Below are 55,313 nucleotides of genomic sequence, written 5' to 3' on the forward strand. Positions count from 1 at the left end.
CTCGGAGCGCAGCCTCACCTCGAGATCAAATTTCAAGCTGAATCGCGCCGCCGCTCTCGCCGAGTGGCGCGGTCTCTGCGCTGAATAGGGGACAGCCATCCTGTCCTTGCCGAGACTGGTTCGCATTCGTCTGGCAGCACCCCGCGACGCCCCGCACCGGCGCCGGGTGGCGGCGCATCTGGGCTAGGCGCGGGGCCTGCGCGTCTATGTCTTGCGGTCGCATTTCCCCCCTACCCAAACTCTGGCGGGTCGCCTATAGTTGTGGATAAGTGTGCCGGAGCGCCCACAATCACAGGCATTTCAATGGACGAGGGGGACGGCTGATGCGCTGCCCGTTTTGCGGAAACATAGACACTCAGGTCAAGGATTCGCGACCGGCAGAGGATCATGCCGCGATCCGGCGGCGGCGGTTCTGCCCGGCCTGCGGCGGCCGCTTCACCACCTACGAGCGGGTGCAGCTGCGCGACCTGGTGGTCATCAAGACCAGCGGCAAGCGCGAGGATTTCGACCGCGACAAGCTGGAACGCTCGATCCGCATCTCGATGCAGAAACGCCCCATTGACCCCGAGCGCATCGACCAGATGATCTCGGGCATCGTGCGGCGACTGGAAAGCATGGGCGACACCGACATCCCGTCGAAGAAGATCGGCGAGATCGTGATGGAGGCCCTGGCCCGGATCGACACCGTTGCCTATGTCCGTTTCGCCAGCGTTTACAAAAACTTCCAGGCGGCGGACGATTTCGAGAGCTTCGTGCACGAACTGCGCCCCGAAACGGCACCGGAAGAGTGAGCGCAAGCGATACCCGTTTCATGGCGCTGGCCCTGTCGCTGGGCCGGCGGGGACAGGGGCGGTGCTGGCCCAATCCGGCGGTCGGTTGCGTCATCGTGCGCGGCGGCCGCATCGTCGGGCGTGGCTGGACCGGGCCGGGCGGGCGGCCGCATGCCGAGCCTGTCGCGCTGGCGCAGGCGGGCGGGATGGCCAGGGGTGCCACTGCCTATGTCACGCTGGAGCCCTGTTCCCACCACGGCAAGACACCGCCCTGTGCCGATGCGCTGATCGCGGCGGGCGTCGCCCGGGTGGTGGCCCCGGTGCAGGACAGCGATCCGCGGGTTTCGGGGCAGGGGTTCGAACGCCTTCGCATGCATGGGGTAGAGGTGACCACCGGTGTGCTGGCCGACCAGGCGGCGCGCGATCACGCGGGCTTTTTCCTGCGCACCGAACAGGGCCGCCCCTTTGTCACGCTGAAGCTGGCCAGCAGTTTCGACGGGCGGATCGCCACCGCCACCGGCGAGAGCAAGTGGATCACCGGGTCAGCGGCGCGGCGCGCGGTGCACGGGCTGCGCGCGCGCCATGAGGCGGTGATGGTCGGCGCCGGCACGGCGCGGGCCGACGATCCGTCGCTCACCGTGCGGGATCTGGGTATTTCGCATCAGCCGGTGCGGGTGGTGGTGTCGCGCCATCTCGACCTGCCGCTGCTGGGGCAGCTGGCACGCAGCGCGGGCGAGGTGCCGCTGTGGTTGTGCCATGGCAGTGGCGCCGATGCCGAGCGGGTTCGCGCCTGGGAGGGGTTGGGCGCGCGCCTGTTGCCCTGCGCGGTCAGGGGGGTGCAGCTCGACCCGATGGATGTGCTGCGCCAGTTGGGCGCGGCGGGGATCACGCGGGTGTTCTGCGAGGGCGGCAGCGCGCTGGCGGCCTCGCTTCTGGCCGAGGATCTGGTGGACGAACTGGTCGGCTTTACCGCCGGTCTGGCGATCGGCGCCGAGGGGCTGCCGGCGATCGGCGCGCTGGGGCTGGGTCATCTGGCCGAGGCGCCGCGCTTTGCCCTGTCGGAGGTCCGCGACCTGGGCGGTGACGCCATGATGCGCTGGACCCGATCCGGGTAACGCCCCCGATCCGCTATCGCCAGAGGTGGGCGTAGGTGGCGAACACACCCTGCAGTTTCGACAGTATCCTGTTGGCCATCCCGGGGCGCGGCGCCGCTCCCGTGCTCAGCCGTTCGACGATCACCTCGACCGGGCAGGGCAGGGCAGTAAGCGGATCGCGGTAGCGCGGGTAGTCGATGAGCGTCGCATGCACCAGCCCCTCCAGCGCCGGGCGGGCGCGGCGGCGGGTCGGGATGTCTCCGAGATCGCGGGTCAGGCCCCAGCCGGCATAGAAGGGCGCGCCGAGGGTGGTGACCGGCACCTCGCGCAAAAGCGCCTCGAACCCCATCAGCGAGGTCATGGTCCAGACCTCGTCCACCTGCGCCAGCAAGGCGGCGGGATCGGCGTGGGTTGCGATGACGTCGGCCAGGGACTCGGCATCTGTGCCACCCGCGCGCAGCCCGGCCTCGACGTCCGGGTGGGGTTTGTAGACGATCACCGCATCGGGGTTGGCCAAGCGCGCGGCCTGCAACAGGGCGAGGTTGGTGTTCACCTCTCCTGCGCCGGTGCGGATCGAGGCATCATCCTCAACCTGTCCGGGGACGAGGATGCGGCGGCCGGCAGGCAAATCGTACGTTTTGCCGTCCAGATTGTACTTGCTGAGCCCGGCGCCCGTCAGCGCCGCGATCAGGCGCTCGGAGCGGGCGTGCTGGTCTGCGCGCAGCTCGGCGCGGGTCGCGATCAGATGTTCCAGCCGCGAGGGGCGGCGCGGGTCGTAGTAGATGCCCAGATCGTCACTCACCAGCGACAGCGGCGGCACCAGGTCTGCCCCCAGCCCGCGCGAGCGCAGGAAACCATCCTCGACCCGAACAACATCCTCCTGCGCGTCGGCGCGGGAGGCCCAGACCATGCGGCGGCGGCCGGTCGCCTCTGCCTTGGCCAGGTCGTCGGAGAAGATCATCCGTTTCGGTTGCCCGAACATCGCCTGCAGCGGTCGGCGTTTCCACAACCGCATCCCCGAGGCGGTCCAGCCGTTTCGGTCCTCGCGCCAGGCGCGCACCTGCGCCTCGAGCGTGTCGAGCACGCCTTCCAACTCGCACAGCCGGTCCCGGTAGGGATCGTACCAGGTGGGGTAGAGCATCATGGCGGCGGCGAAGAGCTGCGCGCGCGTCAGGCTGCGTTGGCGGCGCGGCACCGGGTTTTCGTCCTGGGTGAGGCCCCAGCCGGCATAGAACGGCTGGCCGAAGACGCGCGGCCTGTGCCCGGCGAAGATCGCCTCGAACCCCAGTTGCGAGGAGACGGTGTAAACTCCCACCGCGCCCTCCATCAGCGCCCAGGGATTGACCGAATGGGTCAGCAGGCTAATGCGGTCATTGGTATCCTGCGGGCCGAAATACCCGGGGCGAAAGCCCGCCTGGGTTTCCGGGTGGGTCTTGATCACCACCGGCATGCCAGGGTGTTCGAGCTGGGCAAAGACCAGCATCTCGCGGAACAGCGCGTCATTGCCGCCACTGGAGGTGATCGAGGCGTCGCCGCGGGTCTGGTCGATGACCAGAACATAGGGCGGTTCGGGCAGCGGGCCGTCGGGATCGAAGCCGCTGTATTTGGTCAACCCCGCCTCGCGGATCCGGGCGATGGCGTCGCGTGCCCGGTTCAGCAGCGCGCTGTCGTCGAGCGGATCGGTGGCAAGGAGCTGTTCGAGGTCCGAGGGAGAGGTGGGATCGAAATGCGGCCCCGACCAGTCGAGGCAGAGGCCAAGCGGCGGTTCGCCCGTGCGGCCGGGATGCAGCGAGCGCAGGAAGGCATCCTCGACCCGCAGGACCGCGACACCGCGTTTGGCGGCGACGGCCAGGCCGCGATGGGCGGTCGGGCTGGCGCCCCAGACAGCGACGGCATCCTCCGGGCCTGGCAGGCCGAGGCGTAGGCGGTGGCCGGAGAGGCGGAGGATGCGGCGGATCCGGCGCTGGGTCAGGAAGCCGCCGTTGTAAACGAAAAGCCGGGGGCGGTTGCCCCCGGCTGCTGCCGTGCCATCCGGGCCGGTCATGGCGTCAGCCGCCGGCCAGCGACGAAATGCTGGAGACCGGGGTGATCGAGCCCGAGATGAGCGAGATGGTCTTGGTCCACTGGGCGTAGGGCGCCTCGGTCACATAGAGCGTGTCGTCATCGCGGATCACGAAATCCCGGGCCATGAACATGCCGTTGGGTTCGGTCAGGTTGAGCACGTAGACCATGCGCTGCGCACCGGTCAGGTCGTTGCGGCCCAGCACCTGGCCCGCGATCTCGGCCGGTTCGTTGCGGAAGACGAAGACGCCGGTGGGGTCCGACGAACTGGAGATCAGCCCGCCGACCTGGGCGATCGCCTCGAGCGCCGAAAGCTCCTGGGTCTGGAACGGAACGCGGGCCTGTGAACTGGTCGCCCCCAGCGCGGTGAAGGAGCGGGTATCCTCCTCGACCAGGATGCGGTCGCCGCCGCGCAGCGCGATGTCGAGGCCGGGATGTTCGTAGAGATCCTGGAACCAGATCTTGCCCTGCTGGGAGCCGCGGTTGACGACGATCTGGGCGACCTCGGGCTGAATGGCGATACCGCCGGCACGGGCCAGCATCGCGGTCAGGGTCCGGGTCGGCCGTTCGATCGGGTAGATGCCCGGCGCGCCGACGGCGCCGACCAGCGACACGGTGGAGCCATCGCCGGCGACGCGGCGCACCTGCACCTGCGGGTCCGGGGTCTGGTCCTGCAGCCGCTCGGTGATCATCTCGCGCAGGCGTTCGGGTGTGTTTCCGGCAGCGCGAAGCCGCCCGGCATAGGGGACGAAGATGAAACCGGCGCTGTCGACCTGCACCTCGTCGAGGATGGTGGCGTTGGCGCCGGCGCTGGCCAGCAGCCCGTCATCGACGTTTTCCCAGATGGTCAGCCCCAGGATGTCGCCGGGGCGGATGGTGTCGGAGGTCAGGCGCCCGGCGCTCTGGAAGGCCTGGGAAAAGCCCAGCGCGGGCACCACGGCGGTGGCGCGGGTGACGCGGTCATTGACCGAAACGACGAAGGCGTCACCCTCTTTCTGGACCGACCCGGCGAAGATTTCACGCTTGTTGGGGCCGACGCGGGGCAATGCGCATGAGGCCAGCAGCGCGAACGCGGCCAGCAGCGCGACGGGCTTCGCCCACCGGAAAGTCACGGGTTTCACTGCTCGGTCTCCTCGACCTGTTATTATTCTGCCTCAGGTTTTTCAGACAACCTATCGGAATCCGGCGTTAAAATCCAGTCCCCAAGTCGGATGCGCTCAGGTCACGGCGCGCAGGTGTTGCCGTGGGGCCGCTGTGCCCGATTTCAGTGCGTCGTAGGGATCTTCGGATGCGAGCATCATGTCGGCCACCTGGCGCAGCAGTTGCCGCCGTCCGCGGCGGGAATAGAACCCGCCCGGCACCTGGCTGGTTTCCAGCAGGAAACGGCGGTAATCCTTGTAGGCGCGGTTGTCGGGCCGCCCGGCACAGGCAAAGAACTCGGACAGCGGCTGGCCCGAGACGAACTCGGGCTTGGCATAGACGGCACGGCCGAACACCTTGAGCGGAATGCCGCGCCAGAGCACCTGTTGACCGGCGGTGGAATTGACCGTGACGGCGCTGCGGGCGTCGTTCAGCAGCTGTGCCAGCTTGCCGCCGCGCACGTAGTGGACCCGTCCCTGCAACCCGAGGTGGCGCGCCAGGCGGCGGGTTTCGGCCCGCATCGGCACGCGCCCGTCTTCCAGCGGGTGGGCCTTGATCACCAGGTGGTGGTGGCGTGGGGCGCCCTTTGCAAAGCCCTCGATCACCTGGGCCAGAAACTCCGTCATGGTGGAAAAGGGGGAATGCACCTGAAAGGCGCTGTCATGCTCCAGCTGCAGCAGCGCCAGGTGGTAGGGAAAGCCGCCGGTGCGCACCCGCCGGGTGGCGAGGCGGCGGTCGATCGCGTGAACCGGGATCAGCAGCAGGCGCTGCAGATAAAGCTGAAATTCCTTGGTCACCGGCAGGGCGCGATGGGGGCGGAAGTTGCGGTAGCCCCGGTTCCAGAACATCACGAACCAGTGGTAGAGCGCGCCGTAGAACATGTGCTGGCGCATGTCGCCCCAGTGGGCCGGGGGCAGCGGCGCCTCCATGTCCGACCGTGCCAGGGCCGATTGCATCTCCTGCACCGACATCTCCATCAGGCGGGAGTTGCCGTTGGCGCCGCCGCGTTCGTAGGTGACCCAATAGGGGCGCATGTACCCTTCTTCGAAGACATGCACTGTAAGGCCGCGCGCCTTGGCCGCGCGCACCGCCTCGGCATGGACGGGCCGCGTGTCGCCGTAAAGGACGATGTCGGTGACGCCGCGCGCGTCGAGCAGGCGGTCGAATTCTGCTGGCCAGTCATCGGGGGTTCCGCGATAGGGGATGTAGCTGCCAGACTGGCGCCAGAACGCGCGATCCCCGGCGTTGAAGCCGACCCGCCAGACGGTGGCGCCGGCGGTGCGCAGCATCCGGGAGAGGGCATCGAAGAACGGGCCATGCGGCCCCTGGAGAAACAGGAAAACGCGATCTGTCTGGGCTGGTCCGGTCATTTGTTGCCCTGCATGCCACAATACCCCATGGGTGCCCCATAACCGTTTATTTTGGCTAAACTATGACCGGGACGGGCCGCCGGGGCAAGCGGGGGCTTGCCCGAGGCTTGCCGGGCGGCTACCTCACGGGGCGACATTCGTGCAGGAGACAGGCCATGTTCACAGGGATCATCACAGATATCGGCACCGTCACCGAGTTGGAAAAGCGCGGCGATCTGCGGGCGCGGATCGGCACCGGCTATGACACCGGCGGCATCGACATCGGCGCCTCGATCGCCAGCGACGGGGTGTGCCTGACGGTGATCGCGCTGGGGGGCGACTGGTACGACGTGGAAATCAGCGCCGAGACCCTGTCAAAGACCAACCTGGGCGGTTGGACGGTCGGCAAGCGGGTGAACCTGGAACGCGCGCTGAAGGTGGGCGACGAGCTGGGCGGTCATATCGTGTCGGGCCATATCGACGGTGTGGCCGAGGTGATCGCGGTCGAGGACGAGGGCGACAGCACCCGCGTCACCCTGCGCGCGCCTGGGGATCTGGCCCGGTTCATCGCGCCCAAGGGGTCGGTGGCGCTCAATGGCACCTCGCTGACGGTGAACGATGTCGACGGCCGCGATTTCGGCATCAACTTCATCCCGCACACCAAGGAGGCGACCACCTGGGGCGCGGTGCAGGTGGGCGACCGGGTGAATCTGGAGATCGACACGCTGGCGCGCTACGTGGCGCGGCTGAAAGAGGTGGGCTGAGGCGCCTCAGCCCCACATTTCGCCGACGGTATAGCCCCCCGGGAACGGGTCGGAGGGATCCAGCGTCCAGTTCGCGGTGCCGTGGATCCAGCCCTGGCCGGCCAGCGTCGGCACGATGGCCAGGTAGGGGCCGACGCGGGTTTCCTCGACGATGCGCCCGGTGAACGTGGTGCCGAGCGGACCGGCGTTGACGTAATCCTGCCCGACCGGCAGCGCCCCCCGCGCGTGCAGCACCGCCATACGGGCGCAGGTCGCGGTGCCGCAGGGCGAGCGGTCGAGGATGCCGCTGGCGCGGTCGGGACGGGCGGGATCGAACGGCCCGGTCGAAAGGGTGATCGCGCCGCGCCCGTGGGTGCCCGGCGCGACGGGCGGCCCCCAGAGATCGGTGATGGTGGGCCCGGTGATTGCCGGGTTGTCCGGGTGGGCGACGTGCAGTTGTTCGGCGGCGGCGTGGCGGATCGCCTCGGAGATCCGCACGATCTCGGTGCCGTTGGCGGCGTCGAGCGTCACCCCCAGCGGCGCGGCCTCGGCCTGCACGAAGAACATCCCGCCCCAGGCGACATCGACGGTGACGGTGCCGAGGCCGGCAACCTCGATCCTCGCGCCGAGATGAACCGCGAAGGCGGGGACGTTGCGGAACTCCACCCTTGTGACCTTGCCGTCCTTGCAGGTGGCGCGCACGTGAACCAGCCCGGCGGGGGCCTCCAGCGTCAGCTCGGTCACTGGCTCGCGCATTGGCAGGATGCCGGTTTCCAGAAGGACCGTGACGACGCAGATCGTATTGGAGCCCGACATCGGCGGGTATTCCGTCTGCTCCATGATGATGAAACCCGCGTCGGCGCGCGGATCGCAGGGCGGCACCAGGATGTTGCAGCACAGCGCCGGATGGCCGCGCGGCTCGCGCAGCATCATCAGCCGGATGTCGTCGGCGTTGGCCTGCATCCATTGCATCTTTTCAAAGACGCTTTTGCCGGGCAGATGCGGTATCCCGCCGGTGATGACGCGGCCCGGTTCGCCCTCGGCATGGGCCTCGACGGCGGTGATCATCCGGGACAGGCGCATGGGACATCCTCCATAAGTGCACGGAAAACAGGCTAAGCACCGGGGCGCGCGCGGTCCAGAGGCGAGAACGTGGCGCGGTGGATGGATCGGGCAAATATGCCGGGGTATGCAGGATCGGGAGCGTTGCAGCGGAGGTGCGACATGGAGTCGGGAAAATCGCGGGAGATGGCGGCAAAGGCGGCGGGGATCGGCCACAACGGCGGCCCGTCGATCGAGCCGGGCGCGGTGCTGCGCACCCATCAGTGGCGGCGGGCGCAGCGGGCGCTGATGCCCAACGCGATCCCCAAGCTGGTGCTGCAGATGCGCATCAAGCGCGCCGCCGAACTGGGGATGGATTACAGGACCTATGCCAGGGTGCGGCAGTTTTCCGGCGATGACATCACCGGGCTTCTGTTCTCCTCGAACGCGCTTCGGATCTTTGCAGGCGACGCGCGGATCCCGATCCCCGAGGCGCAGAGGCTGGCACTGCTCAAGGGGGCGCGGCGGTTGGTGCTGGTGCACCCTCCGCAGACGCCCGGGGCGGTGCTGCTGTGCAACCCGGTGCTCGACGCTGGGGATGCGGCGCCGCGCTTTACCGACAGCTGGGGCCAGATGCGGACGCGGATCGCGGGGCTGTTGCAGGGGCAGCGCCTGCCGGGCAGCCGGGTGCTGGTGGTGGGCGACGCCCCGCTGGAGCGCGAATGGGTCGCGGCGGGGCGTGCGGCGGGTTACCTGGGCGCGCAGGAGTATTTCCGCCAGGCGGTCTGAGGCATCTGCGCACAGCCGGTACGCGCGCCGTTCCGGGCGCGCGGGGCTGGCGTTCGCGGGCGCCGTGGTCTATCTGCGCAGGGACTGCTGCAAGAGAGGCCGCTGCCCCATGAGTTTTGAAACCCCCGGTCCGGTCGAGACCGGCCTGAGCGACGCGATCAGCCCGATCGAGGAAATCATCGACGAGGCGCGCAAGGGCCGGATGTTCATCCTGGTCGATCACGAGGACCGCGAGAACGAGGGCGACCTGGTGATCGCCGCCGAGTTCGCCGATGCCGAGGCGATCAACTTCATGGCCACCCACGGGCGCGGGCTGATCTGCCTGCCGATGACCGCCGAGCGGATCGACCGGCTGGGCCTGCCGATGATGGCGGTGAACAACTCGTCCCGCCACGAGACCGCCTTTACCGTCTCGATCGAGGCGCGCGAAGGGGTCAGCACCGGCATTTCCGCCGACGACCGGGCGCTGACCGTCGCCACCGCGATCAACGAGCAGAACACGATGGCGAGCCTGGCCACGCCCGGCCATGTGTTCCCGCTCCGGGCCAAGCGCGGCGGCGTTCTGGTGCGTGCTGGCCATACCGAGGCGGCGGTGGATATCGCGCGGCTGGCCGGGCTGAACCCCGCCGGTGTGATCTGCGAGATCATGAAGGACGACGGCACCATGGCGCGGCTGCCCGACCTGGTGGAGTTCGCCAGGGACCACGGGCTGATGATCGGCACGATTTCCGACCTGATCGCCTATCGCGCCCGCAACGACAACCTGGTGATCGAAACCTCGCGCGAGACGGTGACATCGGAGTTCGGCGGAGAATGGGAGCTGCGGATCTTTACCGACCAGACCCACGGCATCGAGCATGTGGTGATGACCAAGGGCGATATCTCCACGCCCGAGCCGGTCCTGACCCGGACCCATGCGCTGCACGAGGCCTCGGACATTCTTGGCCTCGGGCCGAAATCGGCCCGCGAGTTGCCGCGCGCGATGGAGATCATCGCCGAAGAGGGGCGCGGGGTGGTCTGCCTGTTCCGGCAACCGCGCAATGCGCTTTACGCAAACGAGGACGACGGGCCGCGCACCATCAAGCAGACCGGGCTGGGGGCGCAGATCCTGTCCAGCCTGGGACTGCACGACCTGGTCCTGCTGACCGACAACCCGCGCACCCGCTACGTGGGCCTCGACGCCTTCGGGCTGACCATCGCGGGCACACGCCCGATCCTGGGAGAAAGCTGAGATGGCCGGAAACCAGACCCATTACACCCTGCCGCGCGCATCCTTTGACAAGCCGGTCAAGCTGCTGATCGTGGTGGCGCCCTATTACAAGGACATCGCCGACAACATGATCGCCGGCGCCACCGCCGAGATCGAGGCCGCCGGCGGCAGCTGGGAGATCGCCGAGGTGCCCGGCGCGCTGGAGGTGCCGACCGCCATCGCCATGGCCGACCGCTATTCCAACTTCGACGGCTACGTGGCGCTGGGCTGCGTGATCCGGGGCGAGACCACCCATTACGACACCGTGTGCAACGATTCGAGCCGGGCGCTCCAGCTGATGGGGTTGCAGGGGCTGTGCATCGGCAACGGCATCCTGACGGTCGAGAACCGGACCCAGGCCGAGGTGCGCGCCGATCCTGCCGACCAGAACAAGGGCGGCGGCGCCGCTGCTGCGGCCTTGCATCTGGTCGCGCTCAGCCGTAAGTGGGGCGGCCAGAAAAAGGACGTGGGATTCAAGCCCCCGTCCGAGACCATCCTCCTAGCCGGGGACAACGACGGATCCCACACCGCATGAGCACCACGGGCGCGCCCCTCTCGGGCAACCAGAAACGCAAGATGAAATCCGCCGCGCGGCTTTATGCGGTGCAGGCGCTGTTCCAGATGGAGCAGTCGGGCCAGACCACCGATCAGGTGGTCAGCGAGTTTCTAGATCACCGCTTCGGCGCCAGCTACGAGGGCGACGAGATGATCGAGGGCGACGCCGATCTGTTCCGCAAGCTGATCGGCGACGCGGTCAACCACCAGGCCCGGATCGACCAGATGACCGACCGGGCTCTGGTGGCGAAATGGCCGATCGCGCGGATCGACCCGACCCTGCGCGGGCTGTTTCGCGCCGCCGGGGCCGAGTTGGTCGAATCCGACACGCCGCCCAAGGTGGTGATTTCCGAGTTCGTCGATATTGCCCGGGCGTTCTTTCCCGAAGGGCGCGAAGCCAGCTTCGTCAACGCGGTGCTGGATCACATGGCGCGCGAGGCCCGGCCCGAGGGTTTCTGAGCCGGTCCGCCGCCGGTCGCCCCCCTGCGGCGACATGCCCGGCCCTTGGCGATGGACGGTGGCGGCGCGCGTGCTAACATTAGGGCATTGGAGGGAATGTCATGCCCGAACTGATCAAGCTTTACATCAAGAACGTCCTGATCGGCTTTGCCGTCGCGGCGGGATTTGTCGCGATGCTGCTGTGGTTCAACGTGATGAACCTTTGGCATCTGGTCAGCAGCACCGATGTGGGCATCCTGGCCGTGGTGGTGCTCTGGTTCGCTCATGGCATCGTCTTTGCCGGGGTCCAGTTCGGCTGGGCGGTGATGGCCTTGGCCGAGCGCGACGAGAGCGGCCCGCGCGGCAACACGCCGGTGCGCAGCGAGGAGTTTCTTGCCGTCCCGGTGCCGGTCGAAGAGGCCCCGCGCGACCGGCAGATCCACCGCACCTGAGGTTTTGCACCCCGTCATCCCAGCGAGAACGGGGATCGATCAACGCGGGCGCGGTATGTGTCCGCAGGGGTCAGGGCCGGTAGGTCCCCGCTTGCGCGGGGAGGGCAGCGGGCGACAGCAGATGCCGATTGCCATTTTTCCGGAAATTCATGTGGCGGGACCACCGCGAACGTGCGGTTCGATTCCCGAGGACCTGTATGTACAGGTGGGCGCCAGGTAATCAGGCCAAGACCTGAACAGAGCCAGCCCCCTCGGAAATATTTAAGGCCACTGGAATGCTACCGGTCACAGGAAGGGCAGTACCCGCCACTGGATATAGCTAGGGCTTTGCCAGGTTGGTGGCAAGGGCCGATTGCGGCATTCTGCATCGCGGGCGGCTGATTGCGGAGCGGGGTTTTCCGGCAGGGCCGAAGCGCGCGGGCGGCCCTCGGAGACGGCGGATGTGGTCTTTGGACTTGATTTTTGTTCACGAATTGTTCACCCTTTTCCCATGATCGAGGATATGCAGCCCGGACAGCTTCTGGCCCGCGGGGTGGCCCGCCACCTGCGCCGCCACGGGTTCGTTTCGGTCGAGGAATTCGTGCCCGCGCGCGGCCTCAGGGTGGACGTGATGGCGCTGGGGCCAAAAGGCGAACTCTGGGTGGTCGAGTGTAAGTCTGGCCGGGCCGATTACCAGTCCGACAGCAAATGGCAGGGGTATCTGGACTGGTGCGACCGCTATTTCTGGGCGGTGGACCTGGAATTTCCGACCGAGGTGCTGCCGGCCGAGACCGGTCTGATCATCGCCGATGCCTATGATGCGGAGATCCTGCGCATGGGGCCGGAGGACAGGCTGGCGCCGGCGCGGCGCAAGGTAATGATCCAGAAATTCGCCAGCCATGCGGCGCGGCGGTTGCAGGCGCTGCGCGATCCCGGCGTGGCGGCGCTGATCGAACCATCGGAAGGGGAGGGACGTCGATGATGATCAAGTATTACTATCCCGACGGGGATTGGTGCTATCGCGCGTTGCACAGCGCCCATGCGGTGTTCCATCGCGACGGCAAGCTGATCGCCCGGGCCGAGAAGGCCGACCAGAGCGGGCTTTACGAGTTCGAGATCACCGGATTCGAACTGATCGGTCCGGGAGAGATCCAGCGTTAGCGGCGCTTGCCGCCGCCCTCGGCCATTGCCCGGGCCTGGGCCGCGGCGGCGCGGATTTCCTCGGCGATTTCCTCGGCTTCCTCGGGGTCGAAATCCATCGGCACCTCGACCCCCTGGGATTCCACGAAAATGCGCACCATCGCATTGTCGGTCGGGCCGATCTGCATGTTGGCTTCGATTTCGCGTTCGGTGTTGATGCCCATGGCGGCCTCCGGTGGTCAGGCGCCCGTGCTATCGCGCGAAGGGTTGAGAATCAAGCCGGGTTGAGGGTTGATACCGCCATGACAGATTTGATCCTGCGCCCCTTTGACCCCGCTGACGCGCCCTGGCTGGTGGAGCGGCACCAGACGCTCTATGCCCGCGACGAGGGGTTCGACGACAGCTTCGGCCCGCTGGTGGCCGGTATCCTCGACGCCTTCATCACAGGTCACGACCCGGAGCGGGAGTGCGGCTGGATCGCCGAGGAAAGCGGTGCCCGGCTGGGCAGCATCTTTTGCGTCGATGCGGGCGGCGGCACCGCCAAGCTGCGGCTGTTCCTGCTGGATCCGCGGGCGCGGGGCAAGGGGCTGGGCAAGCGCCTGCTGCGGACCTGCATTGGCTTCGCGCGAAAGGCCGGATACCGCGACATGGTGCTCTGGACCCATGAGAGCCACCGGGCCGCCTGCGCGCTTTATGCCGCCACCGGGTGGCAGCTGACCGAGAGCGTGCCGGTGCGGTCCTTTGGCGTCGATCTGGTGGAACAAAGCTGGCGAATTGACCTGTAAACCGCTTGCAATCGCGAAGTCGGTTGGCTAAATCGCTCCTCAGTGCCGCCTTAGCTCAGTTGGTTAGAGCGCTGGATTGTGGATCCAGAGGTCTCCCGTTCAAACCGGGAAGGCGGTACCATCTTCCCCTGAAATCACGCGTTTGCGGCGCGGTCGCCGGATCGGTTCACTCGATCTCGACCGTCTGGCGCAGATCGCCTGAGGTCGCATCGAAAATCAGGATGCGCTGATCGTCGGTCACTACCGCGTACCATCCGGGCCCCATGGTCACCGCCAGCGCGCCGGCGCCGTCGGGCAGCGCGATCTGGTCGGGCAGGGGCGGCGTGTCATCGGTGAGCCGCGTGACAAGCAGGCCGACGACGACTACAACGCCGACGATCATCACCACGGTGAGCGTGGTGACCAACAGGCGCAGCAGGCGCAGGTGCCCCGGTTCGGGCACGGCGTCGTCGGATTGGGGCAGGGGATCAGACATGAGCAGCCGTACCATCGGTTTCGAAATCGCGGCCGATCCGCCGCCCCGCCTTGATAAGGCGCTTGCGCGCGATGTGCCAGTGGCGGCGGCCTTGTCGCGGACCCGGCTGGCGCGTCTGATCGCGGCCGGTGCGGTGCAGGTGGACGGGGTGCCGGAGACCGACGCCAAGGCGCGGGTTGCCGAGGGCGCGCAAGTGGAAATCGTGCTGGAGGCTGCAGAGGAGAGCCATATCGGCCCCGAGGCGATTGCGCTCGACGTGGTTTACGAGGACGCCGAGCTGATCGTCGTCAACAAGCCCGCCGGGATGGTGGTGCATCCGGCGCCCGGCACCCCCTCGGGCACGCTGGTCAACGCGCTTTTGCACCATTGCGGCGACGATCTGTCGGGCGTGGGCGGGGTCAAGCGGCCCGGCATCGTGCACCGGATCGACAAGGAGACCAGCGGATTGCTGGTGGTGGCGAAAACCGACGCGGCCCACCATGGTCTGGCCGCCCAGTTCGAGGCGCATAGCGCCGAGCGGCTGTACCAGGCGATCTGCTACAGCGTGCCGGAGGCCAGCGATCCGCGTCTGCGCGGGGTCAAGGGCGTGAGTTTCGAGCCCGGCAACATCATGAAGATCACCACCCAGCTGGCCCGCCACAGGACCGACCGACAGAAACAGGCGGTGCTGTTCCAGGGCGGGCGGCACGCGGTGACCCGGGTGCGGGTCGAGGAGCGGTTCGGCACGCCGCCGGTGGCGGCGCTGGTCTCCTGCTGGCTGGAGACCGGGCGCACCCACCAGATCCGGGTGCACATGGCCCATGCGGGGCATGGGCTGATCGGCGATCCGACCTATGGCGGCAAGCGCAAGCTGGCGGTCAAGGCGCTGCCCGAGGCGGCGCTGGAGGCGGTGCGCGCCTTTCCACGTCAGGCCTTGCACGCCGCCGTTCTGGGGTTCGACCATCCGGTGACCGGCGCCGCGCTGCGGTTCGAGGCGAAGCTGCCGGAGGATATGGAGGCGCTGCTGGCCGCGCTGCGAGGCTAGGGCTCAGATCAGGATCAGGTCGTTTTCCAAGTCGGAGATGGACATGCCCTTGACGGTGATCGTCTGACCGCCGCCGAAATCCAGCACGGCGTCGCCGCCGACATCCGATCCGAACCGGTCCAGCACCTGCGGTATGCTTAGCCCGCCGCCCCAGATCTTGTCGTCTATCCGCAGCGTGTCCTTGTCGTCGTTGAACTTCTTGATCGTGTCGTTGCCGTCGCCGGACCGGTAAATGAAGATATCCGCGCCAGCACCGCCGATCATCGTGTCGTCGCCGCCGGCGCCGATCATCGTGTCCTTGCCGCCGCCGCCTTTCATCGTGTCGTTGCCACCGCCGCCCAGCAGCTTGTCCTTGCCGCCGGCGCCGAGCAGCTTGTCGTTTCCGGCATTGCCGACCAGCTTGTCGCCACCCTTCAACCCCTTGAGCGTATCGTCGCCATCGTTGCCGAACAGCTTGTTCCTGGCGTCGTTGCCGGTGATGCTGTCATTGCCGGACCCGGCGCGGTAGGTTTCGATCACCGTGTCGCGTCCGATCACCATCGCGCCGGCGACGCCATAGACATCCGACAGGCTTTCGGCACGCAGATCGACGGTTTGCCGCGCGGTGTCGGTGCGGAAATCGATCGTGTCCTTGCCGCCGCTGTCCGCGATGGTGAAGCTGAGTGGCTGGTCGCCCGCCATCAGCGGGTGGGAGGCCCCTTCGACCAGGGAGGCAAAGACGATGTCCATGTAGTCGCCGATATTGGAATTCTTGCCATAGCGCGTGTTGCCGTCGTTGATGTCGCCCGGCACGCCATAAAGATCCTGCACCGCCAGCACATCGGCGATCATCGGACCCATCACCAGCGCGTAGTCGGCGTTGTCATTGGTGTTCAGGGTCTGGTTGATGTACGACATGATCGTCGTGTTCCAGCTGTCGTTCAGGTAGAGGACGCTGTCGGGATAGGTGGTCGGACCGCCGGTGCCCGCGTTGTAGTCACCGGCATGGGCCAGGCCAAGCGCATGGCCGATCTCGTGCACGAAGGTCTGGAACACGTAGCTGTCCAGCTTGTAGATCCCGGTGTCCCAGCCCTTGGCGATGTTGATGTTGGCGCTCTGGATGACTCCCGAGGGCGAGACGTCGGAATTGGCATAGGCCTTGCCCGCGTCCTCGTCGTCGAAGGTGATGTCGGCGCTGCCGGTCGTCTCGCGGAACTTCAGGCCGGTCACCTTGGTCCAGGCGTCGAAGGCGTGCGGAACCAGCGCCTTGCCCTCGGCGGTCAGGGCCGAGATGTTGTAGGTGATGGTGTCCTTGTCCCAGGCGCGCCGCTCGCCGCCGAAGAACTCCCAGCCGGAATCGGTCAGGCGATGTGAAATCTCGTCCAGGCTCCACATCTCCAGACCGCCGGTGCCGGGGCCGGCGGTGTCCTCGATCACGCTGACCGTATAGGCGCCGATGCCGTTGTGGCCGGATTCCTCGGCGATGACATAGTAGGTGCCGGTGCGCGAGGCCGTGACCTCGAGCCGACTGACCGCGTAATCGACGCCGAGATAATTGACGACCTCGAAATCGTCATTGGTCAGAACGAAACCGGTGTCGTCGGCCAGCGCCAGGAAGGTTTCCATCGAAAAGGAATACATCTCGATGGAATAGGTGGTGCCCTTTACGAACTCGATCCGGATCCAGTCGCTGTCGCCATAGGTGCCGATGCCGCCGTCGAAGGTGGAATTGACGGTCATCACACCGCGGTCGGTATAGCTGTGCGGGCCGGCGGGGGCCTCGATCCATTCGGCCCAGGTTTCGCCATATGCGGGGTTGGCGCCGGCTTCGGTATAGATGCACTCGGTTTCAAGGGGTCGGAAGGTTGCGCAGATGCCGCACATGGACGGGACTCCGAATAAAGGTCAGAACAATACAAAAGTCAGGGCAATTCGATGCGGTCTCTTACCATGTTATTCGATTCGAGTCGCGTGTTCGGGCGCAAAGGCCGGGAACCCGACGACGCCGGAACGGGCTGCGGTTCCGTCAAGAGGCCCTTGCGGAAACCATTTCGGACTCGGCGCGCAAATTTTCGAGGCGCTGCTGTTCGAAATGCGGCTGCCCGGGACTATGGTCAGGCGGTTTGCGGCGTTGCGCGCGGGCGGCGCAAGGCCCGCAGCAGGAGCCACAGGCAGAACGCGCTTTCGGCCAGCAAGGGCAGGGCGTAGGCGGGTTGCATCACGGCGTTGAGCGGCGGGGCGAAGAGGGCGGTCAGGCTGCCGGTCATGTAGACCGCGCCAGACGCTGCCAGCGCCAGCGGCAGAAGGCGCCCGGCCAGCCCGGCCCGGCGCAGCATCGCCGCCATCACCGCGCAGTTGACCGCGAAGAAGACCAGCCCGAGATCATAGCCCAGACTGTGCAGGGAAAGAGCGTACGTTTGCGCCTCGGGCGCCAGCGACGGCGCCAACGTCAGCGGCAAAAGCGCCGCGCCGATCAGCGCCGCCTGCACCAGACGCAAGGCAAAGGCCAGCGGCGCCAGCAGAGGTGAAGAGGCCGCGAACAGGCGCAGGAAGACCGCGGCGATGGCCACGTCGGCCAGAAGCATCGTCAGGTCGGCGGCGATGGAGAGCGACCACAGCCCCGGCGCGGCGGCGATGGCCCGGGCGGTGGCCTCGGGCACGCCGGGGGTGACAAGACCGGCCCGCGCCACCCCCTCGCTCCAGACGCCGCAGAGGATGATGACGAGGTAAAGCCCCCCGGCGGCGGCGCAAAGCGCGCGCGACACCGGGGCATCGGGGCAGGGCTTGACTGGGGCAAGGGGCATGGCAAAGGCTCATTTCTGGATGCAAGGAACCCTAGAGTCGCCGCTTAGTGAATGAAATTCACGAAATCCGCAGGCAATCCATGCAAATTCGCATGGTTTTTCTTTTGTTCCTCGGCAGGATCGTGCTATACACGTTTCCCCGCAGATCAACTGCGCGCGAGCGCGCGCTTTTTTCGCTGTCACGGCGACGGAAATGCGCTGATGCTGCGTGGAAAGGATCAAGCGCGGTCCCTTGAAAAGGCATACGCGCTCACTTAAGTGAATGTTAAGCTCATAAACATCGAGGACGACGGACGACAATGGCGAATTATGGAAATCTGCCGGCCCCTTCGCCCGAAGGGGGGATGAATCGTTACCTGCAGGAGATTCGCAAGTTTCCCCTGTTGGAGCCGGAAGAAGAATACATGCTGGCCAAGCGCTGGGTCGAGGAACAGGACACCGAGGCGGCCCACAGGATGGTGACCAGCCACCTGCGGCTGGCGGCCAAGATCGCCATGGGCTATCGCGGCTATGGCTTGCCGCAGGCCGAGGTGATCTCGGAGGCCAACGTGGGCCTGATGCAGGCGGTCAAACGTTTTGACCCGGAAAAGGGATTCCGGCTTGCGACCTATGCGATGTGGTGGATCCGCGCCAGCATTCAGGAGTATATCCTGCGGTCCTGGAGCCTGGTAAAGCTGGGCACCACCAGCGCGCAGAAGAAGCTGTTTTTCAACCTGCGCAAGGCCAAGGCCCGCATCGGCGCGCTGGAAGAGGGCGATCTGCGCCCGGAGAACGTCGAGCGGATCGCGCATGATCTCGGGGTGACCGAGAAAGAGGTGATCAGCATGAACCGCCGGATGTCGGGCGGCGATGCCTCGCTGAACGCCACGGTCGGCTCCGAAGGCGAAGGCACCATGCAGTGGCAGGACTGGCTGGAGGATGAGGATGCCGACCAGGCTGGCGATTATGAGGCTCGGGACGAATTGGAGACGCGCCGGGAACTGCTGGCGCAGGCGCTCGACGTGCTCAACGACCGGGAAAAGGACATCCTGACCCAGCGGCGCCTTGCCGAACGGCCGGTGACGCTGGAGGAACTGAGCGGCCAGTACAACGTCAGCCGCGAACGCATCCGCCAGATCGAGGTGCGCGCCTTTGAAAAGCTGCAGCAGAGGATGCGGGAGCTGGCCAAGGAAAAGGGCATGCTGATCCCGGCCGCCGGATAAGGACCGGTTCCGCAGAACAACACAGGGCCCCGTCCGTGACACGCCGGCGGGGCCTTTGCGTTGGGGCCGGCTGTTGCCGGGGGGCGGCCCATCGGCTCCGTCTTGTGCGGCGGGGGTTTTTGCGGCATCACCCTTTGCAAAACGTCCCAGTCTTGAAGGAATGGCCATGAACTATGCGAAATCCGGCGCTCCGAAGCCGGGCAGGAATGCTCCGCGCCACCAGGAACACAATGCCGCCGGAACCGACAAGAACCCGTTCGGCACGCCCAAGGCGAAATCCGAACTGCTGGCGCGCATGAAGGCGGCGGCCGAGACCAGGAAAAAGGGCTGACGCCCCCTTTCCCATTGCCCCCGTATTCGATGCCCGAGTCGCTGCTGACGCTTGCGGAAGTCTGGGCATCGGCGTAAAATCCCATTGCACAGGACAGCCACGACTCGGTTGCCGATGTGACTCACCAAAATCATCGACCTGACCCTTGTCGGGCAACCCTGATTTTCCTGAGGGACGATCCCCCCGGCCTGTAGCCGGCGGGACATTTCTTTGCGAGAGACAACGATGGGAAAAGGCAACAGTAAGCGCGGCAACAAGGAAGCCAAGAAGCCCAAGCAGGAAAAGCCGAAGGTTCTGGCGACCGCGAATTCCGGTGCCGCCAAGCCGCTCACGCTGGGCGCGAAAAAAGGCAGATAGGGCCGCGGCCCGGGCGGGTGCACTACGCGCCCGCCTTCCGGGGTTCGGGGTGTCGGCGTCCATTCAGCCGGGCGCCGTACCGAAACCTTGTTTTCGCCGGTCACCTTGCGGATCGGCGCGTCGCTCCTTGCGGATCCAGAGGCGCAAAGGCCCGCGCGGCCAGGCCATTGCCGGATGACCGTATCGCCTGAGCATTCTCGTTCGCTGGTTTCGCGCGCCCGTCGGTCGCGACAGGCGCGCGCAAAGCGAATTCTGGCTTCCCCCTAGGCAAAAGGCGCGGCAGGGCATAGGTTTTTGCGCAAGGGAGGGCGGCCATGGCAGGCGGTTGGGCGCGCGACGGCGCGGTGAGCGAACAGATCGAAGCCTCGATCAACGATGAATTGGCGCGGCTCAGGACGCGGCGCGCGCCGCTGGGCGAAAGCCTGACCCATTGCGCGGAATGCGAGGAAGAGATCCCGGAGAAGCGCCGCCTGGCGATCCCCGGTGTCAAGCTCTGCATCGACTGCCAGCAGGAGCGCGACGGCGTTCACAAGGCGCGCGGCGGCATCAACCGGCGCGGGTCCAAGGACAGCCAGTTGAAATAGGGGCGGATTTCCGCCGGTTCCGTTTCTGCCGCCACCGGCGCAGGAACTGCCGCACGTCGAGGGCCGCCACCATGATGCCGAGCGGCACCATCCAGAACCCGAGCACGGGCAGGAAGCCGAACACCCCGCCGACGATCATCAGCAGCCCCAGCACGAAACGCAGCGCGCGCGGCACGCGGGCGCGGATGCGCGTCAGCACGGGGCGCAGGCGGTCTTTCAGTTGGGTTGTGTGATTGCGGCTCACTTGCAAGGGTCCCCTGTTGCCTCAGGCGGGGCGGCCTAGGTGTTCAAGACTCGTTCTCGTTTCATAGCCAGAACATGACGATTGCGGCGAGAGCGATAGATGAGCAAAAGAGCCTGGGGCACCTATCATATCTGGTCGCGACACGACGACCCCAGTCCTTGAGCCTGCCGAACATGATCTCGATCACTGCCCGGCAGTGCATTGCGCAGCAATGTCACGTGAGGGGCGGTTGCGGCGTTTGTAGCGCCGCGCACAAAGGCCGGACACATGACCGCACCCCGCAATGATCGCCAACAGCTCAAATCAATCCCTGCAAAACCGGAGCCGTCCACACATGAGTCCGCCTGCGCAGTTGCTCCGCAAGGCTCATTCTGCCGCCTGCCGCGTGGTCAGGCCATGCAACAATTCCGCGATCTCCGGGCGGCAAGAGCCGCAATTGGTGCCCGCGCCAAGTGCCTCGCCAATCGCCTCCACGCTCAAGGCCCCACGGGTTTCCACCGCCTCGATGATGGCGTTGACGCCAATCCCGAAGCAGGAGCAGAGCATCGGGCCGGGGTTGGGGGCGTCCGCGGCCGGGCGGCCCGTCAGCCCGTCGGGGCCGGTCGTTCCTGGCAAAGTGGCGAGGTAGTCGCGCATCACCGCGACGGGCCGCCGCGCGATAAAGAGCGCGCCGATCACGACACCATTGTCACGCAACGCAATTCGCGCCGTTCCGCGTTTGGAATCCAGGATCGTGGTGGCAAAAGCCTCTGGTGCCGCAAAGAGCCTGCGGGCCTCGGCCTCCCATTCGCCGGTATCACGCAGCCCCGCCAGTTCCGCACGATATCCCCTCAGCGTGCGGGCCTGCGCCCAGTAGTCCGACGTCAGAGTCATGGGTTTGGCCGAGACGGCAAATCCGTACCAGGCCGCGTCAAGCCGGGCCACCGCCACCACGCTGGCCTTGCTTTCGGGCTGGCCCCAGACGGGATCGGTTGCCGCCGCCACCACCGCGTCGATCCGGGCCGATGGCGCGGTTTCCCCGGTCCAGTGTATCGGCGCGAAGACCTGTCCGGGTTTCACCGCATCGGTGAGGCGCGCGCGCAAGATGGCCCGGCCCGTGGGGCTGTTCACCGTCACCAGATCGGCGGCTTCAATCCCAAGGCGGCGGGCGTCCGCCGGGTGGATCTCCAGAAACGGCTCGGCCAGGTGTGCCGACAGGCGCGGCGACAGCGCGGTGCGCGTCATCGTGTGCCACTGGTCCCGCAACCGTCCGGTGTTCAGACGGAACGGGTAGCGTGGCCCTGTTGCTGCGGCAGGCGCCCGCCATGAGACGGGCAGGAGCCGCGCCTTGCCGTCAGAATGAAAGAACATGCCGTCACCAAAGAACCGCCCGCCCCTACGCTGTGCGGTGATCGGCCAGCGTTGCGGTTGCATCGAGTCATAGGCGCTGTCGCTCAAGTCGCGGAGGGCGGAAATGTCGAAATCCCGCCCGAACTGCCCCGTGATCGCGGACAGCGCGGCATGCTCGCGGAAAATCTCCGCCGGGCTGTCGTAATCGAAGGCGCGGGCAAATCCCATGCGGCGTCCGACCTCGGCCAGGATGTCCCAGTCGGGCCGCGCCTGACCGGGGGCGGGCAGCAGGCCGCGCTGGCGGCTGATGGTACGGTCCGTGTTGGTGACGGTGCCGTCCTTTTCGCCCCAGGCGGTGGCGGGCAGGACCACGTCGGCCAGCCTTGCGGTATCCGTACGGACGGTGATGTCACTGACAACGGTAAAGCGGCAGCTGGCAATGGCATCGCGCACCGCATCGGCCTCTGGCATCGAAACGGCCGGGTTGGTGTGGATGATCCACAGTGCCTTGATGCGACCGTCCGCCACCGCCCGGAACATATCCACCGCCTTCGGCCCTGGCGCCTCGGGCAGGCGCGGCGCCCCCCAGAACGCGCGCACCGCGCTGCGGTGATCGGCGTTCTCCAGATCGAGGTGACAGGCCAGCATGTTGGCCAGCCCCCCCACCTCGCGACCGCCCATGGCGTTGGGCTGACCGGTCACCGACAGGGGGCCGCGGCCCGGCTTGCCGATGCGGCCGGTGGCCAGATGGCAATTGAGGATGGCGTTGACCTTGTCTGTGCCGGAGGTGGACTGGTTCACCCCCTGGGAGTAGATCGTCACGACGCGCTCGGTCCCTATCCAGAGCTGGCAAAAGGCGGCGATCTCGGACTCGTCCAACCCGGTGAGCGATGCGTCGTCAGCACGGGCGGCGCGCAGCGCGGCCTCAATGCCTCGGGTGTTGGCCAGATACGCCCGGTCAAGCGCTCCGTTGGCCTCGATCTCGGTCAGAAGCCGGTTGAACAGCGCCACATCGGACCCCGGTTCAAGCGCCAGATGCATATCGGCCTGATCGCATGTCGCGGTCCGGCGCGGGTCGATCACCACCACCTTGGTCCCGCGCGCCTTTCGCGCCGCCAGCAGTCGCTGGTACGTCACCGGATGGCACCAGGCAAGGTTGGAGCCGACCAGAACCACCAGATCGGCCTCGTCGATATCCTCGTAGGTTCCCGGAACCGTGTCGGTGCCAAAGGCGCGCTTGTGCCCCGCGACCGAAGAGGACATGCAAAGCCTCGAATTCGTGTCGATATTGGCCGAGCCGATGAACCCCTTCATCAGCTTGTTGGCGACGTAATAATCCTCGGTCAACAATTGGCCGGAGACGTAGAAGGCCACGCTGTCGGGCCCATGTTGCGTGATGGTTTCGCGAAAGCGGTCCGCCACCAGTTGCAGCGCGTGGTCCCAGTGCACCTGCCGCCCGTTCACGCGCGGGGCCAGAAGACGGTGATCCAGCCCGACGGTTTCGCCCAGCGCCGAGCCCTTGGAACACAGCCGGCCGTGATTGGCCGGGTGTGCAGCGTCGCCGCGCACCTCCAGCCCACCCGTTCCGTCGGTGCGCATCTGCACACCACAGCCCACACCGCAATAGGGGCAGGTGGAGCGTGTCCAGGGCTGGTCCGTGCCATCCGCCATCACGCCGCACTCCGACCCGACAGGCCGGTGCCGTCGATCAGAACGCGGCCTGCCTCAACCCGCAGCGGATAGGTGGCAATGCTCCCGTTTTCACCCTGCGCCTGCCCTGTGTTGAGGTCAAAGACCCAGTTGTGCAACGGGCAGGTGACGGATTGGCCGTGGACGATCCCCTCGGACAACGGCCCGCCCCGGTGCGGGCATCTGTCGGAGGCGGCAAAGACCTCTGCCGTGCCGGTCCGAAAGACCGCGACACAGCCAAGGGCGGTTTTCAGTTTTCGGGCCCCGCGCAAGGGGATGTCGTCTATCGCGCAAATGTCGATCCAGCTCATTCCGCAGCCTCCAGTGTCAGGTCCGCCAGCGGCTGGAACCGCTCTGCCTGTTGCGCATGTTCGGCCCAGGGGTCGCGGCGATAGATGGATTGGGACAGGTCGAATGCCGCGATCAGGCGCGCGCGCTCCTCCGGGTCATCGACCACCCGGGCCTTGACCCAGTCGAGGCCCACCTTTTCAACCCAGCGATAGGGGCGGTCGAGATACCTGGCATTCTCGCGATAGAGCTGGATGAAGGCGATGGTGAGGTCGATCGCCTCCTGTTCCGTCCTGACATCGGCCAGCCGCTGGGTTTCCTTCAGGTCCATGCCGGCGGCCCCGGCGACGCCCAGCTGATAGCCACTGTCGACACAAATGATGCCGACGTCCTTGCAGGTGGCCTCGGCGCAGTTGCGCGGGCAGCCCGAGACGGCAAGCTTCACCTTGTGGGGGGTCCAGCTGCCCCAGAGGATCTGCTCCAGCTTGATACCGAGCCCGGTGCTGTCCTGCGTGCCAAAGCGGCAGTGATCGGTGCCGACGCAGGTTTTGACCGTACGCAGACCCTTGGAGTAGGCATGCCCGGAGACCAGGCCCGCCTTGTTCAGATCGGCCCAGATCGCCGGCAGGTCTTCGCCGGTCACGCCAAGCAGGTCGATGCGCTGGCCACCGGTCACCTTCACGGTCGGCACATTGTATTTCTCGGCCGCGTCGGCGATGGCGCGCAACTCGCGCGGGTTGGTGATCCCGCCCCACATGCGCGGCACGACAGAGAATGTACCGTCCTTCTGGATGTTGGCATGCTTGCGTTCGTTCACGAAACGGCTTTGCGGGTCATCGCGATATTCCATCGGCCAGTCCGCCAGCAGGTAGAAATTCACCGCCGGGCGGCAGATATGGCAGCCATTGCGGGTTTTCCAGCCCAGCTCCTGCCAGACGGCTTCCTGGCTTTTCAGTTCCTGCGACTTGATCAGGCGGCGCAGGTCCTCATGGGGCAGATCGCAACAGCCGCAAACGGGCTGCGCAGCGGGCACATGGAAATCATCGCCCAGGGTGACCTGCAGGAGCTTCTCCACCAACCCGGTGCAGGTACCGCAAGAGGCGCTGGCCTTGGTCTGCGCCCTGACCGCGCCAAGCTCGGTGGCGCCGTGCGCGATGGCATCGACGATGGTGCCCTTGCAAATGCCGTTGCAGCCGCAGATCTCCGCATCACGCGATAATGCTGCAACGGCTGAGAGAGGGTCCGCGGCGTCTCCCCCCTGATAGGCCGGGCCAAAGATCAGCGTATCGCGCATCCCGTCGATGTCGGTGCCCTCCTTGATCAGCCCGAAGAACCAGGTGCCGTCGGCGGTATCTCCGTACATCACCGCGCCGACCAGACGGTCATCCTCGATGACCAGCCGTTTGTAGACGCCCCGCGCGGGATCGCGGAAGATGATATCCTCGCGCGTTGCACCCTCGGCGAAATCGCCGGCGCTGAACAGGTCACATCCCGTGACCTTGAGCTTGGTGGCGATATCCCTGACCACGAAGGCATCGGGCTGGTCCATCAGGCAATGGGACAGAACCCTGGCCTGGTCGTAGAGCGGCGCCACGAGGCCGAAGAGGTGGCCGTCGAACTCGACGCATTCGCCCACGGCGTAGATATCGGGGTCCGAGGTTTGCATCTGCGCGTTCACCTCGATGCCACGGGCCACCTCGAGCCCTGCATCGTTGGCCAGCCGGGTTTCGGGCCGGATGCCGACCGCCATGACCACGAGGTCCGCCTCCAGCCCGGTGTTATCCTCGAGCAGAACGCCCTCCACCTGGCTTTCGCCCAGAATGGCGGCGGTCGAGGCCCGCGTTTTGATGGTGATCCCGCGCTTTTCCAGGTCGCGGCGCAGAAGATAGCCGGCGGCCTCGTCCAGCTGCCGCTCCATCAGGTGGCCCATCAGGTGCAGCACGGTCACCTCCATGCCGCGCTCCGCCAGTCCCGCCGCGGCCTCGAGGCCCAGCAGGCCACCGCCGATCACCACCGCCTTGCCGCCCGTTCGGGCCGCGTCGATCATGGCGTTGGTATCGTCGAGATCGCGGTAGGTGATGACCCCGGGCAGATCCTTGCCTTGCACCGGGATGATGAAGGGGGCCGATCCGGTCGCGATGATCAGCTTGTCATAGGGAACTTGCCCCTTTTCGCCTTCGACGATCTTCCTGTCCCGGTCGATGCCGACCACATGCTCGCCAAAGCGGCAGGTGATGCCCTGGGCCGCGTACCACGCCGCGTCGTGGGTAACGATCTCATCATAGGTCTTGTCCCCCGAAAGCACGGGCGACAGCATGATGCGGTTGTAGTTCCCGCGCGGCTCGGCGTTGAACAGGGTGATGTCATAGGCGCCGGGCGCCTCTTCGACCAGGTGTTCGATCACCCGGCCCGAGGCCATGCCGGCCCCGATGATTACCAGTTTCTGTGTCATGGGTTCACTCCGCGGCGAGGGCCTTGGGGGCCGGTGTCCTGGGCTTTGCGCCGTGTTCGTATTCTTCGAGGAAATCGAGCACCTCCTGCCGGAAGGTGTAGTAGTCGGGATGCTCCAACAGCGCCTTTCGGCTGCGCGGGCGGGGCAGATCGACCTTGGTGATCTTGCCGATCGTGGCCTGCGGGCCGTTGGTCATCATCACCACACGATCGGCCAGCAGAATTGCCTCGTCCACGTCGTGGGTGACGCAGATCGCGGTCACCTTGGTGCGCGACCAGACCTCCATCAGTACCTCCTGCAGCTCCCAGCGGGTGAGGCTGTCGAGCATGCCGAAGGGCTCATCGAGCAACAGCAGCTTGGGCGAGAGCGCAAAGGCGCGCGCGATGCCCACACGTTGCTGCATGCCGTTCGACATGTCGCAGGCGGGCTTGTCCATCGCATCGGCCAGCCCGACGCGTTCGAGATAGTATTCCACCACCTCCTGCCGCTCGGCCTGCGACGCCCTGGGATAGACCTTGTCCACGCCGATGGCGCAATTCTCGCGCGCGGACAGCCAGGGAAAGAGGTTGGGCGACTGGAACACCACCGCGCGCTCCGGGTCCGCCCCCTCGACATGGCGACCATCGAGCTTGATCGCCCCCTTGGAAATCTCGTTCAGGCCGGCGGCCATGGTCAGCACTGTGGATTTGCCGCAGCCTGAATGCCCGATCAGGCTGATGAACTCGCCCCGGTCAATCTTCAGGTCGAAATTCTCGACCACGGTCAGCGGACCTTTGGGCGTGGGATAGATCTTGTGCAGGTGGGAAAAATCGACGAAGCGATTGTCGATCAGGCCGTTTTGCGCGTCTTTCACCGCCGCAGGAACACCATGGATCGGCGCGACACGGGGCAGGGCGCGGGTGCCCTCCACCTTGGCCTCGATCCCCACGTCCATCAGGTACTTGGTGACATCGGCGCGCAGGCGCTTGAACCGGTCGTTGGTGTTCATCGCCATCCGGTCGCGCGGCCGCGGGATGGTGACGGTGAATTCCTCGCCCAGGGTGCCGTCGGGGTTCAGCGCGATGATGCGGTCGGCGAGGATGATGGCCTCGTCCACGTCGTTGGTGATCAGCACGCAGGTCTTCTTGTCGGCCTCCCAGATCCGCTCGATCTCGTCGGCCAGATTGGCGCGGGTCAGCGCATCGAGCGCCGAGAGCGGCTCGTCCAGCAGCAGCATCTCGGGGCTCATGGCCAGCGCGCGGGCGACGTTGACCCGCTGGCGCATGCCCCCGGACAGCTCTGCCGGGCGGCGCGTGGCGGCATGGCTCAGGCCCACCATATTGACGTAATGCGCGACCTTTTCGGCCTTTTCACGTTTCGTGAGACCGGGGAAAACCGTGTCCACCGCCAGCCCGACGTTGCCGTTCACCGTCAGCCAGGGCATCAGCGAATAGCTTTGAAAGATCACCCCGCGCTCGGGGCCCGGCCCGGTGATGGGCGCGCCCTTGAAGGTGACGCTGCCCCTGGACGGGCTCGCCAGCCCGGCCATCAGGTTGATCAGCGTTGTCTTGCCGGTGCCGGAAAAGCCGAGCAGCACAAGAAACTCGCCTTCCTGCACATCCAGGTCGATGTCTTTCAGCACATGGCTGGCGTGCAGGCCGGTGCCAAAGCTTTGCGACACGTTGTCGAGTTTGAGAATGCTCATGACGCTCACCGGTTGTTCGTGAAAGTAAACAGCGACTGCAGCGCGAACATCACCCGATCCAGCAGGAATCCGATGATGCCGATAGTCAGCACCGCGACCATGATCTTGGCGAGGCTGGAGGAGGAACCGTTCTGGAACTCATCCCAGACGAACTTGCCAAGGCCCGGGTTCTGGGCAAGCATCTCGGCCGCGATCAGCACCATCCAGCCAACGCCGAGCGACAGGCGCAGCCCGGTGAAGATCAGCGGCAGCGCCGAGGGCAGGACCAGTTTGGAGATCTTGGTCCGGGTGTTCATCTTCAGCACCTTGGATACGTTCACCAGATCCTTGTCGATACTGGCCACGCCAAGCGCCGTGTTGATCAATGTGGGCCAGAGAGAACACAGCGTCACGGTGACGGCGGAGATGATAAAACTCTTGGGAAACAATCCGCCCTCTGTGGCGGCCAGCGCCGAGACGATCATCGTCACGATCGGCAGCCATGCCAGCGGAGAGACCGGTTTGAAGATCTGGATCAACGGATTGAGCCCGGCGTTGGCGGTGGGTGACAGCCCGGCGAGGATGCCGAGAGGGACCGCGACGACCGTGGCGAGCAGAAAGCCGAAGAACACGGTCTGGATCGAGGTCCAGATCTGCTGGTAGTAGCTCGGGGCACCGGTATAGGCACGGTCCTTGGGCTCTCTGCCGCTGGCGATCAGGCGCGCGTTGAGCTGATCGACCTTGGCCTGGAATTCCGCGCGCTTGACCGCTTTGGCCTGCGCGTCCTGGTGCAGGTTGACGGCTTCCTCCCAGACCTGCGCGGGGCCGGGCACCGCGCCCAGAGAGGTTTGCACCCTTGGCGCCAGAACACCCCAGAGCAGCAGGAAGGCGGCGATCGCCAGCAGCGGCACGGCCAGAAGGCGCCAGACCTCTTTCGCCTGCGCGCGCGGGTTGTCGCCGGCGGCGGCCCGGAGCATGGGCGTAAGCCAGGTGAGGCCCAGCACCTGGAACCATTTGTCAGCGGCATTGATGCGGGTGAAAAGCCGCGCGCGCCGCGCTTCGCGGTCTGCGGTCTCGGTGAAATTCGGATCGGCGGTTGTCATGGAGCTTCTTTCCGGATCTGGAGAGGGGTGGCGGGGGGAAGCCCCCCGCCCTTGCTGCGCTCAGCCCTTCAGCTCAGTGCCAACGACAACCTGATCGCCCTTCAGGCCGATCGGCAGGCTGTCGAGATAGGCATTTGGGGATTTGCCGTCATAGGCAATGCCGTCGATGACATCTGCGGCCGGGGTTGGCGCCTTGTAGCCATCGCTGTCCCAGGGGAAGTCGGCCTCGTTCGCCAACCCCTCATCCACCAGCATCCGGGCCGCTTCGAGGTAGATCGCGGGCTTGTAGACGTCGCGGGCGACTTCGTCATACCAGCTGTCCAGCTTGGGCTCGCCGATCTGGCCCCAGCGGCGCATCTGCGTCAGGTACCAGACCGCGTCGGAATAGAACGGATAGCTGGCATTGTAGCGGAAGAACACGTTGAAATCGGGCACCTCGCGCTTGTCGCCCTTTTCGTATTCGAAGGTGCCGGTCATCGAGGCCGCGATCACCTCGGCATCCGCGCCAACGTATTCCGGCCGCGACAGCATCTCGACCGCGTCCATGCGGTTGGCATTCTCGTTCTCGTCCAGCCACATGGCGGCGCGGATCAGCGCTTTGGTCACCGCCAGCGTGGTGTTCGGGTATTGCTCGGCGAACTCCGCGGTGATGCCGAAGACCTTTTCGGGGTTGTTCTTCCACAGCTCATAATCGGTGATCACCGGCACGCCGATGCCCTTGAACACCGCCTGCTGGTTCCACGGCTCGCCCACGCAGTAGCCATGGATCGTGCCGGCCTCCAGCGTCGCGGGCATCTGCGGCGGCGGCGTCACGGACAACAGCACATCGGCGCCGATCTGGCCCGAGATATTGTCCTTGGAGTAATAGCCAGGGTGCAGCCCGCCGGCCGCCAGCCAGTAGCGCAACTCGTAATTGTGGGTGGAGACAGGGAACACCATACCCATGTTGAACGGTTTGCCCGCGTTTTTGTACGTTTCGACCACCGGTGCCAGCGCCTTGGCCGAAATCGGGTGGATCGGCTTTCCCTCGGCATCGGCGGGGATGTTCGGTTTCATCTGCTCCCAGACCTCGTTCGACACGGTGATGCCGTTGCCGTTCAGATCCATCGAGAAGGGGGTGATGATATGCGCCTCGGTGCCGAACCCGATGGTCGCGGCGAGCGGCTGACCGGCCAGCATATGTGCGCCGTCCAGTTTTCCGTCGATCACGCCATCGAGCAGAACCTTCCAGTTGGCCTGCGCTTCCAGCGTCACGAACAGCCCCTCGTCGAAGAAATAGCCCTGCTCGTAGGCCACCGCCAGCGGCGCCATATCCGTCAGCTTGATGAAGCCGAAGGTCAATTCGTCCTTTTCCAGGTCCAGCATTTCGGCAAAGGCCGGGCTGACCAGGGCGGTTGTGGCCGCAAGGCCAAGGAGAAACTTTCTCATCATTCGTCCTTTCGATGCACCCGGTGAGAGGAGGAACCGGGAAAAACGCAAAAAAGGCCGTCCACTGACCTCCGACTCCTGTCGGCGGAAAGCGAGCGACCTTGCTCAGATTATCCCTGTCGTTGGGAAGAATTCGGATCGACCCACCCCGTTGCAGGCCGATGTCCCGACTATGCGGCGGTGCAGCATGGAGATCCAGAATTTTCCGACCGATCCGCCGGCTTGTTGCCGCCGCCGCGCCTGACTGCTCAAAAAGCGATCACTCTGGGGCGTCCGGGTCGAAAACCGCGCCATCGAAAAAACGATCCGGCAACAGATTGAGTCGCCCTCGCGTGGAGCCCACGGCGGTTGGATGGTGAATCGCCCCCTCCAGTTTCTCGGAGGCGCCGGGCAGGTCCGCATCGGTCTGTGTCATGTGCTGACGATAGAGATCGGATCGAAACACCCGGGCGGCGGTATCGGGGTCCGCGCTCAGCCCATGCGCCCGCGCCAGGCGATGTGCGATCCATTTCGCCTGGCTGCGCCAGGGGAAACTGGCCGCCGCGCCATGAAAGCGCAGGAAGTCGTCGCATTGGCGCTGTTCCCCATGGCCCGACAGGATCATGCGCCCGGACAGGGCGCGGTCGATCAATTCGGCGGGTAGGTCGAGATAGCGCTGACGCGACAGGATTTCCGCCGCCGCGATCCGGCTTTCCGGTTTGGCAAGCCAGCGGCTGGACTGCCAGACCGCGCGCATCAGCCGGCCGACAAGGTCCGGCTCGGTCTCGGCCCAGTCGGTGCGTGTGGCCAGCACCTTTTCCGGCGCCCCCTGCCAGATCGCCTTGCCGGGCAGCAGCAGCGCCCCCAATCCCCGATCGACAACGACAGAGCCCCAGGGCTCTCCGACGCAGAAGGCGTCAATGTCACCCGCTTCCAGCGCCTCTGCCATCAGCGGCGGCGGGACGGTGCGGATCTCGATGCTGTCTGCGCCAAGCGCGGTGCGCTCCACCCAATAGCGCAGCAGTTCCACATGCATGGAAAAGGGAAAGGGCACGCCGAACACCAGCTTACCGCTGCTTGCGGACTTCAGCGCAGACGCCGCCGCGCGTGCATCCGCGAAGTCGAAGCCATATCCCTGCGCGCGCAGCTTGTCTTCCAGCGGGCGGCCTATGCCGATCACGTTGCCATTGACCGACAGCACGGAAATGGCGGCCAGCGAGGCTGTCATGCCGCCAAGCCCCAGCCCCATGGCCACCGGCACCGGAGACAGCATATGCGCGGCATCCACCCGGCCAAAACCCAGCATGTCGCGCAGCGAGGACCAGGACGGCGCGGCGATCAGGTCCAGCGCGATGGCCTCGTCCTCGGCAAAACCCATTTCCTGCGCGATGATCAGCGGCGCCGCATCCACCAGCGGCATGTAGGCGACGGGGAGCGTGACGCGCCTCATCCCAGGAGCCCCGCCGCGGTGACCAGGGCCTCGGCCACATCGGCCACCTTGCGACCCTGGTCCATCGCCGTCTTGCGCAACAGCGCATAGGCTGCGTCCTCGTCGATGCCCTTGGCCTTCATCAACAGGCCCTTGGCGCGGTCGATCACCTTGCGCTCCTCCAGCGCACGTCGGGTCTCGGCCAGTTCCTGCCGCATCCTGCGGACCATGCTGAAGCGGGCGATGGCGGTGTCCATGACGGGTTTCACCCGCTCAGGCGCCAACCCATCAACCACATAGGCCGACACCCCCGCCTCGATCGCCGCCTGCGCCAAGCCACCCGCAGCGCCGGAAACAAACATGGCAACGGGTCGATCCAGCGGGCCGGAGGCAAGCGTCAACTCCTCCATCATGTCGCGGGTCGGGTTGTCGATATCGATCAGCACGATGTCGGGCGCATGTGCCGCGATCTTGCGTGCCAGCGCGCTGTGATGGGCGATCAGGAAAACCTCGCAGTCCCCGCTCTCCTTGAGCGCGTCGACAATCCCGATGGCTCGGTCGCGATCCTCTTCTACAACTACGACTGTCAGCCTGTTTTGCATGCAGCCTAAGTGCAACGTGGGATCACATCGCACAATGGCTGATGCAATTTTTCGTTTCGAACCGACGTGCCGGGCGCGGTGGCTTTGCCCGTTGTCCGGTTTTTTAGGCAATCCTTGGAAAACCCGGCAAGCTGAGCGCGGGTGGTGCCACACGAAGGCAACCCTGGCATCCCGAGCCGATTCCGAGAAGAACCGCGACGCAGCTCTCTCCGAGGGGCGCCAACTCGCTGCGTCACAAGGGGCGGGCCTGCTGCCCTCGCAGAAACTGGTTCTCATCCGTTTGACAGCGCCGACCGCACGGCTAGCGTTTGAGCTCCAGCAAGACCAGGCTGATTTGCGGGAACCAGATGAGCACCAGCAGGCCGACGATGATCGTGGCGATGAACGGGAGAACCCGGCGTGCCACGTCCTCGATCCGCAGTTGCGCAATATTGCTGGCGACGAAAAGGTTTACGCCGAGCGGTGGGGTCAGGAAGCCGATCTCGCTCGTCACCACCAGGATGATACCGAAATGGATCGGGTCGATCCCCAGTTGTCGCACCAGCGGCAGCAGGATCGGTGTCAGGATGATGATGGTCGACAAGGTTTCCATGAACATGCCGAGCACGATCAGGATCGCGCTGATCAAGAGCAGCATCAGGGTCGGATCGCTGGTCACAGTCATCAGGGTTGTGGCCACTTTTTGCGGGATCTGGTTCAAGGCCAGGAATTCGCCGAAGAAAACCGCCGTTCCCATGATCACGACCAGCCCGCCGCAAACCGTGCTCGCCTCGCTCAGGGCCAACCAGAAATCGGACAGCCCCATGTTGCGCTTGACCGCGAAGGCGACCAGCGTCGCATAGACCACGGCGACCACCGAGGCTTCGACCGGGGTGAAGATCCCGCCGTAGATCCCGCCCAGAACGACGAATGGCGTGGCGAGCGAGAATTTCCCGACCCAGACCGACCGCAGGAAGGTCCGTGCGTCGAAAGGCACCGGATTGCCGCGATAACCCTTGCGCCGTGACAAAAGGTAGGTTGTGCCGATCAGCAATGCGCCCATCAGGATGCCCGGCACCAGCCCCGCCAGGAAGAGATCCCCGATCGAAACACTGGCCAGGACCCCATAGACAATCATCGGATTCGAGGGCGGCAGCAGAATTCCGAGCGTCCCGCCCGATGAGGTCACGGCGGCGGCAAAGTCGCGCGGGTATCCGTCGCGTTGCATCGCCGGGATCAGCAAGGTTCCGATGGCCGCCACCGTGCCGGGGCCCGATCCCGAGATCGCAGCGAAGAACATGCAGCTCAGGATCGTGACGATGGCGAGCCCCCCCCAGGCACGCCCCACGACGGCGCGCATCACGTTCACGATATCGTCGGTGATCCCCGCACGCGCCATGATCGCCCCGGTCAGGACGAAGCAGGGGATCGCCAACAGCGGGAACTTGTCGACCCCATCGAACAGGCTGTGTGCGAGAGAGGCCAATGGAATCGGTGACATGACCAGCTCGACAAGGACCGGCACCCCCAGCGTTGCGAAGATCGGTACACCGAGAAACAGACAGGCGAGAAAGATCAGGACGAATACCATCACAGATCATCCCCCTCGCCAGCGACCAGCGGGATCCCATGCCACCACGCTGCCACCTGCCGCTGCACGATCCGCAGGATCATCAGGGCGTGGGCCGCAGGAATGATCGCATAGATATAGGCGAGCGGCACGAACAGCGAGGTGGAGTAGGAGGGGTATTTGAACATTCTCTGCAGCAGAAGAATACCCGCCGCCACGACGAAACCGTTGAACACGACCCAGATCGCATCCGCCAGCAGCAGCGACACCTTGCGCCCGCCGGGAACCCACTTCGTCGCCAGGGTTACACGGATATGCGTGCCCTTTTGTGCCGCGAGGCTTGCCGAGACATAGACGAACCAGACGAAGGCGAAGCGCGAGATTTCCTCGCTCCATGCAAGACCTACTCCGAGCACGTAGCGAAAGAACACCTGCGCGGCCAGCACCACGACGAGCACAAGCAGGCTCAGGTTTGCCAGCGCCAGCTCCAGCCGGTTGAAGCCGAAGGATAGTCGATCAAGCATATTGGAAAACTCCGCCAGCGGATTACTCCTGACCAGCCTCGGGTTGTTCCCTGTCCGGGGTCAACCCGGACAGGGCCGAGCGGTCAGTTCAGAGTGCCGGTTTCCTTGTAGCGCTGGGTCTGCTCGACCCAGGCTTCGCCGCCGCCCACAAGTTCGAACAGCTGCGGCCAGGCGCCCTGGGCCTTTTCCTTCCAAACCTCGGCGTCCTTGAGCTTGCAGAACGTCACGCCATGGTTTTCGGTCAGTTCCTTGCGCACCCGGTCGACGTTCGCGGCAACATAGGCGGCGTGCGACTGGTCGACTTCATCGGCGGATTTCAACAGCACCGCCTGATCGGCTTCGCTGAGACCCAGAAAGATGTCGTTGTTGACGATCACCACGGCGGCCAGGGGCAGATAACTGGCCTCGGTCACGAATTTGATGTGCTCGTGAAAGCCCATGTTGAGGATCACGTCGGTCGGGCTGTCAAAGCTGTCGACAACCCCGGTCGCCACCGCGCCGAATGTCTCGCCCCAGGCGATGGGATAGGTGGACACTCCCCAGCTGTCCCACATCGCCGTCATCACCGGGTTCTTCGGCGCCCGGATTTTCAGCCCCTGGAGGTCATCGATCGAGTCGATGCATTGGTCCTTTGCGAAAATCGATCTGAAGGAATTGGTAAAGCCGCCGATCACCTTAAGGCTGCCGCTTTCGGCCAGCACCCGTTCGTTCATAGCGTCGCGATAGGCCCCCGACCGCAACAGCCCGCCCTCTCCGGTCAGGTCATCGACCCCGTCCAGCATGTAGGGCAGGACCAGAACGTTCAGCGACGGCGCCAATTGCGCCACGTTGTTCGAGGTGATGCCGCCCATTGCCACCACCCCAAGCTGCACCTTCTGCGCGATGGCCTGTTCGCTGCCCAGGACACCACCGTCCAGGACTTCTATGGCGATTTCGCCATCCGAGTTTTCGGCGACGCGATCCGCGAACTGATGGGCATAGATCCCATAGGTGTGCTCGGCCGGGCAACAGTGCGCGAACTGCAATGTCACTCGCGGTTCGGCGGACACAGCCTGCGTCAACCCGAACAGCATAAGCGCACCGATCAGTGCGAAGCCGACAACTCCAAGTCTTTCGAAAGTCATGTTATTTCCTCCCTTTTGTCATTGGGCCCCCGTCAAGGGGCGTGTCCGGCTCCGCTCCCTTCGGCGCCGAATTCCGGTTCGGGCAGGCCGATTGTGCCGAGCCCGGTGATTTCGAACAATCCCCCCGAAAGCGGCTGCGCTGCGCTTTCCTCCGGGTCCATCAGGAACGTGGCCGAGGTGACATAGAGCCGGTCAAATTCCGTCCCGCCCCAAGTGCACATGGTCGGGCAGCGCACCGGCAACGCGATCCTGCGGGTAAGCCGTCCTTCGGGGTCGAAACAGCCGACAGCCCATCCGTCAAACAGGGCCGCCCAATAGTTTCCGTCCCGGTCTACCGCGGCACCGTCGATGCGTCCGTCGTAGGCGCCGGTGTCCACAAAGGGCCTGCGGCGCGCAATCGTTCCGCGGGTGAGGTCAAAGTCGTAGAGGAACGACCGATCGGAACGGCTGTCCGAAAAATAAAGGAAACGGTCGTCTGGCGAAAACGCGATGCCGTTGGATACCACGAACCCGCTGTCCATCTTTTGCCACGCCAGGTCGGTGTCGAAGCGATAGAGCTCGGCGATCGCGGCGTCGAATCGCGCGTTCATCGAGCCGCACCAGAACCGACCGGCCCGATCCACCTTGCCATCGTTCAGGCGCGCGCCCTCAGGCAGCGGAACCGGATCGCCCATGGCTGTGAAGACGCCAGTTTCCGCATCCACCAGACCAACCATGTTGTCTATGGCCGCGACCAACCCGCCGCCCTTGCACAAGCCGATGCTGCCGACGACGCCCGGTTGCTCCCAGCTGGCGATTTCGCCGCTGACTTCGCACCGGAACCAGATCCGGTGCGCCAGGCTGTCGATCCAGTAGAGCCGGCCCGAACGATGGTCCCACAAGGGGCTTTCTCCCAGGGCCGCCGGTCCCCGCCAGATACAGTCGATGGAATGGGTTGCCGCCGAAGCGACCTGCAAGTCAATCACGCGGCCAACCTCCCACAGCTGCGATCCTCTTGGCGTGCATCAGCCTAGCCGCTCCCGATAAGAACACAAATTGCTATTTTTACGTAAGCCTTATACAATTCCTGTATGAATTCATCCTTGCGCCAACTCGAATACCTCGTCGCCGCCGCGCGCGCAGGCTCGGTTTCAGGCGGGGCACGGATGCTCAATGTATCCCCGTCCTCCGTTTTCCTCGCCATCGACAAGTTCGAGGAGGAATTTGGCATCCATGTCTTTGTCCGCCAGCGGGCAAGCGGGTTGGCCCTGACGACCGATGGCAAGCGCGCAATCGAACGCACCATTCGGCTACTTGACGAGGTTCGCGCCTTCCAGAGCGAACTCACGACGGAGGGCGACCACCTCGAAGGCGGCGTCGAGGTCGCCTGTTTCAGCTCCCTGTCGCCCAACATCCTGCCGCAGGTGATCCGTGACATGCAGACGCGCCACCCAGGCATTGTCGTGAACCTGCGGGAGGGAGACATGATCGGGATTCAGGACGATCTCAGGTCAGGCATGGTCGATCTGCTCTTGTCATATGACAATGGTATGCCCGAGGATTTCGAGCTCGAAATCCTCGCCGACGCCCCACCGCATGCCGTTGTTGCCGCAAGCAATCCGCTTGCACGGCAGGACGTTGTTTCGCTGGAACAATTGGTCGACCGCCCATTGCTGCTCTTGAACCTGCCGCAATCGAGCCGATATGCCGTCGGCCTTTTCGAGCGGGCCGGCCTGAGACCGCGCGACATCCGGCGCGTTGCCTCCTTCGAGATGGTGCGCAGCGCGGTGGCGGCCAATCTCGGGGTTGCGGTTCTGAACATCAAGCCGCTTACCGACCGGACCTATTCCGGCCTGGAGGTCGCCTGCCGCCCGATCGTGCCGCAGCACCATGTGCCCCGTATCGTCCTTGCGACACGGAAGGGAGGGGGGCTTGGTCGGAACGCTCTCGCGTTCGCTCAATGCTGTACTGCCTTCTTCCGGACCGAAGCCGCGAAATCGCTTTTCGTCCATCCTCCGGTGCCGGAGCCATGAGGCGCTGTATTGCGTGACGTATGTGGACTCGGTCCTGTCGAGGCGATGGGGGTAAGCTGGGCGGGGCGGACAGGTGACATCCGATCATGACCTATACAATCCAAGCCGCAACTTTCGTACGAGCCGCGAGGTCATCCTGTTGTCGATGGTGGCATACGTCAGATTTCCGCTTTCACGTGCGTCACGTTGAAGTTCAGCAGCACGAACGCCGCATCCACGCCAGCCACGAGGCCGTGCGGTTCCAGTGGCATCGGCGCCGGTCAACGCCAGGAAACGGGGCGCCGGTTGAACTGAAGGGCTGAGAATTCGCACTTGCCTTTGCGACGACGGTCACCTGCGATGTTGCGCTTTCGGCGGCAGCGAAACCTGCAGAAATTCGCTACCGTTCACGCCTCGATTTACGACCATTTCAATTCGGAGCGCCTCCTCCCCTCCATATCAGATTTCAAACGGAACCGTGCTGCCGCTCTGACCGATGGACGCGATCTCTGCGCCGCAGAAGGGGCAGCGAGTCCGGGCAGGCAGAGACGGGTTCGACTCCATCTGACAACAGGGACAACCGTCTTCACCGGGCGCGCTGTGCCGAAACCGCGCAGGCCAAGAACGCCGCTGTCACGATGCTCATCGTCCCGGACCATAATGCGGTCGAGATCCAGGGGGGGCCCAAGGGGCTCAGGAGGGCAACCACCAAATCCGGCGGGGATTGCAGCGTTGCTATCGCAAAGGCAATGGTCGCCACGACGAGTTGAGCGTGTATCGAATGCACCTCTCGGTTCGGGGTGATCGGGCTGAGCCTGTGCGCCTCATGGCGCAGGGTCCTCCAGTGACGCGTGAAAAATCTCTTCCTCGCCACGACCAGGCTGATCGCGGACAACAGGAAGAAATGCCGCAATAGGCCCGCGTGGTTGGCCATCCATTTGGCGGCCGAGGCCTCATCGACAGCTAGCGGCGGTTGTCCTTGCGGCGCGCCATGCAGGCAGGCGATCAGCAAAAAGACAGCAGTGATCGTCACGACAAGGATCGCCTGCAAATTGGCCGCGAAGAGCCCCGACGGAAACACGCTGAACATTTTGTATCACCTGTTCAGGGCCGGCTGTTGCCCTAGTTGCCGGCAATCATGGCGCATAGCGCCGACAGCAGTTTTACAGGTTCCGGTGGGCAGCCGGGAACGTGAATATCGACCGGGACGACGTCGGACACGCCCCCCGTGATCGCGTAGCTGCCGGCGAAACATCCGCCATCCAGCGCGCAGTCGCCGACCGTGATCACCCATTTTGGTGCCGGCATTGCGTTGTAGGTGCGCTGCAGCGCCTCGGCCATGTTCCGGGTGACGGGGCCGGTGACCATCAGAACGTCGGCATGCCGCGGCGAGGCGACGAAATGCAGCCCGAAACGTTCGAGGTCGTAATAGGGGTTCGACAGGGCGTTGATTTCAAGCTCACAGCCATTGCAGGACCCGGCATCGACCTGGCGGATCGCCAGGCTGCGACCCAGCCGCTTGCGGGCGCGGGCCGACAGTGAGGCTGCGATCTGTTCCAGCGCCTCGGCGTCCGGCCCCGGCGCGGTTTCGGTCAGCGCGCGCCCGATAAGACCTTCTAGAATGAACCTGCGCATATGAGCCTCTAAAGATCGTGCCCCGAGTAGGAGCAGTTGAACGATTTGTTGCAGAGCGGGAAATCGGCGATGATGTTGCCTTCGATGACGGCTTCCAACAGCGGCCACTGGAACCAGGACGGGTCGCGCATGTGACAGCGTGCGATACGCCCGTCCGCGTCAAGCGACAGCCAGGCAAGAATGTCGCCGCGAAACCCCTCGACAAGACCGAGGCCGGATCGGGTCTCTCCAAGTGAGACCGGCTCGGCAAGGATCGGCCCCGCGGGAAGGGTGTTGAGCATCTGGGTGATCAGCCCGAGGCTGTGTTCCACCTCCTTGATGCGGATCCAGACACGGGCGTTCACGTCACCTTCCTTCCGCCCGGCCACCTCGACCTGCACCATGTCGTAGGGGGCATAGCGCAGATCGCGGCGGGTATCGTAATCGCGCCCCGACGCGCGCCCGACGAAACCGCCCGCCCCGAATTGCCCTGCCAGCGTCGGGCTCAACCATCCGGTGCCCACGGTCCGGTCGAGCAGAGAGGCGGTATTGTCGTAAAGATCGACCAGGACCGGGAAACGGTCGCGAATGCGATCCAACAGCGCGCGAAGCCGCGATGCGCCCTCCGCGGAGAGGTCTGCCGTCACCCCGCCTGGCACGATGCGGTCACGCATGAAGCGGTGGCCGAAACAATCGCTGGCCGCGCGCAGGACCTCTTCGCGCAAGACGCTGGCCTGTGCCAGCATCATCGAAAAGGCGGCATCATTGCAGATCGCACCGAAATCTCCGAGGTGGTTGGCCAGCCGCTCGAGCTCCGCCATGATCCCGCGCAGGAAAAACGCCCGGGCCGGAACCTCGATTTCCAGCGCCGCCTCGGCGGCCTGGGCAAAGGCCCAGGCATAGGCGACGGTGCTGTCGCCCGATACCCGGCCGGCCAGTTCGGCACCGCGGGCCAGGTCGGCGCCCTGCATCAGCCGCTCGATCCCCTTGTGGACATAGCCGAGCCGCTCTTCGAGGCGCACGACGGTTTCGCCCTGGGCGGTGAAGCGGAAATGCCCGGGTTCGATGGTCCCGGCATGAACCGGGCCGACCGGGACCTGGTGCAGGCTCTCGCCCTTGACGGGCAGGAAGGCATAGGGCGGCTGGCCGGGATGGGGGGCGCCGCCCGCCAGCGGATGCGCGATGTCCCAGCGGCCGTGATCCAGCCATGGGCGCGGGTCCGGGGCGTTCTCGAAGCGCAGCCCGGTCAGATCGGCCGCGGCGCGTTCGAGCCGCTGCGCCGGCGGGTGGCTGGCCCCGATCGACGGCACTGCGCCGCGCCGGGACCTGACCCGCGTCACGGCGACACGCCGGGTTGCCGGGTCGTATAGCGCCATCGCCACCCCGGGGGCCTCGGCCCAGAGGCCGAGCAGGGTGATCTTTCCCTCGGCCAACAGGGTTCCCAGTGCCGTCCAGCCGGCCGGGGGAACGTCGGAGACCTGGAACGGGAGCGCGCGAAAGTCGCGTGACCGGGTCCAGAGGAGTTTGGGGGGTCTGCTCATCTCGGCCTCATCCCAAAAGCGCCGCGACGGAGCGGAACCATTCGACCATCGGCCCCGGCATGTGCAGCCCGATCAGCATGATCAGCGCCAGGTGCAGCCAGAGCGGAACCAGGGTGCTGTGCAGGGGTTCGTCTTCGCCCGAGGGCTCGCCGAAGGCGACGCCGGTCAGGTGCAGGAGCAGCGCCGCGAAGGCGAGCACCAGTCCGAACACCAGGACGAGCGCGAGGATCGGCGCGCGCGAAAAGCTTGTCGTCACCACCAGGAACTCGCTCATGAACACGCCCGACGGCGGCATGCCCGCGATTGACAGAACCGCGATCACCAGGCCCCAGCCGAGCAGCGGGTGGCTCTGGGTCAGGCCACGGATATCTGCCAGCCGCTGGGTGCCCTTGATCTGCGCGATGCTGCCGACGGCGAAGAAGATCGCCGATTTGGTCAGGCTGTGCATCACCATGTGCAGAAGGCCCGCGAAATTGGCCAGCGCGCCGCCCATGCCGAAGGCAAAGACGATGATCCCCATGTGCTCGATCGAGGAATAGGCGAACAGCCGCTTGATGTCGCGGCGCCGATAGAGCATCGCCGCCGCGAAAACGAGCGACAGCAGGCCGAGGGCGACCATCAGCGGCCCCGGCGCCAGGGCGGTCTCGTTCGCTGCCATCAGCATCTTGAAGCGCAGGACCACGTAGAGCGCGACGTTCAGCAAAAGCCCGGACAGCACCGCCGAGATCGGGGTGGGGCCCTCGGCATGGGCATCCGGCAGCCAGGCATGGAACGGCGCCAGTCCGACCTTGGTTCCATAGCCCACGATCAGGAAGACGAAGGCCACGTTCAGCATTTTCGGGTCGAGTTCCGCGGCCGAGGCAATCAGCTTGCTCGAGACCATCGACGGCAGGCCCTCGCCCAGGATCGGTTGCGCCGCCATGTAGATGAGAATGGTGCCGAACAGCGCCAGCGCGATGCCGACCGATCCGAGGATGAAGTATTTCCAGGCGGCTTCGAGCGCCTCGTGCGTCCGATACAGCCCGACCATCAGAACCGTCGACAGGGTCGCCAGTTCGACAGCGACCCACATCAGGCCGATGTTGTTCGACACCAGCGCCAGGTTCATGCCGAACATCATGACCTGGTACATGGCATGGTAGAACCGCAGGTTCGCCGGGGTTACCCGACCGGTCTGCAATTCGTGCCCGATATAGCTCGCCGAGAACACTGCGGCGGTCAGGCCGACGAAGGTGTTGAGCACGATGAAAACGATATTGAGGTCGTCCACATGCAGGTAATCGCCGGCCTCCGGGCGCTCGACGACAAACAGCGATGCCGCCGCCAGAAAGGTCAGCAGGCTTGCGGCGACATTGATCCACGCGCTGGCGCGGTAGCTCGGCATGAGCGCCAGCATCGCCGCCGCGACGGCCGGGACGATCAGGACCAGGGACGGGGGATCGAAACTCATGATCGTTTCTCCCCGCGGAAATGCTCGATCGCCTCGGTGTCCACCGAGTCGAACCGTTCGCGGATGCGGAACAGGAACACCCCGATGACGATCATGGCGATGAGGACCGAGAAGGCGACGGATATCTCGACGACAAAGGGCATGCCCTGTGCGCCCGTGGTCGCCAGGATCAGCCCGTTTTCCAGCGACATGAAGCCGACGACCTGGCTGACGGCGTTGCGCCGCGTGACCATCATCAACATGCCCAGCAGGATCACCGACAGCGAAAAGGCCAGATCCTCGCGCGCCAGGGCGCTTTCGGCGGTTTCGGTCAGTTGCAGCATCAGCAGGATCGACAGCGCCACCAGCCCCATGCCCGCCAGCATGGTCGGCACGACGCCGACGACGGTTTCGACCTCGCGATGGATACCAAGCCTCTGGATCATCTTGTGCAGCGCCCATGGCACGATGATCGCCTTGAAGACCAGCGCGATGCCGGCCGAGGCATAAAGGTGGCTCGCGCCCTGAATGTAGGCCTGCCAGCCGACCGCGGCAGCCAGAAGGAGGGCCTGTAGCGCGAAGGTGTTCAGTAGCGCAGAGAGCCGGTCCTGATAGATCATCATGAAACTGACCAGCACGAGGCTGCCGGCCAGCATATGCGCGATGTCGAAGGCGAGGTCGGGCATCAGAGGCTCCTCGAGACAAAGAGCAGAAGCGTGCCGAGCAGGCCCAGCATCAGCGCCGCGCCAAGGAATTCCGCAACCCGGAAGACCCGCATCTTGGCAACCGAGGTTTCCAGCACCGCCAGCAGCAGGCCTCCGCCGACCAGCTTGACCAGAAAGAACACCAGCCCGGCGGCAAGCCCGGCAAACCCGGTGCCGGCAGGTCCGATCCCGAACGGCAGGAAGATCGCCCCGATCAGCGCCACGTAGAGCAGCAGTTTCAGCGACGCGGCAAGTTCGATCATCGCCAGGTGGCGGCCGGAGTATTCGAGCACCATCGCCTCGTGCACCATCGTGAGTTCCAGATGCGTGGCCGGGTTGTCGACCGGGATACGGGCGTTCTCGGCGAGCGCGACGATCACCAGCGCCACAAGCGCCATGGCCAGCGACACGCGGACGCCCACGGCGTCGGACTGCATGAAGGCCACGACATTGGAAAGCTGCGTCGACCCCGCGACGAGGGAGACCGTGAAGACCACGAGCAGCATCGCCGGCTCGGCAAAGGCGCCGATCATCATCTCGCGCGAAGAGCCGATGCCGCCAAAGCTCGTGCCCACGTCCATGCCGGCAAGCGCGAGGAAGAACCGGGCGCTGCCCAGAAGGGCGACGATGGCGATGAAGTCGGCGGTCCAGCTGAATTCCAGCCCGATCGCAAAGGTCGGGACCAGCGACGCCGCGACCCAGGTCGCGGCAACGATCATATAGGGCGACACCCGGAACAGCCATGATGCGTTATCGGCGAGGATGACCTCCTTTTGCATCAGCCGCCACAGATCGCGGTAGGGCTGGAGCACCGACGCCCCCCTGCGGCGGGTCAGCCGCGCCTTTGCCTTGCGCACCAGCCCGGTCAGCCCCGGCGCGAGCACAAGGACCAGGAACATCTGGACCCCTTGCAGGAGGAGATTGCCGATCAGTTCCATGTCGCAAGACCGACCAGAAGGAGGATCAGCGTGCCGAAGACCAGGCTCAGGTAGCGCCGGATGGTGAGGAATTGCAGACTGTTGGCGCGCGTCGCCAGGGCCCCGACCAATGCGATGAGCGGGGTGTAAAGGTGCCGCCAGGCCAGATCGGTGGTGCTGGCGGCGTGGCGCGCGGCGGATGGATCTCCGGGCGGCGGCATGAACACCGTCTCGCGCGCAGCGACGACCGGCCCGAACGAGCGCCGGATCGGTTGGGCAAAGCTTCCGGCCCCGTATTGCGTGATCGGATCGGCATTCGGAAAACCGCAATCCCATGCCGGGCCACGACGCACCCCGCGCGACGCGATCCGGTGCACGGTCCAGGCCGCACCGCCACCGACGATCGCGACAAAGGCCATGACCAGGAAGCCGCTGTAGCTGCTGTCGATCTGCGGCAGCGGCACCAGGGTGAACCAGGCGTTTGAGGTCTGCGATACCAGCCGGTCACCGGACGCGATCTCGACCGCGGGGCCGACGAAATCGATCAGGAGGCCGGGCAGCACGCCGGCCAGGATACACAGCGCGGCCAGCCCGGCCATCGCCCCCAGTGACCAGCGATCCACTTCGCTCGCCGCCGCCGCCGGGTCGCTGCGCGCCCGGCCCAGGAAGATGACCCCGAAGAAACGCACAAAGGCGGTGGCGGCAAGAGCGGCGGTCAGCGCCAGGACACCGCCCGCCGCGGGAACGAGGAACTGCAACCCAGGCTGCGCCAGTTGCGGACTTTGCAGCACCGACTGGAACATCAGCCATTCGGACACGAAACCGTTGAGCGGCGGCAAGGCCGAAATCGCCGTGACTCCCACCAGCGCCAGGGCCGCGGTGACCGGCATCCGGTGAATCAGCCCGCCGAGGGCATCGAGATCACGCCGGCCGGTGGCGTTCAGCACCGCGCCGGCGACCATGAACAGAAGGCTCTTGAACAGCATGTGGTTCATGGCATGGATCAGCGCCGCGGTCATCGCCAGCGCCGCCAGCCCCGGCATCGCGTTGGCGCGGAAAGCGACAGCGAGCCCGAGCCCGGCGAAGATGATCCCGACATTCTCGATCGTCGACCAGGCCAGCACCCGCTTGCCGTCGCCGTCGTTGATGGCGAACAGGATCCCAATCACCGCCGTGAGCGCGCCCGCCACGATCACCACCGGGCTCGCCCACCAGGGCAGCGGGCCCAGCAGGTCGAAGACGACTCGTACGAAGCCGTAGATCGCAACTTTCGTCATGACCCCGCTCATCAGGGCCGAGACATGGCTCGGCGCCGCGGGGTGGGCAACAGGCAGCCAGACATGCATCGGCATCAGCCCGGCCTTGGACCCCGCGCCCAGCAGCATCAGCATCAGCACGGCGGCGGCAAGCATCTCGTTCCGCCCGGTCTCGCGGATGGCGGCAAAGTCGTAACTGCCGCCGCTGCCCGCCATCAGGCCGAAGGCCAGGAGCAGGACCATGGTGCCAAAGCCGGCCATCACCAGGTAGAGGTAACCGGCCTGCCGGGTGTCCTCGGCGCGGTGATGGGTCAGCACCAGCGCCCAGGACAACAACGACATCACCTCCCAAGACAACAGAAAGGTAAAGGCGTCGTCGGACAGGATCACGACCGCCATGGCGCCGAGGAACCCCGGGTAGAATGGCAGGGTCCGATGCGGCTCGTGCTCGTGCCGGCCGTAGCCGATCGCATAAAGGCTTGCGGCGGCCCCGCCGATCCCGAGCAGCAGGAGAAAGAAGGCCGACAGCCCGTCGATCCGGAAATGCGCCCCCAGCCAGGGCAATCCGATCGGCAGGATCAGCCCGACGGGGTCAGCCGATGCCGCCAGCACGGCGAAACCGATGGTCGCGAGTACGCTGCAGAGCGCCGTGCTTGCCCCATAGACGACAACCGGGGATTTCGGGCCGTTCGGGAGGACCGCGGCCGCAAGCGACAGGACCAGCAGAAGCCCGACAATCGTGAGACCGGCCCCGATCATTCCCCGCCTCCGGAAGTGGATCGATCTTCGGTGCGCCAGCTTGCGGCCGGTTGGACCAGCCTTACCCCGCGCCCCCCGCCGCGGCTCTGGGCGCCATCCCCGATCAGTTCAACGCCGGCGCGTTCGATGGCCTCGACCACCCGGGTCAGGCTGTCGACCGCACCTCCGACCGTGTCAGACTTGGCTTCCATGCGCTGGATCGTCGGCACCGAAAGCCCGGCAAGCTCGGCCAGCTTCTTCTGGTCGATCGCCAGAAGCATCCGTGCTGCCTTGATCTGGGGTCCCGTGATCATGTCTTGTCCGTGGGATCAGAAAGTCTGTGCTTTTGAACATCTGTACAGATGTTTAAATTATCATAATTGATGTAAAAAAGCAACAGTGATCTTCAGCGCCGCAAGCCGTCGCCGACGAGTCCTGCCCAATGCGCACGACAGGGGAAGGCGCTGCGCACCCAGGCCGATACGTAAAATCGATGCCTGGTTTTGGCGACGGAACCGGCCCATGCGGCGATCAGGGACGGTGCGGACAGATTGAAAATGATCCTACCGGACACTCTCGACTTGAGGCGGGGCAGGGCGCTCATTCGCCCCCCCGTCACGACGAAATCCGGCCCATCCCAGACCTGCAAGACCTGCAAGACCAGCCCCGAGATCATCACAACCGACCGGTCTCGATCTTGTGGCGCCGCTTTGAAAGGGGCAGGCGGCATACCTCGACCATAAATCATCGATTTTCGTGATGGAAATGAGAAAAATAACCAGTTGGATTTGTGAATCGCAATCTTCTAACCACCGACCTCGAACGAAACTGAACAGAGGCGGTCCAGATGGAACATGCTCACACAGGAACTCCCCCATTCACAGAAACCGGCGGGCGCGCGGGGCGCAACGCTGTCCTGCGCAACGCATTTCAAGGGATCATACCCGGTCTGGCGCTTTCGATTGCGATCGCCGGGGCGGGTTTTGCGCTCAGAGCCGTGCTGGGGATCGGCGCAATCAGCCCGCTGATCCTGTCCCTCCTGCTGGGCATGGCAGTCAACAATCTGATCGGAACACCGCAGGGGGCTGTCGAGGGTGTGAAATTCGGCGTCAGGCGCGTTCTCAGGGCCGGCATCGTGTTGCTGGGTCTGCAACTGACGCTGAGCCAGTTGGTTGCGATCGGTGGGGCCGGGGGGATCGTTATCCTGTTCACGCTGGCCGCGACCTTCGGCTTCACGGTCTGGCTGGGGCGGCTGCTGAAGGTCGATACCGGCCTGACCAAGCTTATCGCGGCGGGCAGTTCGATCTGCGGCGCCTCGGCCGTGGTCGCCGCGAACACGGTGGTGGGCTCGGATGACGAGGATGTCGCCTATGCGGTGGCCTGCGTCACCGTTTTCGGAACCCTGTCCATGGTCGCGATGCCTGCCTTTGCCACGGCGGCCGGCATGGCGCCTGCGACGTTCGGACTGTGGGCCGGGGCGACAATCCATGAGGTCGCCCAGGTTGCCGGCGCGGCCTTTGCCATGGGGTCGGAAGCCGGCGAGGTCGGCACCGTCGCCAAACTGGCACGTGTGGTGATGCTGGCCCCGGTGGTGCTGGCCCTCGGGATGGCGGAAGCGCGCCGCATGCGGCGCAGCGGGCAGGTGGCCGGGAACGCCGCGCCGCCGATGCCCTGGTTCGTCATCGGGTTCATCGCGATGGTCGGGATCGCCAGCACAGGCCTGGTGCAGGGCAACGTCAAACAGGTCGCCGGGGTCGCAACCCAGGTTCTCCTGGCCGTCGCGCTCGCGGCGATGGGGCTGCAGACGCACCTGGGCGGGCTGGCCGCCAAGGGGCCCCGCCCTGCGATGCTCGCGGCGGCAAGCTGGGTTTTCATTTCCCTTTTCGGGTTGGGTCTGGTTTTGATGGTGGAATGACGCTCGAACAGTTGCGCATTTTCCTTGCCGTTGCGGAACGTGAACACGTGACAAGGGCCGCAACGGCGCTGAACCTGACCCAAAGTGCCGTAAGTGCCGCCATTTCCGCGCTGGAAAACCGGCATTCGGTGACCCTGTTTGATCGGGTCGGGCGGCGGATCGTTCTGACCAGCGCGGGGCGGCTCTTCATGGTCGAGGCCCGCGCTGTCCTGAAGCGGGCGGAACAGGCCGAACGCCTCCTGTCCGACCTGGCCGGGCTTCGCACGGGGCAGTTGCGGCTGGCGGCCAGCCAGACCGTAGCGAGCTATTGGCTGCCAAGGCGGATGGCCGCCTTTCATGCCGCCTATCCCGGATTCGACCTGGAACTGACCACCGGCAACACCGCGACAATCAAGGATCTCGTCCGCGATGCTGTGGTCGACATCGGGGTTGCCGAAGGCGAGGTTGCCGACCCGTCGCTCAGTGTGAAGCCGATCCCGGGCGACAGCCTGGCGCTCGCCGTCGCCCCCGGTCATGCGTGGGCCTCGTCGCCGCCCGAAAACCCCGAGGACCTGCTCCGCGTTCCCTGGGTGCTGCGCGAACCCGGGTCCGGAACCCGCGCGGTCTTCGAGGCGGCGCTGGCCGATCACGGGCTGTCGCTGGACCGGATTGATGTGGCACTCGAGCTTCCCTCCAACGAAGCCGTCCGCACCGCTGTCGAGGCCGGTGCAGGGGCCACCATTCTGTCGACGCTGGTTCTCGACGTGTCCTTCGACACCGGCCGGGTCGTCCGGATTCCGTTTGACCTTGCCCCGCGGGAATTCCGGGTTCTCCATCACCGGGAACGGCGGCTTTCCCTGGCCGAACGCCGGTTCCTGGAATTGATCGACGCCCCGTAGCCGTCGCAAAGGGCAGTTGTCCCCGGCGCGGGAAACGGCCATCTTGTCGCCGCGCGAAAGGGACGTGCCCGAACATCTGTCGCGCCGACTGCCGAACAAGGAAATCTCCCGATCTCTCGATGTTCACGACGAGACCATCAAATGGAATGTGAAGAACCTCTTCGAAAAGCTTGACGCAGGATCGCGCAAGCTGGTCGTTTCGCGCCCCGATCATGTGAAATTCACCAGCTTCTTCGGCGGGCTCCAGGATCACCCGGTCGCGGGCAGCGACCCGGACAATCCCGGCCTGGCGCGCATCTACAAATCGCCCGACCCGTCGAACGATCGCTACGTGAACGCCTGGCACACCGACGCCGCCTGGCGCGACAAGCCGCCGATGGGCTGCGTGCTGGGCTGCGTCGAATGCCCGCCCGTGGGCGGTGACACGATGTGGGTCAACATGGTCGAGGCCTATGCCCGGCTGCCCGAGGACATCAAGGCAAAGATCGACGGCCGCAAGGCGCACCACAGCATCGAGGCCAGCTTCGGCGCGGCGATGCCGGAAGACAAGCGGCTGGGCATCGTCATTTTGCCGTCGATCCCGCTGATCATCTATGGTCTGGCCTCCGACAATCGATCTGGGACCTGTTCATTGACGGTGTCGTGCCGGGCCTGGTGCTGACCGCGGCCCTGGCGGATTCCAAGGAAACCACCATTTCCACAACGCGCATGCTGGGCATGCTGTTTCCGATCATCGCCGTTGCGCTGAGCCTGAAATCGCTGCTGACGATCAAGCGGGTGTCGCACGAACTGACCGAATGGGTCACCGGGCTGACCTCGAACAAGATTCTGTTTCTGGTGTTGGTCAACCTTCTGTTGCTGGTGGTCGGCTGCTTCTTCGACGTGATCTCGGCCATCCTGATCCTGGCGCCGCTGCTTTTGATGCCGGCCGTGGCGCTTGGCATCAACCCGGTTCATTTCGGGATCATGATGGTCGTCAACCTGGAGATCGGTTTCCTGACACCGCCGATAGAGATGAACCTGTTGGTGGCGATCACCGCGCGCAGGGAAAACTACAAGACCGTCGGTCCTGCGGTTCAGCCCTTTGTCGCGATCATCCTCGGCGTGTTCATGCTGATCACCTTCGTGCCGCAACTGTCGCTGTTCCTGGCGCGGTGAAACCTCTGGCGCGCTCAGTGGCGCGCCAGCACCTGCGCCACGACGCCCGGCGCGGCGCGATTCAGCAACCGGACCTTTCTGGACAGGCCGGGGGCGACCACCTCGCGCCCGGCGGCGAGCCCTTCGGCAACGGCAAGCGCCAGCGCCTCCGGGCGCATCTTGTTGCCGCCCCTGCCTTCCGTCATGCCGGTCTCCACTACCGGCGGCACCAGTTCCATCACCCGAAGGCCGAGCGGGCGCATCTGCTGGCGCAGCGAGGCGGTGAAGGAGGCAAGGCCGGCCTTGCTGGCGGAATAGACCGGCGCCGAGGGCTTGGGGTGCAGCGCGACAAGCGAGGTCACCATCGCGATGGTGCCCCCCGGCCTTTGCATCCGGTCCAGCAGCGCGTTGGTCAGGGCGATCGGAACCAGCAGGTTGAGGCGCAGCTCGGCCTCGATGTCCGCGCGGCGCTGCGCGTCGAACGGCTGTGTCAGGTCAACGGGGCGCTGGATGGCAGCGTTGTTGACAAGAACCGAGATCGGCATTTCCAGGCGCGCCACCTCGGCCGCGATCCCGGCGGGGGAGTCGGGCCGGTCCAGATCGAGGCTCAGTTTCCGCACCCCGTCCGGCAGCGCGCCCGTTTCGAAGTGTCGCGCGATTGCCAGCACCGCATGGTCCTCCTCGAATAGCTGCCGCGCGATTGCCGCACCGATCCCGCGGCTGGCCCCGGTTACCACGGCCAGTCCTTTTCCATTTGGCGTCATCCTCGCCCTCCCTTGATCCGTCTCCGTGTGATCTAGGCCCGGCCGTGCCCGCGGGATTGAACCATCGCGCCAAAATGCAGGGTAGCGGCGTCGCACGGATGCGGCGGCTGGCCCGGCGGAGCGAAGGCTGGCGTGATTGTTCAATACCTATCCCGCGAAACGGCGCAGATCTTGCGTATCACCCCATTTCAGGAGGCCACGATGGTGACCCGCACCCAATCCCCCGACCGCGCCGCGGCGCTGGTTCTGATCCTTCACATCGCGGCCATGTTCGCCGGGATCTCGATCCTCGGACCGGCGTTCGACTTCCCCGAGGTGCTGCGCTATCCCGCCGCCGAGCGGTTTGCCATCTTCTCGGCGAACATCGCGGTGATCCGGCCCACCTACTGGATGCTGACCATGACCGGGATCAGCCAGATCCTGATCTCGGTCCTGCTCTACCCGGTGCTCCGCGACCGTGCGCCCACCGCGGCGCTGCTCATGCTCGTCTTCGGCACGCTGACCGGGTTCTGTCAGGCACTCGGCTTCGGGCGCTGGGTGATCCTGATCCCCTGGCTGGCGGGCGAGGCTGCCGATCCGGCAAAGATGCAGATGGCCGCGATGCTGGAAGGGGTGTTCAACCACTACGCCGGCATTTTGGTGGGCGAGCATCTTGCCAATATCTGCTGGTCCATCTGGCTGGGCGCCATGGGCGCCGCGCTGTTGCGCCAGGAGGGTCTGCACCGCGCCTTTGGCTGGGGCGGCCTGGGGCTGGCGGCGCTGATGGCGGTGCTTGCGGGGGAACAGATCGGTGTCTCCGGCGCCGTGCTCGACCCGCTGGTCGATTTCGGATTTCCGCTTCTGGGGGTCTGGCATATCCTGCTGGCGGCGATGCTCTGGCGGCGCAACGGCAAGGGCGGGTTTCCCGCCGTGGGGCCGGTTCTGGCCGGGGTGAGCGCGGCGCTGGCTGCCGGAATGACGGTTTCTGCGTTTCTGTGATAGGAACCACACCGGCGGGCCCCAGCGGCGGCCGGACTGCGATCAGGACAATCCGATGCCCGAGTTCACAACGACCGGCCTTGTCAGCCTGCTGATCAGGGTCCTGCAGGACGAGGCGCCGCACCTGGTCCGGCAACTTGAACGGCCCGATCCGATGGACGGTGCGATTCTGCCCGATGGCCTCAAGCGGCATCTGGTCGACCGGGTGGCGGCAGAGCAGGGGACCGGCCTGCTGCTCAGTGTCGGCCAGCACCTGAAACGGGCGGACGAGACGCCGACATTTTCCGTTCTGGCGCGGCGCCAGTCACCGCAGACCCTGGCCGGGAAATGGATGCGGCTTGAGCGGTATTTCCATTCGTCGCACCGGACCCGGATCGAGATGGATGGGACAAACGCCTGGGCCTGCATCCGCGAGAGCGAGGGCGCGCCGGCCTCTCAGGGCGAAAACTGCCTGATCGCGGGGGTGCTGCTGGGCCTCGCGTCGCTGATCGGGCTGGAGCAGGTCCGACTGGAGATCGGCGGGGCCGTTTATACGCCTGAGGCGTTGCGCGCGGTCAACCTTCCGCCCGAACAGACGGTTTCCCGCTTTCGCATACTCTGGTCGGGACAGGCGCAAGGCGATACCGCCTTTGGGCGCGAGGCGGATCACCGGCCGATCAGCGACCGTCTGGCGGATACCTTGGCCGGGGATATCGGGCGCGTTTGGAAAATCGCGGATGCGGCGCGCCTGCTGGCGCTGTCGTCGAGGTCGCTGCAACGGCGGCTCACGGCCGAACAGCGGACCTTCTCGGGCGTGCTGCGCCGCGCCCGGATGCGGGTGGCGACGCGATACCTGAGCGAAGGGCAGGTCGGTCTGGCCGAAATCGGCTATTGCTGTGGCTATGCCGACCAGGCGCATTTCCAGCGCGACTTCCTGCGCGCCGCCAATGTGACGCCCGGCGTGTTCCGCACCCTGGCGCGCGGCGGGCAACCGGGGGCGGGCTAGGGCGTTCACCGTTCCACGGCTGCGCGCAGGGCTTCGTTGGTGCGGTTGTATCCTTCGGTCAGCACCGCGACCGGCAGATCGGCAAAGCCGATGAACAGCCCGCTGAACACCTCGGTATGTGACAGGTGGGTCCCGCCGTCGGCCCGCTCGTGCAGGTCGAACCGGTGTTCGCCGCGAAACACGCCGCGTATCCCGCCGCCCCAGACAAGGCTGCGGCAGGGGGTCGCCTCGAGCAGCCGGACATGCGGGACATCAACCACCGCGCCGTCCGGACGCGACACGCGCACCTCCAGCGGATCGCCAACGACGCCGCTGCCGGCAACACGCACATGGTAGGGGTTCCAGTCGGCATAGCCGTCGAAATCGACGAGGGTGGCGTAAACCTCGCAGGGGGGCGCATCGATCTCGATCCTCGTATCAACCTGTTTCAATGTGGTGCAGGCCCCGAGCATCAGGCCTGGCAGGGCAAGCAGGGAGAGGGTGCGGTGCGACATGTCAGGGCCTTTCCGGTTCGGGATGTCAGGGTCTGAGGGGTTTGCGTGTTGCCCGGACATTGGCGCGATTTTCCCTTCCGATATTGAAAAATCGCGCCAAGCGGTCCCGGGATCGCCTGGGGTCGGTTCACCCCTCTGCCGCGATCCGGTCCTTAGCGGCCAGCACGCGGCAGGGAATCCGCACCGGGCGGGGGCCGAAGACCTCGGATAGAAAGTTGCGGCCGGGGTTGATGACAAAACCTGCATCGGACTGGGACAGGCCGGATGTGATGGTGAAATCGGAGCCGGCATCGATGGCGTCGCTGACAATGTCGTAGCCGGCGAACAGCATGTGAATTGTTTCACTGTCGGTTATCCGGATGCGGATCGGGCCGGGGCGTATGGCGGTGATGCCCGGCCCGCCGAAATCCCCGGCGACAAAGCGGACATCCATGCTGTGACAATAGCCCTTGTAGCGGATCACGGCCGTGCCCAGCCCGGCATAGCCGCGCAGTTTGAGCAGCGACGCTGCCCGTGGCGTCGGGATCGTCACGATGGCCAGGTCCGTCGCCTCGGCGGCCTGTGGCTCATCCGCCCCGGCGGGTGATGCGGGGGCCGAAAACAGCGCCCCGATGCAGATGAGGCCGGCAAGCGCAAAGGCGGTGGCGTCGTTGAATCCTGATGTCTTCATGGTCTTTCCTTTCTCGATCACGGTGACCCGCCCATCGACGGGCCGGCAGGATCGAGAAAGGACATCGCAGCAGCGTTTGCGACCGGATGCGGGATTGCGAACGTCCGGATACGCGATTCCGAACCGCCGGGTCAGGCGCCAAAGGCTTTCCTGTACTCCGAGGGCGTCTTGCCAAGAACGCGGCGAAACTCGGAATTGAAGCTCGACTTGCTCAGGAACCCGGCGTCCAGCATCACCTCGGTCACCGGCAGGTCGGTGGTTTCGAGCAGCAGCGCGGCGTGCTGCACCCGGAACCCGTTGATAAAGCGCGTGACGCTTTCGCCGGTGATGCGGTTGACCGCCGAGGAAATGGATCGCGCCGGGCAGCCCAGCCTGCGGCCGAGACGCGCCAGCGTCAGGCCCGGATCCTGGTAGATCCGGCTGTCGGCCATCAGCCCTTTCAACTGCGCGAGGATCGCGTGATCGCCGTCATCGGGGGGCACGGTCGCCGGGCCGATGCCGGGTTCGGAGGGCCCCTGTCCCAGGGCCAGAGGAATGCCGATGAGCGCCCCCAGCAGCACCGCCGCGGCAACGATGCCCGAGGCGCCGGACAGGAACCGCATCGCGCCGGTATCGCCGGCCGAGAGCGCCGCGACCACGATCAGCCCGTCGGTCAGAAGCACCAGCGCGAGAAAGGCGATCGTCGCGGCCAGGGCGATGCGGGTGGATCGTACGTTTTCCGGGGCAATCTGTACGAAACCCTCCGCCCCAAGCCGCAACATCCCCGCCAGAAGCGAAAGATAGACGGCATTCACGACAACAAGGACACCGTCGGCGAACCAGGGCAGGGGAATTGCGATGGCGATCTCGGCCGCCAGCACGATGGCACCGTGCAGGGCGAGTCGTCGGCGTCCCGGCCAGCCGTCCTGCGTCGTCAGCGCGCAAAATCCGAGCCAGAGCGCGGGTGCCGAGAGGACGGCGAAATAGGGCTGCGCCACCGCGAGCGCGTCCAGTTGATACCCCAGGCGAAGCCCGACAAAGCCGGTGACGGTGGCGATGGCCACAAGTCCGGCGGTAAAAAATATTCGCGCCCCGACCGGCGTGCGCGGCTGGCTCAATACCATCGCGGCGATCAGCAGGGAGAAAATCGAGATCAGCCAAGGTAGTGGAATCGCGGTCATTCTTCCTCGCGCAGGGCTCCGGTCGGGTTCCGGGCACGATAGCCGATCCGGTCGGCCTCCGCGAGTGTATCGGGCGCGTTTCGGGCGGCGGGGTGTCCGGATCTGTCGGAAAACTATCGACAGGAAAAAGTTTTTAAAATAGCCTTTCAAAAAGCGGCCGCATGTTCCGGGTCGCTGGGACGGTCCCATTCGTGCCGCGCTGCCGGTGGACGGTCTTGAGGAGGAGTGAACGGAACAGGGAGGAATAAAATGAACAAACTAGCAGCTCTGGCGCTGGGCGTATCCATGGCCGTCGGCTCATTGGTGGGCACCGCAAATGCCGAGCCGATCGTGATCAAGGTTGGCCACAGCTCCGAAGGCGACGTGCGGTTGCCCGGATCGGGCCGGACCGCCTGCGT

The 55,313-nt window shown here is 65.4% G+C and carries 57 protein-coding genes, 1 tRNA gene and 3 pseudogenes (1 of these 61 running past the window's edge); 27 read left to right on the forward strand and 34 right to left on the reverse strand.

What is annotated here, in order from left to right; genetic code table 11:
• The 3 genes and pseudogenes from P1U75_RS10465 to ribD form a co-directional block, all read left to right on the forward strand.
• A pseudogene (locus P1U75_RS10465) lies at positions 1-88 on the forward strand (IS6 family transposase); the annotation flags it as partial.
• Positions 89-323: 235 nt separating this feature from the next.
• Positions 324-791: a transcriptional regulator NrdR gene (gene nrdR, locus P1U75_RS10470; protein WP_300242898.1), complete on the forward strand. Its 468-nt coding sequence runs from the start codon at positions 324-326 to the stop codon at positions 789-791.
• Positions 788-1,885, forward strand: coding sequence for a bifunctional diaminohydroxyphosphoribosylaminopyrimidine deaminase/5-amino-6-(5-phosphoribosylamino)uracil reductase RibD (ribD, locus tag P1U75_RS10475; protein WP_366915018.1), 1,098 nt, complete (start codon positions 788-790; stop codon positions 1,883-1,885). The genes nrdR and ribD overlap by 4 nt, the downstream gene beginning before the upstream one ends.
• Positions 1,886-1,898: 13 nt before the next feature.
• On the opposite strand, the gene P1U75_RS10480 is transcribed toward ribD, so the two are convergent.
• The 3 genes from P1U75_RS10480 to P1U75_RS10490 form a co-directional block, all read right to left on the reverse strand.
• A complete protein-coding gene (locus P1U75_RS10480) occupies positions 1,899-3,908 on the reverse strand; it encodes a capsular polysaccharide biosynthesis protein (protein ID WP_300242900.1) in 2,010 nt (669 codons plus the stop codon).
• Positions 3,909-3,912: 4 nt separating this feature from the next.
• Positions 3,913-5,046: a polysaccharide biosynthesis/export family protein gene (locus P1U75_RS10485; RefSeq protein ID WP_300242902.1), complete on the reverse strand. Its 1,134-nt coding sequence runs from the start codon at positions 5,044-5,046 to the stop codon at positions 3,913-3,915.
• Positions 5,047-5,142: 96 nt separating this feature from the next.
• A complete protein-coding gene (locus P1U75_RS10490; protein WP_300242905.1) occupies positions 5,143-6,435 on the reverse strand; it encodes a capsular biosynthesis protein in 1,293 nt (430 codons plus the stop codon).
• A 155-nt stretch (positions 6,436-6,590) separates the two neighbouring features.
• Here P1U75_RS10490 and P1U75_RS10495 point away from each other — a divergent pair, with 155 nt between their 5' ends.
• Positions 6,591-7,178 (forward strand): riboflavin synthase, encoded by a 588-nt coding sequence (locus P1U75_RS10495; protein WP_300242908.1) that lies wholly within the window; start codon positions 6,591-6,593, stop codon positions 7,176-7,178.
• Between the two features lie 6 nt (positions 7,179-7,184).
• On the opposite strand, the gene P1U75_RS10500 is transcribed toward P1U75_RS10495, so the two are convergent.
• Positions 7,185-8,240: a proline racemase family protein gene (locus P1U75_RS10500; protein WP_300242910.1), complete on the reverse strand. Its 1,056-nt coding sequence runs from the start codon at positions 8,238-8,240 to the stop codon at positions 7,185-7,187.
• Between the two features lie 141 nt (positions 8,241-8,381).
• On the opposite strand from P1U75_RS10500, the gene P1U75_RS10505 reads away from it, so the two are divergent.
• The 7 genes from P1U75_RS10505 to P1U75_RS10535 all read left to right on the forward strand — a co-directional run bounded on the left by P1U75_RS10505 (position 8,382) and on the right by P1U75_RS10535 (position 12,821).
• Positions 8,382-8,987: a hypothetical protein gene (locus P1U75_RS10505; protein WP_300242913.1), complete on the forward strand. Its 606-nt coding sequence runs from the start codon at positions 8,382-8,384 to the stop codon at positions 8,985-8,987.
• A gap of 109 nt (positions 8,988-9,096) precedes the next feature.
• Positions 9,097-10,218: a 3,4-dihydroxy-2-butanone-4-phosphate synthase gene (gene ribB, locus P1U75_RS10510; protein ID WP_300242916.1), complete on the forward strand. Its 1,122-nt coding sequence runs from the start codon at positions 9,097-9,099 to the stop codon at positions 10,216-10,218.
• 1 nt (position 10,219) lies between these two features.
• The gene (locus P1U75_RS10515) at positions 10,220-10,771 is read left to right on the forward strand and encodes a 6,7-dimethyl-8-ribityllumazine synthase (RefSeq protein WP_300242918.1); all 552 of its coding nucleotides are present in this window, start codon (positions 10,220-10,222) and stop codon (positions 10,769-10,771) included.
• The gene (gene nusB, locus P1U75_RS10520) at positions 10,768-11,250 is read left to right on the forward strand and encodes a transcription antitermination factor NusB (RefSeq protein ID WP_300242920.1); all 483 of its coding nucleotides are present in this window, start codon (positions 10,768-10,770) and stop codon (positions 11,248-11,250) included. The genes P1U75_RS10515 and nusB overlap by 4 nt, the downstream gene beginning before the upstream one ends.
• A 101-nt stretch (positions 11,251-11,351) precedes the next feature.
• Positions 11,352-11,681 (forward strand): hypothetical protein, encoded by a 330-nt coding sequence (locus P1U75_RS10525; RefSeq protein WP_300242922.1) that lies wholly within the window; start codon positions 11,352-11,354, stop codon positions 11,679-11,681.
• Between the two features lie 490 nt (positions 11,682-12,171).
• Positions 12,172-12,642, forward strand: a complete 471-nt coding sequence (locus P1U75_RS10530; RefSeq protein WP_300242924.1) for an MmcB family DNA repair protein — start codon at positions 12,172-12,174, stop codon at positions 12,640-12,642.
• Positions 12,639-12,821 (forward strand): hypothetical protein, encoded by a 183-nt coding sequence (locus P1U75_RS10535; RefSeq protein ID WP_300242926.1) that lies wholly within the window; start codon positions 12,639-12,641, stop codon positions 12,819-12,821. Before P1U75_RS10530 ends, P1U75_RS10535 begins: the two co-directional genes overlap by 4 nt.
• Here P1U75_RS10535 and P1U75_RS10540 read toward each other — a convergent pair.
• On the reverse strand, positions 12,818-13,024 hold the full coding sequence (locus tag P1U75_RS10540) for a DUF6324 family protein (RefSeq protein ID WP_300242928.1): 207 nt from the start codon (positions 13,022-13,024) through the stop codon (positions 12,818-12,820). The genes P1U75_RS10535 and P1U75_RS10540 overlap by 4 nt on opposite strands.
• Before the next feature lie 78 nt (positions 13,025-13,102).
• On the opposite strand from P1U75_RS10540, the gene P1U75_RS10545 reads away from it, so the two are divergent.
• Positions 13,103-13,585 carry a GNAT family N-acetyltransferase gene (locus P1U75_RS10545; RefSeq protein WP_300242930.1) on the forward strand — a complete coding sequence of 161 codons (483 nt, stop codon included), beginning with the start codon at positions 13,103-13,105 and terminating at the stop codon, positions 13,583-13,585.
• Between the two features lie 44 nt (positions 13,586-13,629).
• Positions 13,630-13,706 (forward strand) — tRNA-His (locus P1U75_RS10550).
• Between the two features lie 45 nt (positions 13,707-13,751).
• Here P1U75_RS10550 and P1U75_RS10555 read toward each other — a convergent pair.
• The gene (locus tag P1U75_RS10555) at positions 13,752-14,060 is read right to left on the reverse strand and encodes a DUF6476 family protein (RefSeq protein WP_300242932.1); all 309 of its coding nucleotides are present in this window, start codon (positions 14,058-14,060) and stop codon (positions 13,752-13,754) included.
• Here P1U75_RS10555 and P1U75_RS10560 point away from each other — a divergent pair.
• Positions 14,059-15,084 (forward strand): RluA family pseudouridine synthase, encoded by a 1,026-nt coding sequence (locus P1U75_RS10560; protein ID WP_300242934.1) that lies wholly within the window; start codon positions 14,059-14,061, stop codon positions 15,082-15,084. The genes P1U75_RS10555 and P1U75_RS10560 overlap by 2 nt on opposite strands.
• 3 nt (positions 15,085-15,087) lie before the next feature.
• Here the strand turns inward: P1U75_RS10560 and P1U75_RS10565 are convergent, their stop codons facing one another.
• Together P1U75_RS10565 and P1U75_RS10570 are read right to left on the reverse strand one after the other, a co-directional pair.
• On the reverse strand, positions 15,088-16,947 hold the full coding sequence (locus tag P1U75_RS10565) for a M10 family metallopeptidase C-terminal domain-containing protein (protein WP_300242936.1): 1,860 nt from the start codon (positions 16,945-16,947) through the stop codon (positions 15,088-15,090).
• Between the two features lie 230 nt (positions 16,948-17,177).
• A complete protein-coding gene (locus P1U75_RS10570; protein ID WP_300242938.1) occupies positions 17,178-17,867 on the reverse strand; it encodes a DUF4386 domain-containing protein in 690 nt (229 codons plus the stop codon).
• A 299-nt stretch (positions 17,868-18,166) separates the two neighbouring features.
• On the opposite strand from P1U75_RS10570, the gene rpoH reads away from it, so the two are divergent.
• The 4 genes from rpoH (at position 18,167) to P1U75_RS10590 (ending at position 20,341) form a co-directional block, all read left to right on the forward strand.
• Positions 18,167-19,069 (forward strand): RNA polymerase sigma factor RpoH, encoded by a 903-nt coding sequence (gene rpoH / locus P1U75_RS10575; protein WP_300242940.1) that lies wholly within the window; start codon positions 18,167-18,169, stop codon positions 19,067-19,069.
• A gap of 166 nt (positions 19,070-19,235) precedes the next feature.
• The gene (locus P1U75_RS10580; RefSeq protein ID WP_300242942.1) at positions 19,236-19,400 is read left to right on the forward strand and encodes a hypothetical protein; all 165 of its coding nucleotides are present in this window, start codon (positions 19,236-19,238) and stop codon (positions 19,398-19,400) included.
• Positions 19,401-19,625: 225 nt separating this feature from the next.
• A complete protein-coding gene (locus P1U75_RS10585; protein WP_300242944.1) occupies positions 19,626-19,757 on the forward strand; it encodes a hypothetical protein in 132 nt (43 codons plus the stop codon).
• Positions 19,758-20,071: 314 nt separating this feature from the next.
• Positions 20,072-20,341, forward strand: coding sequence for a DksA/TraR family C4-type zinc finger protein (locus tag P1U75_RS10590; RefSeq protein ID WP_300242946.1), 270 nt, complete (start codon positions 20,072-20,074; stop codon positions 20,339-20,341).
• Here the strand turns inward: P1U75_RS10590 and P1U75_RS10595 are convergent.
• The 14 genes and pseudogenes from P1U75_RS10595 to P1U75_RS10660 form a co-directional block, all read right to left on the reverse strand.
• Positions 20,304-20,585, reverse strand: coding sequence for a hypothetical protein (locus tag P1U75_RS10595; protein ID WP_300242948.1), 282 nt, complete (start codon positions 20,583-20,585; stop codon positions 20,304-20,306). The two genes, P1U75_RS10590 and P1U75_RS10595, sit on opposite strands and share 38 nt — an antisense overlap.
• A gap of 61 nt (positions 20,586-20,646) precedes the next feature.
• Positions 20,647-20,769 (reverse strand): annotated as a pseudogene (locus P1U75_RS10600) (IS5/IS1182 family transposase); the annotation flags it as partial.
• 182 nt (positions 20,770-20,951) lie between these two features.
• Entirely contained in the window at positions 20,952-23,585 is a 2,634-nt protein-coding gene (locus P1U75_RS10605; RefSeq protein ID WP_300242950.1) for a nitrate reductase, read from the reverse strand.
• Entirely contained in the window at positions 23,585-23,914 is a 330-nt protein-coding gene (nirD, locus tag P1U75_RS10610) for a nitrite reductase small subunit NirD (RefSeq protein ID WP_300242953.1), read from the reverse strand. Before nirD ends, P1U75_RS10605 begins: the two co-directional genes overlap by 1 nt.
• Positions 23,911-26,343: a nitrite reductase large subunit NirB gene (gene nirB, locus P1U75_RS10615; RefSeq protein WP_300242956.1), complete on the reverse strand. Its 2,433-nt coding sequence runs from the start codon at positions 26,341-26,343 to the stop codon at positions 23,911-23,913. The genes nirD and nirB overlap by 4 nt, the downstream gene beginning before the upstream one ends.
• Before the next feature lie 4 nt (positions 26,344-26,347).
• Positions 26,348-28,027 (reverse strand): nitrate ABC transporter ATP-binding protein, encoded by a 1,680-nt coding sequence (locus P1U75_RS10620; protein WP_300242959.1) that lies wholly within the window; start codon positions 28,025-28,027, stop codon positions 26,348-26,350.
• A 5-nt stretch (positions 28,028-28,032) separates the two neighbouring features.
• Complete coding sequence (locus tag P1U75_RS10625; protein WP_300242962.1) at positions 28,033-29,109, reverse strand: ABC transporter permease; 1,077 nt, start codon at positions 29,107-29,109, stop codon at positions 28,033-28,035.
• Positions 29,110-29,169: 60 nt separating this feature from the next.
• Positions 29,170-30,537: a CmpA/NrtA family ABC transporter substrate-binding protein gene (locus P1U75_RS10630; protein ID WP_300242964.1), complete on the reverse strand. Its 1,368-nt coding sequence runs from the start codon at positions 30,535-30,537 to the stop codon at positions 29,170-29,172.
• Positions 30,538-30,796: 259 nt separating this feature from the next.
• The gene (locus tag P1U75_RS10635) at positions 30,797-31,966 is read right to left on the reverse strand and encodes an ABC transporter substrate-binding protein (protein ID WP_300242966.1); all 1,170 of its coding nucleotides are present in this window, start codon (positions 31,964-31,966) and stop codon (positions 30,797-30,799) included.
• Positions 31,963-32,547: an ANTAR domain-containing protein gene (locus tag P1U75_RS10640; protein WP_300242968.1), complete on the reverse strand. Its 585-nt coding sequence runs from the start codon at positions 32,545-32,547 to the stop codon at positions 31,963-31,965. The genes P1U75_RS10635 and P1U75_RS10640 overlap by 4 nt, the downstream gene beginning before the upstream one ends.
• Positions 32,548-32,848: 301 nt before the next feature.
• Complete coding sequence (locus tag P1U75_RS10645) at positions 32,849-34,117, reverse strand: TRAP transporter large permease (protein ID WP_300243068.1); 1,269 nt, start codon at positions 34,115-34,117, stop codon at positions 32,849-32,851.
• Positions 34,117-34,620 (reverse strand): TRAP transporter small permease, encoded by a 504-nt coding sequence (locus P1U75_RS10650; protein WP_300242970.1) that lies wholly within the window; start codon positions 34,618-34,620, stop codon positions 34,117-34,119. Before P1U75_RS10650 ends, P1U75_RS10645 begins: the two co-directional genes overlap by 1 nt.
• Positions 34,621-34,703: 83 nt before the next feature.
• Positions 34,704-35,744 (reverse strand): TRAP transporter substrate-binding protein, encoded by a 1,041-nt coding sequence (locus P1U75_RS10655; RefSeq protein WP_300242973.1) that lies wholly within the window; start codon positions 35,742-35,744, stop codon positions 34,704-34,706.
• A 32-nt stretch (positions 35,745-35,776) separates the two neighbouring features.
• Complete coding sequence (locus P1U75_RS10660) at positions 35,777-36,709, reverse strand: SMP-30/gluconolactonase/LRE family protein (protein ID WP_300242975.1); 933 nt, start codon at positions 36,707-36,709, stop codon at positions 35,777-35,779.
• Positions 36,710-36,826: 117 nt separating this feature from the next.
• Between P1U75_RS10660 and P1U75_RS10665 the strand changes: the two genes are divergently transcribed.
• Both P1U75_RS10665 and P1U75_RS10670 read left to right on the forward strand, forming a co-directional pair.
• Complete coding sequence (locus P1U75_RS10665; RefSeq protein ID WP_300242977.1) at positions 36,827-37,756, forward strand: LysR family transcriptional regulator; 930 nt, start codon at positions 36,827-36,829, stop codon at positions 37,754-37,756.
• Between the two features lie 145 nt (positions 37,757-37,901).
• Positions 37,902-38,254, forward strand: a pseudogene (locus P1U75_RS10670) (hypothetical protein); the annotation flags it as partial.
• A 67-nt stretch (positions 38,255-38,321) separates the two neighbouring features.
• Here P1U75_RS10670 and P1U75_RS10675 read toward each other — a convergent pair.
• From P1U75_RS10675 to P1U75_RS10710, 8 genes are read right to left on the reverse strand one after another with little or no spacing between them, the layout of a single operon-like run.
• Entirely contained in the window at positions 38,322-38,825 is a 504-nt protein-coding gene (locus tag P1U75_RS10675) for a hypothetical protein (RefSeq protein ID WP_300243070.1), read from the reverse strand.
• A 32-nt stretch (positions 38,826-38,857) separates the two neighbouring features.
• Positions 38,858-39,370: an NADH-quinone oxidoreductase subunit B family protein gene (locus P1U75_RS10680; protein ID WP_300242980.1), complete on the reverse strand. Its 513-nt coding sequence runs from the start codon at positions 39,368-39,370 to the stop codon at positions 38,858-38,860.
• 8 nt (positions 39,371-39,378) lie between these two features.
• Positions 39,379-40,890: an NADH-quinone oxidoreductase subunit C gene (locus P1U75_RS10685; RefSeq protein WP_300242983.1), complete on the reverse strand. Its 1,512-nt coding sequence runs from the start codon at positions 40,888-40,890 to the stop codon at positions 39,379-39,381.
• Positions 40,891-40,897: 7 nt separating this feature from the next.
• Positions 40,898-42,340, reverse strand: coding sequence for a hydrogenase 4 subunit F (locus tag P1U75_RS10690; RefSeq protein WP_300242985.1), 1,443 nt, complete (start codon positions 42,338-42,340; stop codon positions 40,898-40,900).
• Entirely contained in the window at positions 42,337-43,005 is a 669-nt protein-coding gene (locus tag P1U75_RS10695; RefSeq protein ID WP_300242988.1) for a hydrogenase-4 component E, read from the reverse strand. The genes P1U75_RS10690 and P1U75_RS10695 overlap by 4 nt, the downstream gene beginning before the upstream one ends.
• Positions 43,005-43,922, reverse strand: coding sequence for an NADH-quinone oxidoreductase subunit H (locus P1U75_RS10700; RefSeq protein ID WP_300242990.1), 918 nt, complete (start codon positions 43,920-43,922; stop codon positions 43,005-43,007). Before P1U75_RS10700 ends, P1U75_RS10695 begins: the two co-directional genes overlap by 1 nt.
• A 29-nt stretch (positions 43,923-43,951) precedes the next feature.
• Positions 43,952-45,955: a hydrogenase 4 subunit B gene (gene hyfB, locus P1U75_RS10705; protein ID WP_300242992.1), complete on the reverse strand. Its 2,004-nt coding sequence runs from the start codon at positions 45,953-45,955 to the stop codon at positions 43,952-43,954.
• Positions 45,952-46,248, reverse strand: a complete 297-nt coding sequence (locus P1U75_RS10710) for a helix-turn-helix transcriptional regulator (RefSeq protein ID WP_300242994.1) — start codon at positions 46,246-46,248, stop codon at positions 45,952-45,954. Before P1U75_RS10710 ends, hyfB begins: the two co-directional genes overlap by 4 nt.
• A gap of 533 nt (positions 46,249-46,781) precedes the next feature.
• Between P1U75_RS10710 and P1U75_RS10715 the strand changes: the two genes are divergently transcribed.
• The 4 genes from P1U75_RS10715 to P1U75_RS10730 are packed head-to-tail and all read left to right on the forward strand — an operon-like array spanning position 46,782 to position 49,885.
• On the forward strand, positions 46,782-47,849 hold the full coding sequence (locus P1U75_RS10715) for a YeiH family protein (RefSeq protein ID WP_300242996.1): 1,068 nt from the start codon (positions 46,782-46,784) through the stop codon (positions 47,847-47,849).
• Positions 47,846-48,727 (forward strand): LysR family transcriptional regulator, encoded by an 882-nt coding sequence (locus tag P1U75_RS10720; RefSeq protein WP_300242998.1) that lies wholly within the window; start codon positions 47,846-47,848, stop codon positions 48,725-48,727. Before P1U75_RS10715 ends, P1U75_RS10720 begins: the two co-directional genes overlap by 4 nt.
• Positions 48,728-48,770: 43 nt before the next feature.
• Positions 48,771-49,388, forward strand: a complete 618-nt coding sequence (locus tag P1U75_RS10725; protein WP_300243000.1) for a TauD/TfdA family dioxygenase — start codon at positions 48,771-48,773, stop codon at positions 49,386-49,388.
• Positions 49,370-49,885 carry a TRAP transporter large permease subunit gene (locus P1U75_RS10730; protein ID WP_300243002.1) on the forward strand — a complete coding sequence of 172 codons (516 nt, stop codon included), beginning with the start codon at positions 49,370-49,372 and terminating at the stop codon, positions 49,883-49,885. Before P1U75_RS10725 ends, P1U75_RS10730 begins: the two co-directional genes overlap by 19 nt.
• A 14-nt stretch (positions 49,886-49,899) precedes the next feature.
• Here P1U75_RS10730 and P1U75_RS10735 read toward each other — a convergent pair whose 3' ends face one another.
• On the reverse strand, positions 49,900-50,628 hold the full coding sequence (locus P1U75_RS10735) for an SDR family NAD(P)-dependent oxidoreductase (protein WP_300243004.1): 729 nt from the start codon (positions 50,626-50,628) through the stop codon (positions 49,900-49,902).
• Positions 50,629-50,829: 201 nt separating this feature from the next.
• On the opposite strand from P1U75_RS10735, the gene P1U75_RS10740 reads away from it, so the two are divergent.
• A complete protein-coding gene (locus P1U75_RS10740; RefSeq protein WP_300243006.1) occupies positions 50,830-51,606 on the forward strand; it encodes a DUF4386 domain-containing protein in 777 nt (258 codons plus the stop codon).
• Positions 51,607-51,661: 55 nt separating this feature from the next.
• Entirely contained in the window at positions 51,662-52,591 is a 930-nt protein-coding gene (locus P1U75_RS10745; RefSeq protein ID WP_300243008.1) for a helix-turn-helix transcriptional regulator, read from the forward strand.
• Positions 52,592-52,596: 5 nt separating this feature from the next.
• Here P1U75_RS10745 and P1U75_RS10750 read toward each other — a convergent pair whose 3' ends face one another.
• From P1U75_RS10750 to P1U75_RS10760, 3 genes are all read right to left on the reverse strand, one after another.
• A complete protein-coding gene (locus P1U75_RS10750) occupies positions 52,597-53,085 on the reverse strand; it encodes an SRPBCC domain-containing protein (protein ID WP_300243010.1) in 489 nt (162 codons plus the stop codon).
• Between the two features lie 127 nt (positions 53,086-53,212).
• Positions 53,213-53,755, reverse strand: coding sequence for a hypothetical protein (locus tag P1U75_RS10755; RefSeq protein ID WP_300243012.1), 543 nt, complete (start codon positions 53,753-53,755; stop codon positions 53,213-53,215).
• A 131-nt stretch (positions 53,756-53,886) separates the two neighbouring features.
• On the reverse strand, positions 53,887-54,915 hold the full coding sequence (locus P1U75_RS10760) for a helix-turn-helix domain-containing protein (RefSeq protein WP_300243016.1): 1,029 nt from the start codon (positions 54,913-54,915) through the stop codon (positions 53,887-53,889).
• A 249-nt stretch (positions 54,916-55,164) separates the two neighbouring features.
• Here P1U75_RS10760 and P1U75_RS10765 point away from each other — a divergent pair, with 249 nt between their 5' ends.
• Positions 55,165-55,313: the start of a TRAP transporter substrate-binding protein gene (locus tag P1U75_RS10765; protein ID WP_300243018.1), read on the forward strand. It continues 886 nt past the right edge of the window; 149 of the gene's 1,035 nt are visible here — the first part of the coding sequence; it begins with the start codon at positions 55,165-55,167; its stop codon lies beyond the right edge, outside the window.

It is taken from the genome of Antarcticimicrobium sp. (assembly GCF_029212575.1).
Taxonomy (GTDB): Bacteria; Pseudomonadota; Alphaproteobacteria; order Rhodobacterales; family Rhodobacteraceae; genus Antarcticimicrobium.

Bases quoted from the DNA above. Each gene is read 5' to 3' on its own strand.
- P1U75_RS10720 (WP_300242998.1), top strand. From the start codon at position 47,846: ATGACGCTCGAACAGTTGCGCATTTTCCTTGCCGTTGCGGAACGTGAA.
- P1U75_RS10650 (WP_300242970.1), bottom strand. From the start codon at position 34,620: ATGCTTGATCGACTATCCTTCGGCTTCAACCGGCTGGAGCTGGCGCTG.
- P1U75_RS10535 (WP_300242926.1), top strand. From the start codon at position 12,639: ATGATGATCAAGTATTACTATCCCGACGGGGATTGGTGCTATCGCGCG.
- P1U75_RS10545 (WP_300242930.1), top strand. From the start codon at position 13,103: ATGACAGATTTGATCCTGCGCCCCTTTGACCCCGCTGACGCGCCCTGG.
- P1U75_RS10680 (WP_300242980.1), bottom strand. From the start codon at position 39,370: ATGCGCAGGTTCATTCTAGAAGGTCTTATCGGGCGCGCGCTGACCGAA.
- P1U75_RS10655 (WP_300242973.1), bottom strand. From the start codon at position 35,744: ATGACTTTCGAAAGACTTGGAGTTGTCGGCTTCGCACTGATCGGTGCG.
- P1U75_RS10640 (WP_300242968.1), bottom strand. From the start codon at position 32,547: ATGCAAAACAGGCTGACAGTCGTAGTTGTAGAAGAGGATCGCGACCGA.
- hyfB (WP_300242992.1), bottom strand. From the start codon at position 45,955: ATGATCGGGGCCGGTCTCACGATTGTCGGGCTTCTGCTGGTCCTGTCG.
- P1U75_RS10515 (WP_300242918.1), top strand. From the start codon at position 10,220: ATGGCCGGAAACCAGACCCATTACACCCTGCCGCGCGCATCCTTTGAC.
- P1U75_RS10505 (WP_300242913.1), top strand. From the start codon at position 8,382: ATGGAGTCGGGAAAATCGCGGGAGATGGCGGCAAAGGCGGCGGGGATC.
- P1U75_RS10560 (WP_300242934.1), top strand. From the start codon at position 14,059: ATGAGCAGCCGTACCATCGGTTTCGAAATCGCGGCCGATCCGCCGCCC.
- P1U75_RS10585 (WP_300242944.1), top strand. From the start codon at position 19,626: ATGGGAAAAGGCAACAGTAAGCGCGGCAACAAGGAAGCCAAGAAGCCC.
- P1U75_RS10735 (WP_300243004.1), bottom strand. From the start codon at position 50,628: ATGACGCCAAATGGAAAAGGACTGGCCGTGGTAACCGGGGCCAGCCGC.
- P1U75_RS10495 (WP_300242908.1), top strand. From the start codon at position 6,591: ATGTTCACAGGGATCATCACAGATATCGGCACCGTCACCGAGTTGGAA.
- nrdR (WP_300242898.1), top strand. From the start codon at position 324: ATGCGCTGCCCGTTTTGCGGAAACATAGACACTCAGGTCAAGGATTCG.
- P1U75_RS10675 (WP_300243070.1), bottom strand. From the start codon at position 38,825: ATGTTCAGCGTGTTTCCGTCGGGGCTCTTCGCGGCCAATTTGCAGGCG.
- P1U75_RS10760 (WP_300243016.1), bottom strand. From the start codon at position 54,915: ATGACCGCGATTCCACTACCTTGGCTGATCTCGATTTTCTCCCTGCTG.
- P1U75_RS10480 (WP_300242900.1), bottom strand. From the start codon at position 3,908: ATGACCGGCCCGGATGGCACGGCAGCAGCCGGGGGCAACCGCCCCCGG.
- nusB (WP_300242920.1), top strand. From the start codon at position 10,768: ATGAGCACCACGGGCGCGCCCCTCTCGGGCAACCAGAAACGCAAGATG.
- P1U75_RS10700 (WP_300242990.1), bottom strand. From the start codon at position 43,922: ATGTTCCTGGTCCTTGTGCTCGCGCCGGGGCTGACCGGGCTGGTGCGC.
- P1U75_RS10620 (WP_300242959.1), bottom strand. From the start codon at position 28,027: ATGAGCATTCTCAAACTCGACAACGTGTCGCAAAGCTTTGGCACCGGC.
- P1U75_RS10530 (WP_300242924.1), top strand. From the start codon at position 12,172: ATGATCGAGGATATGCAGCCCGGACAGCTTCTGGCCCGCGGGGTGGCC.
- P1U75_RS10685 (WP_300242983.1), bottom strand. From the start codon at position 40,890: ATGAGCAGACCCCCCAAACTCCTCTGGACCCGGTCACGCGACTTTCGC.
- ribB (WP_300242916.1), top strand. From the start codon at position 9,097: ATGAGTTTTGAAACCCCCGGTCCGGTCGAGACCGGCCTGAGCGACGCG.
- P1U75_RS10690 (WP_300242985.1), bottom strand. From the start codon at position 42,340: ATGAGTTTCGATCCCCCGTCCCTGGTCCTGATCGTCCCGGCCGTCGCG.
- P1U75_RS10710 (WP_300242994.1), bottom strand. From the start codon at position 46,248: ATGATCACGGGACCCCAGATCAAGGCAGCACGGATGCTTCTGGCGATC.
- P1U75_RS10500 (WP_300242910.1), bottom strand. From the start codon at position 8,240: ATGCGCCTGTCCCGGATGATCACCGCCGTCGAGGCCCATGCCGAGGGC.
- P1U75_RS10580 (WP_300242942.1), top strand. From the start codon at position 19,236: ATGAACTATGCGAAATCCGGCGCTCCGAAGCCGGGCAGGAATGCTCCG.
- P1U75_RS10635 (WP_300242966.1), bottom strand. From the start codon at position 31,966: ATGAGGCGCGTCACGCTCCCCGTCGCCTACATGCCGCTGGTGGATGCG.
- P1U75_RS10755 (WP_300243012.1), bottom strand. From the start codon at position 53,755: ATGAAGACATCAGGATTCAACGACGCCACCGCCTTTGCGCTTGCCGGC.
- P1U75_RS10540 (WP_300242928.1), bottom strand. From the start codon at position 13,024: ATGGGCATCAACACCGAACGCGAAATCGAAGCCAACATGCAGATCGGC.
- P1U75_RS10570 (WP_300242938.1), bottom strand. From the start codon at position 17,867: ATGCCCCTTGCCCCAGTCAAGCCCTGCCCCGATGCCCCGGTGTCGCGC.
- P1U75_RS10645 (WP_300243068.1), bottom strand. From the start codon at position 34,117: ATGGTATTCGTCCTGATCTTTCTCGCCTGTCTGTTTCTCGGTGTACCG.
- P1U75_RS10625 (WP_300242962.1), bottom strand. From the start codon at position 29,109: ATGACAACCGCCGATCCGAATTTCACCGAGACCGCAGACCGCGAAGCG.
- P1U75_RS10525 (WP_300242922.1), top strand. From the start codon at position 11,352: ATGCCCGAACTGATCAAGCTTTACATCAAGAACGTCCTGATCGGCTTT.
- P1U75_RS10695 (WP_300242988.1), bottom strand. From the start codon at position 43,005: ATGCCCGACCTCGCCTTCGACATCGCGCATATGCTGGCCGGCAGCCTC.
- P1U75_RS10715 (WP_300242996.1), top strand. From the start codon at position 46,782: ATGGAACATGCTCACACAGGAACTCCCCCATTCACAGAAACCGGCGGG.
- nirD (WP_300242953.1), bottom strand. From the start codon at position 23,914: ATGAGCTGGATCGACATTTGCGCGATAGACGACATCCCCTTGCGCGGG.
- P1U75_RS10555 (WP_300242932.1), bottom strand. From the start codon at position 14,060: ATGTCTGATCCCCTGCCCCAATCCGACGACGCCGTGCCCGAACCGGGG.
- P1U75_RS10740 (WP_300243006.1), top strand. From the start codon at position 50,830: ATGGTGACCCGCACCCAATCCCCCGACCGCGCCGCGGCGCTGGTTCTG.
- P1U75_RS10490 (WP_300242905.1), bottom strand. From the start codon at position 6,435: ATGACCGGACCAGCCCAGACAGATCGCGTTTTCCTGTTTCTCCAGGGG.
- P1U75_RS10745 (WP_300243008.1), top strand. From the start codon at position 51,662: ATGCCCGAGTTCACAACGACCGGCCTTGTCAGCCTGCTGATCAGGGTC.
- rpoH (WP_300242940.1), top strand. From the start codon at position 18,167: ATGGCGAATTATGGAAATCTGCCGGCCCCTTCGCCCGAAGGGGGGATG.
- P1U75_RS10565 (WP_300242936.1), bottom strand. From the start codon at position 16,947: ATGTGCGGCATCTGCGCAACCTTCCGACCCCTTGAAACCGAGTGCATC.
- nirB (WP_300242956.1), bottom strand. From the start codon at position 26,343: ATGACACAGAAACTGGTAATCATCGGGGCCGGCATGGCCTCGGGCCGG.
- P1U75_RS10630 (WP_300242964.1), bottom strand. From the start codon at position 30,537: ATGAGAAAGTTTCTCCTTGGCCTTGCGGCCACAACCGCCCTGGTCAGC.
- P1U75_RS10605 (WP_300242950.1), bottom strand. From the start codon at position 23,585: ATGGCGGATGGCACGGACCAGCCCTGGACACGCTCCACCTGCCCCTAT.
- P1U75_RS10750 (WP_300243010.1), bottom strand. From the start codon at position 53,085: ATGTCGCACCGCACCCTCTCCCTGCTTGCCCTGCCAGGCCTGATGCTC.
- P1U75_RS10590 (WP_300242946.1), top strand. From the start codon at position 20,072: ATGGCAGGCGGTTGGGCGCGCGACGGCGCGGTGAGCGAACAGATCGAA.